This is a genomic window from Leifsonia sp. KNZ13-11D (assembly GCF_056754895.1).
Window position 1 is genome coordinate 55,306 of record NZ_JBPGWU010000001.1, and the last position, 54,821, is coordinate 110,126.

Annotated in this window: 61 protein-coding genes (1 of these 61 running past the window's edge); 41 read left to right on the top strand and 20 right to left on the bottom strand. The window is 70.9% G+C overall.

Features of this window, described 5'->3' with window-relative positions; translation table 11 throughout:
- Nucleotides 1-109: 109 nt before the first annotated feature.
- The gene (locus ACR9Y5_RS00310; protein ID WP_481299498.1) at nt 110-2,020 is read left to right on the top strand and encodes a bifunctional copper resistance protein CopD/cytochrome c oxidase assembly protein; all 1,911 of its coding nucleotides are present in this window, start codon (nt 110-112) and stop codon (nt 2,018-2,020) included.
- Here ACR9Y5_RS00310 and ACR9Y5_RS00315 read toward each other — a convergent pair.
- The gene (locus ACR9Y5_RS00315) at nt 2,017-3,063 is read right to left on the bottom strand and encodes a hypothetical protein (RefSeq protein WP_481296064.1); all 1,047 of its coding nucleotides are present in this window, start codon (nt 3,061-3,063) and stop codon (nt 2,017-2,019) included. The genes ACR9Y5_RS00310 and ACR9Y5_RS00315 overlap by 4 nt on opposite strands.
- 93 nt (nt 3,064-3,156) lie before the next feature.
- On the opposite strand from ACR9Y5_RS00315, the gene ACR9Y5_RS00320 reads away from it, so the two are divergent.
- Nucleotides 3,157-4,467, top strand: coding sequence for an ATP-dependent DNA helicase (locus ACR9Y5_RS00320; RefSeq protein WP_481296065.1), 1,311 nt, complete (start codon nt 3,157-3,159; stop codon nt 4,465-4,467).
- Between the two features lie 34 nt (nt 4,468-4,501).
- Complete coding sequence (locus tag ACR9Y5_RS00325) at nt 4,502-4,855, top strand: FHA domain-containing protein (RefSeq protein WP_481296066.1); 354 nt, start codon at nt 4,502-4,504, stop codon at nt 4,853-4,855.
- 41 nt (nt 4,856-4,896) lie between these two features.
- On the opposite strand, the gene ACR9Y5_RS00330 is transcribed toward ACR9Y5_RS00325, so the two are convergent.
- Nucleotides 4,897-5,442, bottom strand: a complete 546-nt coding sequence (locus ACR9Y5_RS00330) for a hypothetical protein (RefSeq protein ID WP_481296067.1) — start codon at nt 5,440-5,442, stop codon at nt 4,897-4,899.
- 29 nt (nt 5,443-5,471) lie between these two features.
- On the bottom strand, nt 5,472-5,885 hold the full coding sequence (locus ACR9Y5_RS00335; RefSeq protein WP_481296068.1) for a DUF4383 domain-containing protein: 414 nt from the start codon (nt 5,883-5,885) through the stop codon (nt 5,472-5,474).
- Between the two features lie 163 nt (nt 5,886-6,048).
- On the opposite strand from ACR9Y5_RS00335, the gene ACR9Y5_RS00340 reads away from it, so the two are divergent.
- Nucleotides 6,049-7,320, top strand: a complete 1,272-nt coding sequence (locus ACR9Y5_RS00340; RefSeq protein WP_481296069.1) for a serine hydrolase domain-containing protein — start codon at nt 6,049-6,051, stop codon at nt 7,318-7,320.
- Nucleotides 7,321-8,368: 1,048 nt separating this feature from the next.
- Here the strand turns inward: ACR9Y5_RS00340 and fliW are convergent.
- Genes fliW through ACR9Y5_RS00360 form a run of 4 tightly spaced genes read right to left on the bottom strand, consistent with a single transcriptional unit; the run spans nt 8,369 to nt 11,556 of the window.
- The gene (fliW, locus tag ACR9Y5_RS00345) at nt 8,369-8,752 is read right to left on the bottom strand and encodes a flagellar assembly protein FliW (protein ID WP_481296070.1); all 384 of its coding nucleotides are present in this window, start codon (nt 8,750-8,752) and stop codon (nt 8,369-8,371) included.
- Nucleotides 8,749-9,633, bottom strand: coding sequence for a flagellar hook-associated protein FlgL (gene flgL / locus ACR9Y5_RS00350; protein WP_481296071.1), 885 nt, complete (start codon nt 9,631-9,633; stop codon nt 8,749-8,751). Before flgL ends, fliW begins: the two co-directional genes overlap by 4 nt.
- A 2-nt stretch (nt 9,634-9,635) precedes the next feature.
- On the bottom strand, nt 9,636-11,060 hold the full coding sequence (gene flgK, locus ACR9Y5_RS00355; protein WP_481296072.1) for a flagellar hook-associated protein FlgK: 1,425 nt from the start codon (nt 11,058-11,060) through the stop codon (nt 9,636-9,638).
- Between the two features lie 4 nt (nt 11,061-11,064).
- On the bottom strand, nt 11,065-11,556 hold the full coding sequence (locus ACR9Y5_RS00360; RefSeq protein WP_481296073.1) for a flagellar protein FlgN: 492 nt from the start codon (nt 11,554-11,556) through the stop codon (nt 11,065-11,067).
- A gap of 389 nt (nt 11,557-11,945) precedes the next feature.
- Between ACR9Y5_RS00360 and ACR9Y5_RS00365 the strand changes: the two genes are divergently transcribed.
- The 5 genes from ACR9Y5_RS00365 (at nt 11,946) to ACR9Y5_RS00385 (ending at nt 15,926) form a co-directional block, all read left to right on the top strand.
- On the top strand, nt 11,946-12,758 hold the full coding sequence (locus ACR9Y5_RS00365; protein WP_481296074.1) for a sigma-70 family RNA polymerase sigma factor: 813 nt from the start codon (nt 11,946-11,948) through the stop codon (nt 12,756-12,758).
- Nucleotides 12,759-12,854: 96 nt separating this feature from the next.
- A complete protein-coding gene (locus tag ACR9Y5_RS00370; protein WP_481296075.1) occupies nt 12,855-13,691 on the top strand; it encodes a flagellin N-terminal helical domain-containing protein in 837 nt (278 codons plus the stop codon).
- Nucleotides 13,692-13,805: 114 nt separating this feature from the next.
- Nucleotides 13,806-15,194, top strand: a complete 1,389-nt coding sequence (gene fliD, locus ACR9Y5_RS00375) for a flagellar filament capping protein FliD (RefSeq protein ID WP_481296076.1) — start codon at nt 13,806-13,808, stop codon at nt 15,192-15,194.
- Nucleotides 15,191-15,619, top strand: coding sequence for a flagellar export chaperone FliS (locus tag ACR9Y5_RS00380; protein ID WP_481296077.1), 429 nt, complete (start codon nt 15,191-15,193; stop codon nt 15,617-15,619). Before fliD ends, ACR9Y5_RS00380 begins: the two co-directional genes overlap by 4 nt.
- On the top strand, nt 15,609-15,926 hold the full coding sequence (locus tag ACR9Y5_RS00385) for a hypothetical protein (RefSeq protein ID WP_481296078.1): 318 nt from the start codon (nt 15,609-15,611) through the stop codon (nt 15,924-15,926). The genes ACR9Y5_RS00380 and ACR9Y5_RS00385 overlap by 11 nt, the downstream gene beginning before the upstream one ends.
- Nucleotides 15,927-15,936: 10 nt before the next feature.
- Here the strand turns inward: ACR9Y5_RS00385 and ACR9Y5_RS00390 are convergent, their stop codons facing one another.
- Nucleotides 15,937-16,230 carry a hypothetical protein gene (locus tag ACR9Y5_RS00390; RefSeq protein ID WP_481296079.1) on the bottom strand — a complete coding sequence of 98 codons (294 nt, stop codon included), beginning with the start codon at nt 16,228-16,230 and terminating at the stop codon, nt 15,937-15,939.
- 559 nt (nt 16,231-16,789) lie between these two features.
- Here ACR9Y5_RS00390 and ACR9Y5_RS00395 point away from each other — a divergent pair.
- The 16 genes from ACR9Y5_RS00395 (at nt 16,790) to arfA (ending at nt 31,087) form a co-directional block, all read left to right on the top strand.
- Nucleotides 16,790-17,131: a flagellar basal body rod protein FlgB gene (locus ACR9Y5_RS00395; protein ID WP_481296080.1), complete on the top strand. Its 342-nt coding sequence runs from the start codon at nt 16,790-16,792 to the stop codon at nt 17,129-17,131.
- A gap of 10 nt (nt 17,132-17,141) precedes the next feature.
- A complete protein-coding gene (locus ACR9Y5_RS00400; RefSeq protein WP_481296081.1) occupies nt 17,142-17,534 on the top strand; it encodes a flagellar basal body rod protein FlgC in 393 nt (130 codons plus the stop codon).
- Nucleotides 17,534-17,839: a flagellar hook-basal body complex protein FliE gene (fliE, locus tag ACR9Y5_RS00405; RefSeq protein WP_481296082.1), complete on the top strand. Its 306-nt coding sequence runs from the start codon at nt 17,534-17,536 to the stop codon at nt 17,837-17,839. Before ACR9Y5_RS00400 ends, fliE begins: the two co-directional genes overlap by 1 nt.
- Nucleotides 17,839-19,443, top strand: a complete 1,605-nt coding sequence (gene fliF, locus ACR9Y5_RS00410) for a flagellar basal-body MS-ring/collar protein FliF (protein ID WP_481296083.1) — start codon at nt 17,839-17,841, stop codon at nt 19,441-19,443. The genes fliE and fliF overlap by 1 nt, the downstream gene beginning before the upstream one ends.
- Nucleotides 19,440-20,450, top strand: a complete 1,011-nt coding sequence (gene fliG, locus ACR9Y5_RS00415; RefSeq protein WP_481296084.1) for a flagellar motor switch protein FliG — start codon at nt 19,440-19,442, stop codon at nt 20,448-20,450. Before fliF ends, fliG begins: the two co-directional genes overlap by 4 nt.
- Nucleotides 20,440-21,051 (top strand): FliH/SctL family protein, encoded by a 612-nt coding sequence (locus ACR9Y5_RS00420; RefSeq protein WP_481296085.1) that lies wholly within the window; start codon nt 20,440-20,442, stop codon nt 21,049-21,051. Before fliG ends, ACR9Y5_RS00420 begins: the two co-directional genes overlap by 11 nt.
- The gene (locus ACR9Y5_RS00425; protein WP_481296086.1) at nt 21,048-22,361 is read left to right on the top strand and encodes a FliI/YscN family ATPase; all 1,314 of its coding nucleotides are present in this window, start codon (nt 21,048-21,050) and stop codon (nt 22,359-22,361) included. The genes ACR9Y5_RS00420 and ACR9Y5_RS00425 overlap by 4 nt, the downstream gene beginning before the upstream one ends.
- Entirely contained in the window at nt 22,361-22,795 is a 435-nt protein-coding gene (locus tag ACR9Y5_RS00430) for a hypothetical protein (RefSeq protein ID WP_481296087.1), read from the top strand. The genes ACR9Y5_RS00425 and ACR9Y5_RS00430 overlap by 1 nt, the downstream gene beginning before the upstream one ends.
- Nucleotides 22,792-23,514 (top strand): C40 family peptidase, encoded by a 723-nt coding sequence (locus ACR9Y5_RS00435; protein ID WP_481296088.1) that lies wholly within the window; start codon nt 22,792-22,794, stop codon nt 23,512-23,514. Before ACR9Y5_RS00430 ends, ACR9Y5_RS00435 begins: the two co-directional genes overlap by 4 nt.
- 11 nt (nt 23,515-23,525) lie before the next feature.
- Nucleotides 23,526-25,010, top strand: a complete 1,485-nt coding sequence (locus ACR9Y5_RS00440) for a flagellar hook-length control protein FliK (protein ID WP_481296089.1) — start codon at nt 23,526-23,528, stop codon at nt 25,008-25,010.
- A gap of 12 nt (nt 25,011-25,022) precedes the next feature.
- Nucleotides 25,023-25,547, top strand: a complete 525-nt coding sequence (locus ACR9Y5_RS00445) for a flagellar hook assembly protein FlgD (RefSeq protein WP_481296090.1) — start codon at nt 25,023-25,025, stop codon at nt 25,545-25,547.
- Between the two features lie 33 nt (nt 25,548-25,580).
- Complete coding sequence (locus tag ACR9Y5_RS00450) at nt 25,581-26,753, top strand: flagellar hook protein FlgE (RefSeq protein WP_481296091.1); 1,173 nt, start codon at nt 25,581-25,583, stop codon at nt 26,751-26,753.
- 23 nt (nt 26,754-26,776) lie between these two features.
- Nucleotides 26,777-27,298 carry a hypothetical protein gene (locus ACR9Y5_RS00455; protein ID WP_481296092.1) on the top strand — a complete coding sequence of 174 codons (522 nt, stop codon included), beginning with the start codon at nt 26,777-26,779 and terminating at the stop codon, nt 27,296-27,298.
- Between the two features lie 53 nt (nt 27,299-27,351).
- Nucleotides 27,352-28,101, top strand: coding sequence for an ABC transporter permease (locus ACR9Y5_RS00460; protein WP_481296093.1), 750 nt, complete (start codon nt 27,352-27,354; stop codon nt 28,099-28,101).
- Nucleotides 28,102-28,460: 359 nt separating this feature from the next.
- Nucleotides 28,461-29,474 carry a LacI family DNA-binding transcriptional regulator gene (locus ACR9Y5_RS00465; RefSeq protein ID WP_481296094.1) on the top strand — a complete coding sequence of 338 codons (1,014 nt, stop codon included), beginning with the start codon at nt 28,461-28,463 and terminating at the stop codon, nt 29,472-29,474.
- A gap of 107 nt (nt 29,475-29,581) precedes the next feature.
- Nucleotides 29,582-31,087, top strand: coding sequence for an arabinosylfuranosidase ArfA (gene arfA, locus ACR9Y5_RS00470; RefSeq protein WP_481296095.1), 1,506 nt, complete (start codon nt 29,582-29,584; stop codon nt 31,085-31,087).
- On the opposite strand, the gene ACR9Y5_RS00475 is transcribed toward arfA, so the two are convergent.
- From ACR9Y5_RS00475 to ACR9Y5_RS00505, 7 genes are all read right to left on the bottom strand, one after another.
- Entirely contained in the window at nt 31,084-31,764 is a 681-nt protein-coding gene (locus ACR9Y5_RS00475; RefSeq protein WP_481296096.1) for an SDR family NAD(P)-dependent oxidoreductase, read from the bottom strand. The two genes, arfA and ACR9Y5_RS00475, sit on opposite strands and share 4 nt — an antisense overlap.
- A 103-nt stretch (nt 31,765-31,867) precedes the next feature.
- Nucleotides 31,868-32,338: a hypothetical protein gene (locus ACR9Y5_RS00480; protein WP_481296097.1), complete on the bottom strand. Its 471-nt coding sequence runs from the start codon at nt 32,336-32,338 to the stop codon at nt 31,868-31,870.
- 145 nt (nt 32,339-32,483) lie between these two features.
- Nucleotides 32,484-33,038 (bottom strand): hypothetical protein, encoded by a 555-nt coding sequence (locus tag ACR9Y5_RS00485; RefSeq protein ID WP_481296098.1) that lies wholly within the window; start codon nt 33,036-33,038, stop codon nt 32,484-32,486.
- Entirely contained in the window at nt 33,035-35,110 is a 2,076-nt protein-coding gene (locus ACR9Y5_RS00490) for an alpha/beta hydrolase (protein ID WP_481296099.1), read from the bottom strand. The genes ACR9Y5_RS00485 and ACR9Y5_RS00490 overlap by 4 nt, the downstream gene beginning before the upstream one ends.
- Nucleotides 35,111-35,447: 337 nt before the next feature.
- A complete protein-coding gene (locus ACR9Y5_RS00495) occupies nt 35,448-36,287 on the bottom strand; it encodes a flagellar motor protein MotB (RefSeq protein WP_481296100.1) in 840 nt (279 codons plus the stop codon).
- Between the two features lies 1 nt (nt 36,288).
- On the bottom strand, nt 36,289-37,107 hold the full coding sequence (locus tag ACR9Y5_RS00500; protein WP_481296101.1) for a motility protein A: 819 nt from the start codon (nt 37,105-37,107) through the stop codon (nt 36,289-36,291).
- Nucleotides 37,107-37,433, bottom strand: coding sequence for a flagellar FlbD family protein (locus tag ACR9Y5_RS00505; RefSeq protein ID WP_481296102.1), 327 nt, complete (start codon nt 37,431-37,433; stop codon nt 37,107-37,109). Before ACR9Y5_RS00505 ends, ACR9Y5_RS00500 begins: the two co-directional genes overlap by 1 nt.
- Before the next feature lie 125 nt (nt 37,434-37,558).
- On the opposite strand from ACR9Y5_RS00505, the gene ACR9Y5_RS00510 reads away from it, so the two are divergent.
- Together ACR9Y5_RS00510 and fliN are read left to right on the top strand one after the other, a co-directional pair.
- On the top strand, nt 37,559-38,443 hold the full coding sequence (locus tag ACR9Y5_RS00510) for a flagellar motor switch protein FliM (protein WP_481296103.1): 885 nt from the start codon (nt 37,559-37,561) through the stop codon (nt 38,441-38,443).
- A gap of 9 nt (nt 38,444-38,452) precedes the next feature.
- Nucleotides 38,453-39,163 carry a flagellar motor switch protein FliN gene (fliN, locus tag ACR9Y5_RS00515; protein WP_481299499.1) on the top strand — a complete coding sequence of 237 codons (711 nt, stop codon included), beginning with the start codon at nt 38,453-38,455 and terminating at the stop codon, nt 39,161-39,163.
- 41 nt (nt 39,164-39,204) lie between these two features.
- Here the strand turns inward: fliN and ACR9Y5_RS00520 are convergent, their stop codons facing one another.
- Nucleotides 39,205-40,482: a hypothetical protein gene (locus ACR9Y5_RS00520; RefSeq protein ID WP_481296104.1), complete on the bottom strand. Its 1,278-nt coding sequence runs from the start codon at nt 40,480-40,482 to the stop codon at nt 39,205-39,207.
- A gap of 253 nt (nt 40,483-40,735) precedes the next feature.
- Here ACR9Y5_RS00520 and fliO point away from each other — a divergent pair, with 253 nt between their 5' ends.
- Genes fliO through csrA form a run of 8 tightly spaced genes read left to right on the top strand, consistent with a single transcriptional unit; the run spans nt 40,736 to nt 47,277 of the window.
- Nucleotides 40,736-41,245 (top strand): flagellar biosynthetic protein FliO, encoded by a 510-nt coding sequence (gene fliO, locus ACR9Y5_RS00525; RefSeq protein ID WP_481296105.1) that lies wholly within the window; start codon nt 40,736-40,738, stop codon nt 41,243-41,245.
- A gap of 11 nt (nt 41,246-41,256) precedes the next feature.
- Nucleotides 41,257-42,117 carry a flagellar type III secretion system pore protein FliP gene (gene fliP / locus ACR9Y5_RS00530; RefSeq protein ID WP_481299500.1) on the top strand — a complete coding sequence of 287 codons (861 nt, stop codon included), beginning with the start codon at nt 41,257-41,259 and terminating at the stop codon, nt 42,115-42,117.
- Entirely contained in the window at nt 42,114-42,389 is a 276-nt protein-coding gene (gene fliQ / locus ACR9Y5_RS00535; protein ID WP_481296106.1) for a flagellar biosynthesis protein FliQ, read from the top strand. The genes fliP and fliQ overlap by 4 nt, the downstream gene beginning before the upstream one ends.
- Nucleotides 42,389-43,150 (top strand): flagellar biosynthetic protein FliR, encoded by a 762-nt coding sequence (locus tag ACR9Y5_RS00540; RefSeq protein WP_481296107.1) that lies wholly within the window; start codon nt 42,389-42,391, stop codon nt 43,148-43,150. Before fliQ ends, ACR9Y5_RS00540 begins: the two co-directional genes overlap by 1 nt.
- On the top strand, nt 43,147-44,241 hold the full coding sequence (locus tag ACR9Y5_RS00545; RefSeq protein ID WP_481296108.1) for an EscU/YscU/HrcU family type III secretion system export apparatus switch protein: 1,095 nt from the start codon (nt 43,147-43,149) through the stop codon (nt 44,239-44,241). The genes ACR9Y5_RS00540 and ACR9Y5_RS00545 overlap by 4 nt, the downstream gene beginning before the upstream one ends.
- A complete protein-coding gene (locus ACR9Y5_RS00550; protein WP_481296109.1) occupies nt 44,238-46,295 on the top strand; it encodes a flagellar biosynthesis protein FlhA in 2,058 nt (685 codons plus the stop codon). The genes ACR9Y5_RS00545 and ACR9Y5_RS00550 overlap by 4 nt, the downstream gene beginning before the upstream one ends.
- A complete protein-coding gene (locus tag ACR9Y5_RS00555) occupies nt 46,273-47,031 on the top strand; it encodes a hypothetical protein (RefSeq protein WP_481296110.1) in 759 nt (252 codons plus the stop codon). The genes ACR9Y5_RS00550 and ACR9Y5_RS00555 overlap by 23 nt, the downstream gene beginning before the upstream one ends.
- A gap of 9 nt (nt 47,032-47,040) precedes the next feature.
- Nucleotides 47,041-47,277 carry a carbon storage regulator CsrA gene (gene csrA, locus ACR9Y5_RS00560; RefSeq protein ID WP_310132473.1) on the top strand — a complete coding sequence of 79 codons (237 nt, stop codon included), beginning with the start codon at nt 47,041-47,043 and terminating at the stop codon, nt 47,275-47,277.
- A gap of 29 nt (nt 47,278-47,306) precedes the next feature.
- Here csrA and ACR9Y5_RS00565 read toward each other — a convergent pair whose 3' ends face one another.
- The gene (locus ACR9Y5_RS00565; RefSeq protein WP_481296111.1) at nt 47,307-48,023 is read right to left on the bottom strand and encodes a DUF4386 domain-containing protein; all 717 of its coding nucleotides are present in this window, start codon (nt 48,021-48,023) and stop codon (nt 47,307-47,309) included.
- Between the two features lie 65 nt (nt 48,024-48,088).
- On the opposite strand from ACR9Y5_RS00565, the gene ACR9Y5_RS00570 reads away from it, so the two are divergent.
- Genes ACR9Y5_RS00570 through ACR9Y5_RS00580 form a run of 3 tightly spaced genes read left to right on the top strand, consistent with a single transcriptional unit; the run spans nt 48,089 to nt 49,652 of the window.
- Complete coding sequence (locus ACR9Y5_RS00570; protein ID WP_481296112.1) at nt 48,089-48,769, top strand: TetR/AcrR family transcriptional regulator; 681 nt, start codon at nt 48,089-48,091, stop codon at nt 48,767-48,769.
- A 48-nt stretch (nt 48,770-48,817) separates the two neighbouring features.
- A complete protein-coding gene (locus ACR9Y5_RS00575; RefSeq protein WP_481296113.1) occupies nt 48,818-49,447 on the top strand; it encodes a TMEM175 family protein in 630 nt (209 codons plus the stop codon).
- 16 nt (nt 49,448-49,463) lie between these two features.
- Nucleotides 49,464-49,652 (top strand): hypothetical protein, encoded by a 189-nt coding sequence (locus ACR9Y5_RS00580; RefSeq protein WP_481296114.1) that lies wholly within the window; start codon nt 49,464-49,466, stop codon nt 49,650-49,652.
- Between the two features lie 59 nt (nt 49,653-49,711).
- Here ACR9Y5_RS00580 and ACR9Y5_RS00585 read toward each other — a convergent pair whose 3' ends face one another.
- On the bottom strand, nt 49,712-49,936 hold the full coding sequence (locus ACR9Y5_RS00585) for a hypothetical protein (protein WP_481296115.1): 225 nt from the start codon (nt 49,934-49,936) through the stop codon (nt 49,712-49,714).
- An 83-nt stretch (nt 49,937-50,019) separates the two neighbouring features.
- On the opposite strand from ACR9Y5_RS00585, the gene ACR9Y5_RS00590 reads away from it, so the two are divergent.
- The 3 genes from ACR9Y5_RS00590 (at nt 50,020) to ACR9Y5_RS00600 (ending at nt 53,865) form a co-directional block, all read left to right on the top strand.
- A complete protein-coding gene (locus tag ACR9Y5_RS00590; protein ID WP_481296116.1) occupies nt 50,020-50,664 on the top strand; it encodes a septum formation family protein in 645 nt (214 codons plus the stop codon).
- A gap of 74 nt (nt 50,665-50,738) precedes the next feature.
- Nucleotides 50,739-53,576: a hypothetical protein gene (locus ACR9Y5_RS00595; RefSeq protein ID WP_481296117.1), complete on the top strand. Its 2,838-nt coding sequence runs from the start codon at nt 50,739-50,741 to the stop codon at nt 53,574-53,576.
- 76 nt (nt 53,577-53,652) lie between these two features.
- Nucleotides 53,653-53,865 (top strand): hypothetical protein, encoded by a 213-nt coding sequence (locus ACR9Y5_RS00600; protein WP_481296118.1) that lies wholly within the window; start codon nt 53,653-53,655, stop codon nt 53,863-53,865.
- A gap of 451 nt (nt 53,866-54,316) precedes the next feature.
- Here the strand turns inward: ACR9Y5_RS00600 and ACR9Y5_RS00605 are convergent, their stop codons facing one another.
- Nucleotides 54,317-54,511: a hypothetical protein gene (locus ACR9Y5_RS00605; RefSeq protein WP_481296119.1), complete on the bottom strand. Its 195-nt coding sequence runs from the start codon at nt 54,509-54,511 to the stop codon at nt 54,317-54,319.
- A 23-nt stretch (nt 54,512-54,534) separates the two neighbouring features.
- A protein-coding gene (locus tag ACR9Y5_RS00610; RefSeq protein WP_481296120.1) for a hypothetical protein crosses the window boundary here: on the bottom strand, nt 54,535-54,821 show its 3' portion. The gene runs 61 nt beyond the window's last position; only the last 287 of its 348 coding nucleotides appear in the window; its start codon lies off the right edge, out of view; it ends in the stop codon at nt 54,535-54,537.

The window sequence follows — 54,821 nt, forward strand, 5'->3', positions numbered from 1 at the left end:
GTCCGCTGCTGTGGGCGGGCGTCCAGGGCCGTGGACGTAGGCTGGAAGGGTGCCACGAATCCTTCGCGTGATCGGCCCGGCCGTGCTGCTCCTGGCGGGCGCCGTGGCCATGATCGGCGCCCTCGCCTTCGGAGGCGGCGCGGCCGCGCCCCTGCTGGCCGACCCCGGCGCGCTGGTGCGCTGGGGACTGCCCGCCGCGACGCTCGTGGTCAATCTGAGTCTGGCGGGGACCGTCGGCGCGCTCGTCCTGGCCTGCTTCGCCTTCTCCCCCGATCGCGACGAGTACGGCAAGGCGCTCGATTTCGCCGCGGGCAGCGCCGGCGTCATGACGGTCGCCGCGGCCGCGACCGGCCTCTTCACGTTCGTGAGCGTGTCGAATGTCCCGTGGTCGTTCGACGCGACGTTCAGCAACGGGCTGAGCTCGTTCGTCACCAGCGTCTCGCTGGGCCAGGCGTGGCTCGGAATCACCCTGATCGCCGCGGCGGTCACCGTGCTGTGCTTCGCGGTCCGCAACCAGACCGCCATCGTCTTCGTCACCCTCCTCGCCATCGCGACCGTCGTGCCGATGGCGCAGCAGGGGCACAGCGCCGAGGCCGCCGGTCACGACGCCGCGGTGACCTCCTTCGGCCTGCACGTGCTCTTCGCCGCGATCTGGCTGGGCGGGCTGGTCACCCTCGTCGTGGTGAGGCAGACGTTCGGAAAGGGTCGCCTGGTCACCGTGCTGGAGCGGTACTCCACCGTCGCGCTCATCTGCTTCATCGTGGTGGCGGCATCGGGCTACGTGAACGCAGAGCTCCGCGTCGGGACGCTCGCCGAGCTCGCGACGCCCTACGGGATCCTCGTTCTGGTCAAAGTCGCGGCGCTGGTGGTGCTCGGCCTCTTCGGTCTGACCCAGCGGCGGTACCTGATCGCCCGGCTGAAGACGAGCGGCGAGCCGCGCAGCTTCTGGTGGATCGTCGTGGCCGAGCTCGCCTTCATGGGCATCGCCTCGGGTGTCGCCGCCGCGCTGGCCCGCACCGTCACGCCCGTGCCGGAGACGCGTGCGGCGACGCCGACTCCGGCCGAGATCCTCACCGGCGAGAAGCTGCCGCCCGAACTCACCTGGGGGCGGCTGTTCACCAGCTGGAACTTCGACCTGCTGTGGGTGCTCGCCTGCGCGTTCGGGCTCTTCTTCTACCTGGCCGGCGTGTGGCGTCTGCGCCGCCGCGGCGACGCGTGGCCCATTCACCGCACCGTCCTGTGGACGCTGGGCATCGCACTCCTCTTCTACATCACCAACGGCGGTGTGAACGTCTACGAGAAGTACCTCTTCTCGGCTCACATGTCGGCGCACATGGTGCTCACCATGGCCGTCCCGCTCCTCCTGGTGCCCGGCGCGCCGGTGACGCTGGCGGCCCGCGCGATCCGCAAGCGCCGGGACGGGTCGCGCGGAGGCCGCGAGTGGATGCTGCTCGCTGTGCACTCGCGCGTCGCAGCGGTCATCTCCAACCCGATCGTCGCGGCGGTGCTGTTCGCGGGGTCCCTGTGGGCGTTCTACTACACGCCGCTGTTCCGGTGGGCCACCACGGACCACATCGGGCACGAGTGGATGATCACGCACTTCCTCATCACGGGGTACCTCTTCGTGCAGTCGCTGATCGGGATCGACCCGGTGAAGTACCGGCTCCCCTACCCGTTCCGTCTGCTGCTCCTGCTGCTCACCATGGCGTTCCACGCGTTCTTCGGCCTGTCGATCATGCAGATGCACGGGCTGATGCTCGCCGACTGGTTCGGTGCGATGGGGCGCACCTGGGGCGACCCGCCGCTGATCGACCAGCAGACCGCCGGCGGGATCGCGTGGAGCATCGGCGAGATCCCGACGGTCATCCTCGCGATCGTCGTGGCGATCCAGTGGAGCCGCAGCGACGAGCGGGAGACGCGCCGGCGCGACCGCAACGCCGACCGCACCGGCGAGGCCGAACTTCAGGCGTACAACGAGCGGCTCGCCCGGATGGCCGACCGCGACCGGGCGGTCCGCTAGGGCTCCTGCGCCACCACGATGGCGAGCGATCCGTCCGGCCGGATGGTGATGCTGCTCAGGCTCATCGAGAACGGGTGGTCGTCGCTGCGCTCGCTGACGGTTCCATCGAAGAGCGACTGGACGGTCACGTCCAGATGGGCGACGCCCACCATGTCGTTCGTCTTCCACCCGGTGTCGCCGGCCACGATGCGGACCACCGGGTAGGTGACCATCGACCAGGCTGGATCCCCCTGTACCCGGTCGTCGATCTCGACCCCGAACGGGCATCCCGCCGGCTGCAGCACCTGCTGCTCCGCGCAGCGGTCGAGGAAGGCATCGACCTGCTTCTGAACCGCGGTGGTGAACGCGGTGGTGGGCTGCGCATCTACGACGGTCTCCGTCACATCGCCGGGCGAGACCCGCGCGAGGACCGGCGCGGCGTGGACGTACGGCGACTCGTGCGACAGTTCCAGCGGCGCGAGCGGGACCGCGAGGTAGTCGGCGGAGACGCTGAAGGCGTCGGCCGGCTGGTCCGGCGAGGCGGCGCGCGGGCTCACGGTGTGGTGCCCGACGGTGAAGTCGTCGGCGTGCGCCACGGTGATCCGGGCGACGCCCAGCGGCGTGGAGGCGAACGACCAGGTGGGCAGCACGCCGAGGACGGACCCGGTCTGCCGCACGTGGAACGTGGCCGTGACGGGCTCGCCGTCGGCCGAGGCGTGCACGACGATCGTGCGCGTGCCGTCGCTCCCGGTCGTCTCGGAGGCGATGCGCGCATCCCGGATCGCGGGCAGGATGTCCGACCGCAGCAGCTCCCGTGAGGCGCCGGTCGGCAGCTGCGCCGCCCGGAGCGACGCCTCCGTCGGCGCGGCGCCCGGCATGGCGAGGGCGTCCGGGATGCGATGGGCGACGAGGTTCCCGACGAACGCCTCCACGAAACCGGACGGGCTGTAGTACGCCCGCTGGACGGCGCCGAACGCGGCGCCGAGCGCGATCAGGAGGAGCACACCGAGTCCCGACCAGAGCAGGACGGCGCGCCGGAGCGCACGCGTCTCCCCCACAACCATGAGGCCATCCTAGGGTCCTGTGGATAAGCGGCAGCCGCCGCGCGGGCGGGGTTAGAGTAGTCCGGCAAGCCGGGCGAGACGGAAGGGGAGGTCATGGGCCGTCTTTCCCTCTCGCCTGAGCAGCAGGCGGTCTACGACCTCATCGAGAACACCCGCGAGCACGTCTTCGTCACGGGCCGCGCGGGTACCGGCAAGTCGACGCTGCTCAACCACCTCTCGTGGAACACGGAGAAGTCGCTCGTGATCTCCGCCCCCACCGGCGTGGCGGCACTGAACGTCGGCGGCCAGACCATCCACTCGCTGTTCCGCCTGCCCATCGGGGTGATCGCCGACCACGCCATCGATCAGAGTGCGGAGCTGCGGAAGCTGCTCAACAGCATCGACACGCTCGTGATCGACGAGGTCTCGATGGTCAACGCCGACCTCATGGACGCGGTCGATCGCAGTCTGCGCCAGGCTCGTCAGCGCGCGGGCGAGCCGTTCGGCGGCGTGCAGGTGGTGCTGTTCGGGGATCCCTACCAGCTCGCACCGGTGCCGGGCGATCGCGAGGAGCGCGCGTACTTCGCTGACACGTACCGATCGATGTGGTTCTTCGACGCGAAGGTGTGGCAGGAGACCGACCTCCGCATCGTCGAGCTGCTGCAGGTGCACCGCCAGCACGAATCCGACTTCCGGTTCATGCTGAATGCGGTCAGGCACGGCCAGGTGACCAGGGAGATCGCCGATCGGCTCAACGAAGTGGGCGCGCGGCCGGCGCCGGACGACGGGACGATCACGCTGGCGACCCGCAACGACACCGTCAATCGCATCAACGCGCAGGCGCTGGAGCGGCTGCCCGGCCGGGCGCTCACGGCCAAGGCCGAGGTCAGCGGCGACTTCGGTGGCCGCAACTTCCCCGCCGACGAGTCGCTGGAGCTCAAAGTGGGCGCACGCGTCATGTTCCTGCGCAACGACGTGGGCCAGGGGGACGGGCCGCGCTGGGTCAACGGCACGATCGGCACCGTCACCAAGATCGACTCCAACGTCTACGTGGACGTCGACGGCGAGGTGCATGAGGTCGAGCCGGCCATCTGGGAGAAGTTCCGCTACACGTGGTCGCCCGAGACCAAGAAGCTCACGAAGGATGTGGTGGCCGAGTTCACTCAGTTCCCGCTGCGCCTGGCGTGGGCGGTCACCATCCACAAGTCGCAGGGCAAGACCTACGACTCCGCGATCGTCGACCTCGGAACGCGCGCCTTCACGTCCGGGCAGACGTACGTCGCGCTGAGCCGGATCACGACGCTCGACGGGCTGTACCTGACGAGACCGCTGCGCCCGAGCGACATCACGGTCGACCCCGACGTGGAGCGGTTCATGCGCGACGCGCGCCCGGTCAGCATGCCGGTCGGCGGGGCCACGCGGTGACGGCGGGCGGGCGGATGCGAGAGAGGGGACCTGGATGGCGGTGACGTTCGTGCTCGACTTCAGCGACGGGCAGCGGCTCGAGACGAGCGGAAACGGTGTGATCGGGCGGAATCCCGCCGTGCACACCCCGGGAACCGAGATGGAGGACCCGGCACACGTCGAGCTGGTGACCGTCGCGGACGACGCGAAATCGGTCTCGCGCGCGCATCTGGCGTTCGGGCAGTACGACGGCATCTTCTGGGTGATGGACCTGGGATCGGCGAACGGCACGACCATCACCTATCCGGGTGAAGGGACGTTCGCTTGCGACCCGAAGACGCGGCACGAGGTCGATCCCGGATCCATCGTGCGGTTCGGGAGTGCATCCTTCGTGCTGACCCGGCGCTGAGACAGCGGTGACCCGGCGCTGAGAGAGCGCTGAGGCCTCGCTCAGTGGTGGTGGTGCACCGTCACCGCGGCCACACCGGCATCCGTGAGGGTCAGGGCCGGGATGGTCACGGCACTGACGGCGCAGGCGCTCAGCACGAGGCCGGCGAAGAAGCGGAGGAAGCTGCTCTGGTCCGGGTTCGGCCGGCCGCGGCGGATGACGACGGCGGCGGTCGCCGCGACCGCCACATCCAGCAGCGAAGCGGCGCCCATCGGCACGAACGGCAGCGTCAGGACCGTTCCGCCCGACGCGGTGGCGCCGACGACCGCGAGCGCGGCCCACAGGCCGACCGGCAGCAGGGCGAGGGCCGGGACCAGCCGGAAGGCGGGCGGCCGATCCTTCGCCAGCGTGGCGGCCGCCCAGACGAGCTCGCCGAGCGCCAGGAGCAGGAAGGCGGCAAGGAGGGCAGGGGGTGCGCTGGGAGCCAGGGCCGCGTGCAGCAGCCCCGCTCCCAGCGCGGCCACGGCCAGGAACGCGCGGGTCGCCGGGCCCGCCGCGACAGCCGTATCGGCCGAGGCGGTGGGGGCGACCCGCAGCGTTTCCGTCATCCTGCTCATGGGATCCGTGGCCCCGCCGGTCAGGCGGCGGCTGTGGTGGCGCGGGCGACACGGTCGGCGCCGAGGCCGGTGCCGAGCAGCACGATCGCGCTCACGAGGTGCAGGAAGTGGTCGGGAGTGTTCAGCGCCAGGATGTTGGCATCCGTCCCGACGAGGAAGAAGCCGACGATGCCGAGCAGCAGGTAGACGGCCCCGACGGTGATGTTGACGGCCTTGGCGGCCGCGACGCGGGTGAGCCCGGCGATCAGCAGGGCGGCGCCGATGAGGAGGTGGGCGATGTTGTGCAGCGGGTTCACCTCGAAGATGCCGAGCAGCAGTCCGCCCTTCGTGGCGACGAAGCCCACGCCGCCGGTGACAGCGAAGCCGAGGAGGCCGACCAGCAGGTAGACCGCACCGAAGATGGTGGCCACCAGGCGATTAGGGGATGTGCGCATTGTCTCGTTCCTTCCGTAAGACGGCGCACGGACGCGCGCCTCACTTACCCATTCGAAGCGTCGTCCGAATCGGATTGCGGCCACAGCCCCTTGCGCGACGGTCTGCTTTCTGCCGCACGTTACAATCGCTGGACACGCAGGGCGACCGTCGGGGGTACAACTGATGCGACGAGACACGACGTTCAGGCGTTTGGCGCTTGCCGCGACCGCCGGAATCGTCGCGTTGGTCCTGGCGGGCTGCACCGGCGCATCCGGGAGCACGCACCTGCCGGAGCAGCAGACGGGCGGCTTCTCGGGCGACATCTCCAAGCGCCTTTCGACGGCGGTCACCGACGCCATGTCGCTGGCCGACGCCTCAGCCGGCTTCGCGGGGGTGTGGGCGCCCTGGGCGGGCAGCTGGACGGCGGCGCAGGGCACGACGACCCGTGGCGGCTCCACGCCCGTCTCCGAGGCCATGACGTTCCGCATCGGCCAGAACACGACGCCGATGACCTGCACGGTGCTGCTCCAGCTGGTCGACGAGGGTCGCGTCGACCTCGACGACCCGGTCACCAAGTGGGTTCCCGGCCTGGTCGGCGTCGACGGCGTCACCCTGCGGGAGCTGTGCCAGAACACCTCCGGCATCGGCGACTACGCCGCGGCCCTCCGCACGCAGTTCGTCCTCAACCCGACCCGGCAGTGGCCGCCGCTGGAGCTCGCCAGCGACGGCATCGCGATGCAGCGCTACGGCAACCCGGGCGAGAAGTACGGCGCATCCTCCACGAACGCGATCCTCGTCGGGATGGCGCTGCAGAACGCCACCAGCCGCAGCTGGCCCCAGCTGTACAAGCAGTACGTGTTCGACCGCCTGGGCATGAACGCCAGCTCGCTGCCGGAGAGCGCGCAGCTGACGGTGCCGGGGCCGCATCCTACCGGCTATGCCGCAGGCCTGGACGGCACCGGTGCGACGGTCTGCCAGCCGATGCGCGACGTCAGCCGCCTCTCCCCCTCGCAGGGATGGACGAGCGCGGGTGTGGTCTCCACCGTCGCCGACCTGAAGGCGTTCGGCCAGGCGCTCGCGGGAGGCGACCTGCTCAGCGAGAAGTCGCGGACAGCCCAGACGGACGCGGTTGTGAACGGACAGTCGTGGCAGCGCTACGGCCTGGGCGTGCAGCTCCTCGGCCCGCTGCGCGGCAGCAGCGGCGCGATCCCCGGCTACCTGTCGGCGGTCTTCGCCGACCCGTCCTCCGGGCTGACGGTCGTCGTGGCGCTCAACAACTCCACCCCCGGGGCCGGCTTCGTCCAGCTGCTGGCGCAGCGCCTGGCCTCCATCGTCTCCAAGGTGCCGCCGGCCCAGAAGGGCGCGAAGACCGTCGCCTCCCTGCCCTGGTCGGAGCAGCAGACCGTCGACGCGATGGCCAAGGCGGCGCCGTGCCCGGCGAAGAAGGCCGGCTGAGCCTCTTTCATATCGCGCGTGATAAGGCGGGTTCGGCTTCGTCCTCCTTAGTGGGGCAGCCGCGCCAGTCTTGATCCGCCGCGATCACGGCTGCCTCTGTATGGGACAGGGGTTGGTCGGTGGCGTTCGAGTGGGATGGCGTGGTCGTGGGGCGAAGCGGCGACGGTTGAGGCGCGGAGCCTTCGCGCTCGTGGTGACGATCGCGGCCATCGCGCTGACTACCACCCTCATCCCGAGCGCCCCGGCCTCGGCCGCCCCGGCGCATCAGCTCTGCCCGGCCGAGCGCGATGCGTCGACGTGCGACGCGGACGGCGACACCGTGCCCGACACCGTCGAGCACGCCCGTCACGGTTCTTGGCCTTGCCGCTGGGGTGGGAGCCGGCGCGTACACATCGGTCACCGCAGGCCAAGTCAGCGCATCCAAGGACTCGGAGTTGGCAGGCCTGGGCTTCAACTTCGTCGGAGACGCTTCAATTGGCGGGTGGCGAAGTAGTGGTGGATCTGTCGAAGGGTAGCGTTAGCGCCGGTCCCGCGGTGGGCGGCAGGCTCTACGGCGGGATCCAATTCACGTGGACGATTCCGCAGACGGAGCCATGTAGTTACGGTGGCCCAACGTGCTACGGATCAACAGTCACGGCGTTCCCGTCGCATTCGGGTTGAGAGGATCAAGGATGCAATTTGGCCCAGTCCTGGTGGGCATCTTGGCTCGCTTCCCAGGGGCGCTCCTTGACCATTCGCTTGCGGTCTGAACCGTTCGAAGTGGAATTGATTTTGTCTCCGCGTCGCGTTGGACGATGGGTGGTGCGGACTCCGCCCGGGCGTGAGATCGCTGAGACTCGTGACCGGGTCGTGCGCGCGCTACACGGGTACTGAGAGGGCTGGGATCATCTGCAAGACGAGCCGCAAGAATTGGGCTGCCCTCGCCGGCGCATCTGTTCGCGTCATTACCATTCCGGGAAGCGTTGCGATCTAATGGTGAGCTGCAAGTTGGCGGGGCCTGCTCACCCAGCCGAAGTCGCTGGCCCGTAGCCGGCCGACCTTCGACCTCCTACGCCCCCGCCAGCGCTGCGAGTTCCGCCCGCACCGGGAACGCGTCGTCCTCGAGCACCAGCTGCAGGGCGGCGCCCGTCGTGCGGTTCACGATGACGGGGGCCAGCAGGTTGACCGTGCTGCCCTCGCGGGAGGGGGTTACGACGACCAGCAGAAGGGCGTCCGCCGCCTCGGCGATGCCGAGCTCCGCGGCGCGGTCGTCGGGCAGTTCGGGCGAGTAGCCGGGGAGGTGGCGCGAGGCGTCGATCGTGAAGAGGCGGATCTCCGGGCGCTCCACGGATGCCAGCGTGTAGAGGCCGTCGGCGCCCGGCACCGCGTCCAGCGTGAACGCGTCGAGCGGCTCCAGGCCGGGAGGCGGGGTGAGGAAGTGGACGGCGCTCACCGGAGGAAGTCCATCAGCGTCGGCTGCAGCACGCGGGCCGTCACGGCGATCGCGGTCTGGTAGTTCACGTCCTGGGTCTTGAGGTCGAGGATGACCTTGCTCAGGTCCACATCCTCCAGGGACGAGCGCTGGCCCTCGAGGGCGTTCGCGCCGACGGCCAGGGCGTCCTTCGCCTTGTCGATGCGGGTCTGGCGGCCGCCGACCTCCGCGTGCTCTCCCACGATCGCCTTCATCCTGTCGTCGATCTCCGCCAGGCGCGGCGTGACGTTCACGCCTGTGCGGAGGTCGTTCGCAACGTTGTCGATCAGCGCGAACACCGACGACGCGCCGGTGCCGAAGGCGGCGGAGCCGTCCGCATCCACCCGCACCGTGGTGTCGGGGCCGATCCTGCGCTCCACTGTACTTCCCGCCGTGCCGGTGAACGAGTAGTCCGGCTGGAAGGCCACACCCGCATCCGAGTTGCCGGCGAACACCGTGCGGCCCAGGTACGTGGTGTTGGCGAGTGAGAGGAGGCTCTGCTTCAGCCCGTCGAGCTCGGTCGCGATCGAGTCCTTCGCCGTCTGCGACATCGCACCGTCGTTGGCGCCCTGAACGGTCAGGTCGCGCACCCGGTGCATCAGCGTCTCGACCGAGGTGAGCGCCGAGTCCGCCGTGGTCAGCCAGGCGTCGCCGTTCGAGACGTTGCGCTGGTACTGGGAGGTCGCCGCCTGGTCCGACCGGACACCGAGCGCGCTCGCCGTGGCGGTCGGGTCGTCGGACGGCTTGTTCAGCAGGCGGCGGCTGGTCGCCTGGTCGTACAGCTGCGCCTGCCGCTGCAGGCTGAGCTGCAGGTTCCGCTGCGCGTTGAGGGTTTGGGTCGCGTTGGTCACACGGCTGATCACGGCTACCTCCCGACGAGTCCGGTGTGGTTGATGAGCACATCGAGGGCCTCGTCCACGGCGGTCATCACGCGCGCGGCGCCCTGGTAGGCGTGCTGGAAGGACAGCATGTTCATGTTCTCCTCATCCAGGTCGACGGAGGCGCCGGACAGCTGGGCGTTCGTCGCCGAGCTCGTCGCCATGTCGGCCAGGTCGGACTGCTGCTGCTCGGTGCGGCTCGCCACGCCGACACGCACCACGAACGCGGACCACTGCTTGTCCACCGCGTTCGTACCCGTGCCCAGCTGGCTGATCGCATCCGCGACGCTGCCGTCCGAACCGCCGGCGCCGGGCGTGCCGGTCGCGATCTGGCTCACGCTGGTGGGAACCACGGAGAGACCGAGGGCGGCGGGCTTGGTCGGATCGATGGCGAAGAAGTCGAGGCCGGTGGCGCCGGTCGGCGTCGTTCCGGTCTGGTGCACGGCGTTCACCCGCTGCGCGAGGGTCACCGCGAAAGCGTTGTAGCTGGCCGCGGCCTCGGCCAGGACTCCCCCGGTCCCGTTCGCGTCGGCCGGAGCGAGGGTGGACACGGCTCCGGCGATCGAGCCGCCCTCCATGGCGATCGCCGCGCCCGGGCGGTACGTCCACTCGAGCCGCGGCGGGTCGCCCGCCGCGTCGGCCATCCGGGACGCGCCGGCGGCCGTGACGGCGTTCGCCGTGGTGCCGGAGACCAGCGCGTTGCCGCCGACCAGCACATCCACCGTGCCGTCCTCGTTGGGGCGCACCAGTCCCCCGGCGAGCTTGGCGATGGAGGTCGTGAGCAGGTCGCGACGGTCCATCAGCTCGTTCGCGGACTGCCCGGACGCCAGCGCCGAGCGGATGCGGCCGTTGAGGTCGGCGACCTGCGTCGCAGCCGCGTTCAGGTCGGACACCATGCCGTCGACCGAGGTGCGCAGCGCGCTCCACTGGCCGTCGACCGCGCTGTACCCGCTCTGCAGCTGGGTGACGACGCTGTCCGCCTGCCCCAGCAGCACACCGGCAGGCGCCTGCTCGCCGGGCTGGTTGGAGACGTCGCCCCAGGCCGACCAGAACTTCTGCAGCTGCGTCGAGAGGCCGTTCGTGCCCGGCTCGTTCAGCGACGACTCCAGGGTGGACAGCGCGTCGGCGCGCGTGTTCGTGTAGCCGGAGAGCGCCGTGGTGCTGCGCACCCGGGCGTCGATCGCGGCGTCGTCGAGCCGCTGGATGCCGTCCACGTTCACGCCCTGCCCGGGGCGGACGCCGCCGCTGAAGAGGCCGGTGCTGTTGAGCGGGGCGACGCCCGAGGTGCTGACGCGCTGGCGGGTGTACCCGGCCGTGTTCGCGTTGACCAGGTTCTGCCCGACCACGTCGAGGCCCGCCTTCGCCGCCACCAGGCCCGTGTAGGCGGTGTTCAGCCCGCTGAAGGTGCTCATCCGCTCACGCCTCCGTGTCGAAGAAGCGCGCGGTGTCGCCCAGGCTGCCCGAGCCGCCCGCGCCGTACACGCCGGGGTCGTCGCTCCCGCCGGAGAGCGAGCTGAGCGTCTCCTGCGTCGAGCGCGCCGCCTCACGCAGCAGGCGTTCGTTGGTGTCACGCACCTCGGCGATCTGGGCGGTGAGCTCGGTCATGGCGGCCAGGTGCGAGCAGAAGATGTCGGACCAGATGCCGTCGGGGGCGCCGCTTGACAGCTCTCGCAGGGTCGCATCCGGGCTCAGGCCCCACTCGGCGGCGAGGGAGGCGACCTCGACCGTGCGCGCAAGACCGACCGCGCGCATCCGCTCGATGACCTGCTCGACTTCACGGGTGGCGTGGGAGATCCAGCGCGACTTGCCGGCGATGAGCAGCAGCTGCTCCTCCTCCAGCTTGAAGAGCAGGAGTTCCAGGAGCTCGCGCTCCTTCCACAGCTGCGCTGAGAGCTCGCTCGCGGCCATGTCGCTACCAACTTCCTCGTGAGTCGATGTGCGCACCTGGTCTCCTCGGGTCTGACGGACGGTGGACGGTGTCCCCGTCACGACAGACCATCGGCACGCTTGCGCCCGATGTTAGGCGCGAGCGCCGTCCGAGGTGGGCTGCGACGTACCGCTTCACAGAGGGGTGTCAGTATTCCCCGTACTGGGGGTACGGGATGCCCCGTAATGGGGGCAGATGTCACGCATTCTGAACACTCTCGCATTGTTACCGTGAACAACGGAAGACGCCTAGCACCTCGCTCGGCACCCGACTAAGTCCGAGCGTCCACCGCACCGCCCGAGTACCCGCGAGAACCTCCCCGAACGAGGTCGACGCGCGGTACCCGTCCGATGAAGAGGGGTCGCCCAGCGTGAACCGGAACGAACGCAACACGCTCGTCGTCGAGAACCTGCCGCTCGTCGGCTACCTGGTCTCCGACCTGTGCTCGCGTGCCACGCACCTGTCGCGCGACGACCTGGCCTCGGCCGGCTCCGTCGCCCTCGTGCAGGCGGCCGACGCCTACGACGCCTCGACCGGTGTGCCGTTCGGCGCCTACGCCCGCACCCGGATCGTCGGCGCGCTCGCGGACGAGCTCCGCGCCTCCGACTGGGCCACCCGCGGTGCGCGCAAGCGGATCAAGGAGACGCTCGCGGTGCAGGAGAGCCTGACGTCCTCCCTCGGGCGCAAGCCGAGCGTGGAGGAGATCGCGAACGCTCTCGGCGTCGACCGCGAGACCGCCGCAGCGGGACTCGCGGATGCCTCCCGGACCGTCACCGCCCTCGACGAGACCATCGAGCCGTTCCTGGTGTCGGAGACGGTCGGCCCTGAGGATGCGCTGCTCGCCGATGAGCAGACGGCGTACGTCCGCGCCGCGGTCGCCGCGCTGCCCGACCGGATGCGCTCCATCGTCGAGGCCATCTACTTCGACGACCGCACGGTCACCGAGATCGCCGAGGATCTCGGCATCACCCACTCCGCCGTCTCGCAGCAGCGGTCGGAGGCGATCCGGCTGATGCGCGAGGGGATGGCGACCCACTACTCCGACGACGGCGACCCCGTCGTCATCGAGGCCAAGACCTCGCAGGCCCGGCGCAGCGCGTATCTGGCGCGTCTCGCGCAGCACGCGGTCGCGGGCGTCTCGCGCCTCTCCCCCACGTCGCCTAGCTCGGCGCGTGCGTCCTGACAGCGGATCGCTAACGGGACGGAACAGACAGCCGATAGGGGCTGATGCGGACCACGGAAGGGCCGCGGACCACCACCCAGTCATGGAGGAAACAACATGGGTATGCAGATCAACACCAACATCGCGGCGAACAACGCCTACCGCAACCTGAACAACACGCAGAACGACCTCTCGAAGTCGCTCGAGAAGCTGTCCAGCGGCCTCCGCATCAACCGTGCGGCGGACGACGCGGCAGGCCTCGCCATCTCGGAGGGCCTGAAGGCGCAGGTCGGCGGTCTGACCGTCGCGGCCCGCAACGCTCAGGACGGCATCAGCGTCGTGCAGACCGCTGAAGGTTCGCTCACCGAGGTCCACTCCATCCTGCAGCGCATGCGCGACCTCGCGGTGCAGGGCGGCAACGACTCGAACAACACCACCTCGCGTGCGGCCATCAAGACCGAGGCGGACGAGCTCGGCAAAGAGCTCGACCGCATCACGCAGGGAACGAACTTCAACGGGATCGACCTCCTCAAGGGCGGCTCGCTGAACTTCCAGGTGGGCGCGGGCTCGACGGCGAACGACACCATCGCGGTCAGCCTGGCCGACGTCGCCACCTCCGTGGGCACCCTCTCGGGCGCCACCGGCGCGACCGGCTTCGACGTCACCAGCAACGCGACGGCGAACACCACGATCACCGCGATCGACAGCGCGATCACCGCCATCTCGACGGCCCGCTCGGAGCTCGGTGCTTCGCAGAACCGCTTCGAGTCCGCCGTGCGCAGCCTGAACGTCTCGAAGGAGAACCTCTCGGCCGCGTCCAGCCGCATCACCGACACCGACATGGCGGAGGAGATGGTGAAGTACACCCGCTCCAACATCCTGTCGCAGGCCGGCACCGCGATGCTCGCTCAGGCGAACCAGTCCAACCAGGGCGTCCTGCAGCTGCTCCGCTGATCGGGCCCGGCGGCCGGGGCGTAGTCCCCAAAGCGCGTCCCGGCCGCCGCACCACCCGCTCCACCGCACCACCCGAAGCACCCCGCACCGCCGTCGTAGGAGGGAGACCACCGCATGGGCATGGCCGTCGACGGGCTCATCAGCGGTCTGAACACCACGCAGCTGATCGACAGCCTGATGCAGGCGGAGGCGATCCCGCAGACCCTGCTGAAGAACAAGGTCACCGACTCCACCACCTACATCACCGCGATGCAGGCGCTCAACGCCAAGGTCGCGGCCCTCGCCGACTCGGCCGGCGCGCTGGCGAAGCCGACGGGCGTCGACCTGCACACCGCCTCCACCACGTCCGCCTCGGTCACCGCCACCGCGGGCACCGGCGCCGTGGACGGCACCATCGACTTCACCGTGGACGCGTTGGCGCAGTCCCAGGTCATGGTGACCGGGCCGCTGACGCAGTGGCCGGACCAGCCGCCGACCCTCACCTTCGTCGCCGCCGACGGAACGGTGAAGCAGGTCACCGCCGGCAGCTCCTCCCTCGCGGACGTCGCGGCGGCCATCAACCAGGCCGGCGTAGGCGTCAGCGCCACCCAGGTCGCGGCGGGCCTCGACCCCGCCACCGGCCAGCAGCTCTACCGGCTGCAGCTCAGCTCCACGAAGACCGGCGCGGCGGGCGCGTTCACCGCGTACCGCGGCACGCCGGCCGATGTCACGGCGGGCACCGCGACGAACCTCCTGTCCGACCCGGGAGCGGCCCAGGTGCGGGCGGCACAGGATGCGCAGCTCACCCTGTGGGCGGGCACCGGCGCCGCGCAGACGGTCACCAGCTCGACCAACACCTTCACCGGCGTGCTCCCTGGCGTGACGGTGTCGGTGAGCTCCGTGTCCAGCACCCCGGTCACCCTCACGGTCGCGCGGGACGACAAGGGGCTCACCTCTGCCGCGAGCTCGCTCGTCTCCAGCGTGAACGACATCTTCACCCTCATCGCGCAGAAGCAGGCGGTCACCACATCGACCGACTCGGCCGGCGGCACCGTGGTCACCGGCGGTGCGTTCACCGGCGACTCGACCACCCGCGACGTCAACCAGAAGCTCGTGGATGCGATCAGCTCCCCCATCGGCGGCATCTCCCCCTCGACCTACGGCATCAGCATCCAGCGCGACGGCACCGTCACGTTCGACCAGAACATGTTCGCCACCGCCATGGCGGCGGACCCGGACACCGTCGAGAGCGCTCTGACGACCATCGCGCAGCGGGTCGCAGACGCCTCGACGGCGGCGAGCGACACGTACACCGGGTCGCTGTCGCTCCGGATCAAGGGCGAGCAGTCGACCGTCACAGACCTCAACGACCAGATCACCGACTGGGACACCCGGCTCGCCGACCGGCGGTCGACACTCGAGAAGACCTACGCGAACCTCGAGGTGCAGCTGCAGCAGCTGCAGTCCCAGTCGTCGTGGCTGACCGGCCAGCTGTCGTCCCTCCCCACTGCGAGCGCATCATGAACGTCCTCACCTCCGCCGCCGCCAAGCTCAACGCGTACAACCGCGACAGCGTGCTCTCGGCGAGCCCGGCACGGCTGCTCACCATGCTCTACGACCGGCTCCTGCTCGACCTCACCCGCGGCGAGGCCGCGCTCCAGGCGTCGCAGTGGCCGACGGCGTGGGAGAACCTGCGCCACGCCGACCAGATCGTCGCCGAGCTCGCCGGCACGCTGCGTGTGGACCTGTGGGACGGCGCGGACGGGCTGCTCCAGCTCTACGGCTATCTGGCGGACCTCATCGTCGGCGGGATGATCGAGCGCGACCCGGCGAAGGTGCGCGAGGCGATCGATGTGGCCGAGCCGCTGCGCCAGACCTGGCACGAGGCCGCCCGCATCCTCCCGGCGACCACGGCCGCGGAGACGGATCGGGACCTCGGTGTCGCCTGACGCCCTCGAGGTGGACGCCCCGCGGGAGGACGTGCTCGCCTGGTCCGACACCCTCGACCGCATCGAGCAGGAGCTGCACGGCGCGCTCGCCGCGGTGGACCCGGTCCCCTGGCGTCCCCCGATCGGTCTCGGCCCCATCCCGCCCGAGCTGCAGGAGCGCGCCGCGCGCCTGCTCGAGGCGCAGCTGCACACCATGCGCTACCTCGAGGACGTGCGCCAGACGACCGCACGCCACCTCGCGGCGGTGCGCGCGGTGCCGCGTTCGGAGGCCGGGCCGCACCCGGTCTACTTCGATCTGATCGGCTGAGTCCCTGGGCCTACTCTCGCCGACCGGCAGCGCCCAGCCGGACCGATGAGTTGAGGTAGGCGCATCCCACGGCGCTGAAGAGCAAGGCCGCGGTGAACCGGGGGACGAGTCCGAGGTCGCCGCGGGCCGCGCCGAGTGCGAGCGTTGCGGCCTGGACGGACATGAGCGCGGCGAGGAGGGATCCCAGCAAGGGGCGCCCCGTCATCCGCCAGCCGGCGCGCGGAGGCGTCGCCTCCTCCCCCGCGCTGCGGAACAGCCGCCCGCCGACTGCGACGGCGACGACCACCACCATGTACGCGGCCACCGTGTACGACGATCACCCCGTCGCTTGTGATGAGGATCGCGCACGCGCGAAACAATTTCATCGTGTCCTTCTTCCGTCGTCCGCTGTGCGGACGGCGCGAACCAGCTGGTCACCGGCATGCGGAAGCGGCAATGTCCATCGACTCGTTGACAGACTCAGACGCGCTGAACCGGCGATCATCACGCCTCCGGTCGGCTCCGTCTCTTCGACGGGGTTCTCCACCTGTGGATAACTCTGTGCAGAATCCGTGGATACGCGGCTGAATCGTGTGGAGGACACGCGCGGGATGTGTGCAGTCTCAGATTCCCAGGTAAGCGAAAGGTCAGCTGACCTGCGCTTTTTACGACGAGGAAGCGTTTTCGAACGCGTCTTCGAAAACACACGGCTGTAATTCACATCGGGGTACAAGCTGTGGATGGATGTGTGGGAATCGCCCTGCGAACACCCGCCGAAAACGGCAGCTAACGGTTGCGGGGGAACGGTCGATAGCTCTTCCTGAGCACGGATCGCTCACCGACTTGGCCACGGATGGGCCGCCCCACGACCCTGGAGTGCAGCTGTGCTCGAATCCGTGACCAGCGCCGCCCTGACGAGCGCCCTCGACGGCCTCGCCGCGCGCCAGCGCGCCATCGCGAACAACATCGCCAACGTCAACACGCCCGGCTACACGGCGCAGCGGGTGTCGTTCGAGGATGCGCTCGCGGCCTCCGTCGCCGACCACGACGGACACGTCTCCGCGACCGCTGCGCGCTCGCTCGAGCCGACGCGCCTCGACGGCAACAACGTGAACCTCGACACCGAGACAGTCTCGAACGTCGACACTGTGCTGCGGTTCCAGTTCGCGTCCCAGGCCGCCGGCAACGAGTTCTCCGCCATCCGTGCCGCACTGAAGACCAGCTGAGGAGCATCACGTGACCTTCGACGCCATCGGGATCGCCGGAACGGGGCTGACCCTGCACCGGAAGTGGCTGGACGCCATCTCGGACAACCTCGCCAACATCAACACGGCAAAGCCTACGGACGGCGCCGCCTTCCAGGCGCGTTACATCGTCGCCCAGGAGGGCGAAGGGGTGTCGGGCGTCTATGTCGCCGGCGCCGCGTACGGCAGCGCGGAGGGCCGCATGGTCTACGAACCCGACAACCCGGTCGCCGACGCGAACGGGTACGTCCGCTACCCGGACATCGACCTGTCGGAGCAGATGGGCTCGCTCATCATGGCGCAGCGCGGCTACCAGGCCAACGCGGCCGTCGTCGACCGGGCGAAGGAGACCTACCAGGCGGCCCTCCAGATCGGGAGGAACTGATGCCCATCCCCGCCATCGGAGCGATCTCCGCCGTGACCGCCGGCCCCGGCGCCACGGCGACGTCCGCCGCAAGCGGCACCGGGGGAGCGTCCTTCGGGAACGCCCTCACCGGCGCCGTCGACGACCTGCAGCAGCTGCAGGGCACCAGCGACAAGCTGGCCATCCAGGCGGTCACCGGCAACCTGGACGACATCCATGACGCGACCATCGCATCCACCCGCGCCCAGGTGACCCTGGAGCTGGTGGCCGGCGTGCGCAACAAGGCCGTGGACGCGTTCAACGAGATCATGCGGATGCAGGCCTGATGCCCCAGCAGGTGACGAGCTTCCTCCGGCGGATCGGCGACTCCATCCGCGGGTTCTCGCTGGCCCAGCGGGTGATCGCGATCATCGGCGTGGCCGTCGTGGCGCTCGGGATCACCGGGATCGCCATGTGGGCATCCCAGCCGTCGTACACGCCGCTGTTCTCCGGCGTCGCGGCGTCCGATGCCTCCGCGATCGTCGACCAGCTGCGCACCGACAATGTGCCGTATCAGCTGACCGACGGAGGGTCCACGATCCTCGTGCCCCAGGAGAAGGTCTACGACGAGCGGCTGAAGGCCGCGTCGGCCGGGCTTCCGGCATCCAACACGGGCGGCTACTCGCTGCTGGACAAGATGGGCGTCACGTCGTCCGAGTTCCAGCAGAACGTCACCTACAAGCGGGCGATGGAGGGCGAGCTCGGCAACACGATCGCCGCGATGAAGGGCGTCAAGACCGCGTCCGTGCGGCTGGCGATCCCCGAGGAGACCGTGTTCGCGGCCGACAAGAAGGACCCGACGGCCTCCGTCTTCGTCGAGACCCAGAGCGGCGTCGATCTCAGCGCGGACCAGGTGCAGGCCATCGTCCACCTCACGAGCGCGGCGGTGCCCGGCATGAAGCCGACCGACGTCGCCGTGGTCGACGCCGACGGCACCGTGCTGAGCACGGTCGGCGGCGGCGCGACCGGGGGAGCGGACAAGCAGGCCAGCGACTACGAGACCCGGGTGAAGGCCGCGGTGCAGGACATGCTCGACAAGGTCGTCGGCGCGGGCAACGCGACCGTCGCGGTGGCAGCGGACGTCAGCACCGAGAGCGCGCAGCGCACCGAGGAGTCGTACACGGCGCCGACCGACGCCCCGTCGCTCAGCGAGACCACGCAGAAGGAGACCTACACCGGCTCCGGCGCGGCGGGGAGCGCCGGAGTGCTCGGGCCCGACAACATCGCGGTGCCCAACGGGACCAACGGCAACGGAACCTTCGACTCCGAGTCGAGCACGAAGGACAACGCGGTCGACAAGGTGACCGAGCAGCGCACCATCCCGGCCGGGGCGATCAACCGCCAGACGGTCTCGGTCGCCCTCAACTCGGACGCGGTCGGCGGCGTCAGCGCCAACGAGATCCGCAACCTGGTCAACGCTGCGGCGGGCATCGACGTCAAGCGCGGCGACTCGGTCAGCGTCGAGATGGTCCCGTTCAGCAAAGCCGGGGCGACTGAGGCGGCCAAGGCGCTCAAAGAGGCGAGGGATGCGGCTGCGGCCGATCAGCTGACCAGCATCATCCGCAGCTCCCTCATCGCGGGGTCGATCGTGGCGGCCGCGATCATCGCGTTCGCGCTGTTCCGCCGCGGCCGCCGCCGGGCGGCCGAGAACGCCGAGCTCGCCCAGGACGCCGACTCGCTCGCGCTCGACGCCTCCCCGTTCCCGATCGCACTCGAGCAGGCGGCGCCCACCGTGCCGATGCAGCTGGACCCGCTGCCGGACCCGGCCCCGGACCAGGCCGAGCTCGAGGCCGACCGGCGCAAGGCGGAGATCGAGGCGCTCGCCGAGCGCGACCCGCACAAGACGGCGGATTTCCTGCGCAGCCTCATGGATGACAGGGCCGGCGTATGAACGCGACCCTGACCGGCGCCCAGAAGGTCGCCGTGGTGCTGATGAACATGGACCAGCAGCGTGCCGCCCAGGTGATGAAGCAGTTCTCCGACGAGGAGGCCGACGAGATCACCGCCGAGATCCTGCGGCTGCGCCGCGTGGACCCCGGCGTGGCCGAGAAGGCGCTGAGCGAGTTCCACGACCTGGCGACCCGCGGCACGATGACCACCCGCGGCGGCCGCGACATCGCGGTGGGGCTGCTGGAGGCGTCCTTCGGCGCCGAGCGCGCGACGGGCGTGCTCAACCGAGTGGCGTCCAACCTGGCGGGGAAGCAGTTCGAGTTCCTCGACACCGTGGAGCCGGCCCAGGTGCAGATGCTGCTCGCGGGCGAACTGCCGCAGACGAGTGCGCTCGTGCTGGCGCACCTGCGCGCGGACCATGCGTCGCGCATCCTGACCGGGCTGGACGACCGGACGCGGACGGAGGTCGCCCACGCGATCGCGACCATGGGCTCGCCGAGTCCGGATGCCGTGCGCGTGGTCGCCGAGACGCTGAAGGAGCGCGCGAGCGCGGTGGTGGGTTCGCGGGCGTCGTCCGACGCCGTCGGGGGAGTGCAGCCGCTCGTCGACATCATCAACCGCTCCGACGCGGCCACCGAGAAGGCGCTGCTGGAGGCGCTGGAGCAGCGCGACCCTCAGCTGGCCGAAGAGGTGCGCTCGCGGATGCTGACCTTCGACGACATCGTCCGGCTGGAGCCCCGCGATGTGCAGCAGGTGCTGCGCGGGGTGGATGCGGCGGTGCTGGCGGTCGCGATGAAGGGCGCCAGCGAGGCCGTCACCGAGGTCATCACGACGAACCTCTCCGAGCGCAACCGGGAGATCCTCGAGGACGAGGTGCGCATCCTCGGCCCGGTGCGCGTGTCGCAGGTCGAGGACGCCCGCGCCGAGATCGTGCGCTCCATCCGCGACCTGGAGGCGACGGGCGCCATCACCGTGCAGCGCGGGGACGAGGACGCATATGTCGAGTGAGCCCGCCGCCGCGATCGCGTTCGAGCCGCTGTCCGTCCCGGTCATCGCCGAGACGGAGCACGAGCGCGCCGCGATGACGTCCGCGCGCTCGCGCGGGTACGCGGCCGGGTTCGCCGACGGGCGGCGCGCAGCCGCGGAGGAGCAGGAGCGTTGGCAGGCAGCCGCCGAGGACGCCCGCGCTGCGGAGGCCGCTGAGGCGGCGGACCGCGTGGCGGTGCTCGCGGCCGCGCTGCGGAGTGCGGCGGTGGAGTTGCGGGAGGCGACCGTCCCGCTGCTGGCCGAGGCCGAGTCCGTGCTGGTCGAGTCGGCGTTCGAGCTCGCGACCGCCGTGGTGGGCGTCGCGCTGGAGGACCGGCTCGCGGCTGCGCGCGCAGCGGTCGAGCGCGTGGTCGCCGCGGGCCGCCCGGGGGCGGTGCCGGTGGTGCGGATGCATCCGGACGACCTCGCAGAACTGCAGCGCGCCGGGACCGCCGGCGAGGACGCGCAGCTCGTCGCGGATCCGGCCCTGACGCGCGGCGACGCGATCGGCGAGCTGCCGACCGGATGGCTCGACGGGCGTATCCAGGCCGCCTTCCTCCGCGCGAAGGAGGCGCTGTCGTGAGCGCGGTGCGGGAACGCTGGGGGACGGCCGTCGCCGCGGCGGCCGTCGAACGCGTCGGCAGGGTCACCGGCGTCGTGGGTCTGGGCGCGGAACTCGAGGGCGTTCCGGCGGCGCTGGGCGACGTGGTCGTCATCGGTGAGAAGCCGGGCGTGCACGCCGAGGTGGTAGCCACGACGGCCGACCGTGTGCGGGTGATGCCGTACGGGCCGCTGACCGGGATCGCCGCGGGAGCGCCCGCGCGGGCCGTGAGCGCGCCGCTGCTCGTGCCGACGGGGCGCGGGATGCTCGGCCGCGTCATCGACGCGCTCGGGCGACCGGTGGACGGGCGCGGACCGATCGAGCCGGACGGTTTCGTGCCGCTCGGCAACCGCGCGCCCGATGCGATGCGGCGGGCGCGCATCCTGCAGCCCCTCGGCCTCGGCGTGCGGGTTCTCGACACGATGGTCACGGCCGGGCGGGGCCAGCGCCTCGGGCTCTTCGCCGGATCCGGCGTCGGGAAGTCGTCGCTGCTGTCGATGATCGCGCGCGGAACGGACGCGCAGGTGTCGGTGATCGCGCTGGTGGGGGAGCGCGGCCGTGAGGTCCGCGAGTTCCTCGAGGACGACCTCGGGCCGGCCGGGCTGGCGTGCTCGGTCGTCGTGGTCGCGACCTCGGACGAGCCGGCCGTGATGCGGCTCCGCGCCGCCTTCGCGGCGACCCGGATCGCGGAGGCGTTCCGCGACGAGGGCGCCGACGTGGTGCTGATGATGGACTCGCTCACCCGCGTCGCCATGGCGCAGCGCGAGATCGGGCTGTCGGCGGGTGAGCCGCCGGCGACCCGGGGCTACCCGCCGTCGACGTTCTCGCTGCTCGCCCAGCTGCTGGAGCGAGCCGGGACGGGAGAGACCGGATCGATCACCGGTCTCTACACCGTGCTGGTCGACGGCGACGACCACAACGAGCCGATCGCGGACGCGGCCCGCTCCATCCTGGACGGGCATGTCGTGCTCGACCGCAAGCTGTCCGTGGTCGGGCACTTCCCCTCGGTGGACGTGCTCGGTTCCGTGTCGCGGCTCGCATCGCGCGTGACCGCGCCGGAGCAGCGGGCCTCCGCGGTGGCGCTGCGCAGCATCCTGGCCGCCAGAGTCTCCGCGCAGGACCTGCTCGACGTCGGCGCGTACAAGCCGGGCACCAACCCGAAGGTGGATGCCGCGGTCGCTCACGCGGACGCGATCGACGCGTTCCTGCGGCAGGGGATCGGCGAACCGGCCCCGGCGGCGGAGTCGTGGGCGCGCCTCGAGGCGCTCGTCGGAATGCTGGGAGGCGTGTGATGGCACGGACGTTCGCCCTGGCGGGCCTGCTGCGACTGCGGCAGATCGAGAAGGAGCACGCGGCCAGCGATCTGGCGGCGGCCAACGCGATGCGGCGGGATGCCGGGGAGCGGCAGGCGCGGGCCATCGCGGCCCTGCACGCTGTGCCGGCCGAGGCGACCGACGCCGGCACGCTGTTCGCCATGGCGGCCGCGCGCGCCTCCAGCCGCAGCATGCTGGCCGACCTGTCGGCGCTCGCCGCACAGGCGGAAGCGCAGGCGTCGGAGGCGCAGCACGCGTTCACCGAGGCCAAGAAGCGGGCGGTGGGGCTGGAGAAGCTGGAGTCGCGGCACCGGGCCGAGGTCGTCGCGGGCGACCTGAGCGCCGAGCAGGCGGCCGTCGACGAGATCGCGACGGGCGCGTGGCAGCGAGCCAGGAACGGGGGAGAGGCATGACCGTCACGGATGCGATCGGCCGGATCGCGCAGATCCAGGCGACGCTGGTGCAGCTGGATACGGGCACGCGGGCGACGATCGCTTCGGCGTCGTCCGGGACGTCGGCTGCGACCTCGACCTCGGCGACGGACTTCGCGTCTGCGCTCTCCGGGGCGCTCGGCGCCACCGACGGCACCGCGACCGGAGCCGTGACCGGATCGGACGTCGTCGCCGACGCCACGAAGTACCTCGGTGTGCCCTATGTCTTCGGCGGGACCAGCGCCTCCGGCCTCGACTGCTCGGGACTGGTGCAGCGGGTGTTCAAGGATCTGGGGATCGACGTGCCGCGCCTGGTCTCCGGCCAGTCCACGGTCGGCACGGAGGTGCCGTCCCTGGCTCAGGCGCAGCCGGGCGACCTCATCGTGACCAACGGCGGCGAGCACATCGTCATCTATGCGGGCGACGGCAAGGTCATCCACGCGCCCAGCGAAGGACGCACGGTGAGCCTGGTGGACAACTGGATGAAGGACTCCGACATCGTGACGATCCGGCGGGTGGTGCCGCAGGCGGCGCCGGCGGGGGCGTCGGCCGGGCTGGGGGCGCTGAGTTCGCTGGGGTCGCCGGGGTCGCTGGGGTCGCTGGGTTCGCTGCTGTCCTCGGCGGGGTCGGCCGGATCGTCGGCGCAGGCCGACATGCTCCGGTCGCTGTTCGCGTCGCTGACCCAGGACGGTTCGCTGTGAGCCCGGGCGGGGTGACAGCGGCGCCGCCGGCCATACCTGCGCGTCCGGCGAGCGGCACCTCGGCGAAGGGTTCGGGGGAGGCGTTCGACGCCTTCCTGCAGGGTGCGGTGGATGCTGCGCCCGGCGGCGCGGAGGAGGCGCGGCCCGGTACCGCACGGCACGACCCGGGACGGGACGAGCACGGACGGCCCGTCCGGCGGGGTGCGCAGCCGGGGGACGGCGAGCACAGGGCCGCCGGTGCCGCTCCGGCCACGGCAGATGCGACGACTGCTGAGGGGACGACGCCGGAGGCGGCGGGTGCGGGCCCCACGGCGGCGGCTCCGGCGCTCGTGACGGATGCCGGTCTCCCGGTCACGGTGGATGCCACTGCCGCGACGCTGACGGCGGCGGTCGCCGCTACGCCCGCGGCGTCTGCCGGTGCGAGCGGGGCGGTGACGGCCGTCGCCGCTGGCGGCGCCGCTCCCGTCGCTGCCGCGGCGACGACGGCGATGACGGGGACCCCGACGGTCACGGCCGTCGCCACGGCCGGCGCTGCGCCCGCAGAGGCCGTGGCGGTGTCCGAGGCGGCGAGCGTCGCGAACGCGGGAAAGCAGTCCGCATCCGGAGGTAAGGTCTCCGCCGCCCCGGCTCCCGCTGCCGCTGCGGTGCCCGCGTCGCGCGCCACCGCTCCCCAGCCGGACGGTGCGTCGCCGGCCGACGAGCCTCCTTCGCCGTCGCCCAGCGCATCCCTCGCGACGGCCGGGAAAGAGCACGCTGGCGGAACCGGTGCCCCCGTCGCGTCCCCGACCGAGTCGCGTCCGCCAGCGGCCGCGACGCCGATCACGCCGACCGCCACCGCATCCACCGGGCTCGCCGGAGCAGCTGCCGGAAGCGGTGGCGCCGCATCCTCTGCGGTATCGGCCACCGCCGAAGCCGTGGGCCGGCCCAAGCTTCGCGCGACCGATGCCGCAGCATCCCCCGCGGCCGTCGCGTCCCCGATAACGACCCCGACAACGCCCCCGACGATCGCGCCCGAGCGCGCGGCCGCGGCCCAGCCTCCTGCTCCCGCGTCCACCGCATCCACCATCCCCTCGTTGCCCGCCCAACTGGCCCGCCCGGTCTTCACGCTGGCCGCAGCTGGTGCCGGTGAGCACGTGATGACCGTGCACGTCACGCCCGACACCCTCGGGCCCGTGACCGTTCGTGCGCACGTCGGAAGCGAGGGCGTGCGCGTCGAGCTGTTCGCCCCGACGGACCTCGGCCGCGACGCGCTGCGCGCCATCCTCCCCGACCTGCGCCGCGACCTCACCGGCGCCGGTCTCAGCGGGACGCTCGACCTGTCCTCGCAGAACCAGCCCGCGCCGCAGCACGACGCACCTTCCGACGGCGGTCGAGGCTTCGCGGGAGGGCAGCGCGAAGAGACCCGCCGCGCGGGCGTCGCGCCGGCGGCATCCGCACGCTCGACTCCGTCCGCGCCCGCGGACGGATCCACGCACACCATCGACCTGATCGTCTAGAAGGGAGCCACCGTGGCCGTCGACCCCATCACCGGAACCGACACCGCCTCCACCGGCGGCATCTACTCCACCACCCCCACGCGTACGCCGAAGCAGTCGCTCGACAGCGAGGCGTTCATGCAACTGCTGGTCACCCAGCTCCGCAACCAGGACCCGAGCTCGCCGATGGACACCAACCAGATGATCTCGCAGACCACGCAGCTGGCCATGATGGAGAAGCTCACCAGCATGGACACGACCGCCCAGGAAGGGTTCGCCCTGCAGATGCGGCAGGCGGCGGCCACCCTCATCGGGCACACCGTGAGCTACCTCGACAAGAACGGCGACACGCAGACCGGTGTCGCCTCCTCCGTCTCCTATGCGGGCGCCGTGCCGATCGTCACCGTCGGAGATCAGAAGATCGCGCTCGACTCCATCCTCGGGGTGGTGACGCCGGCCGCCGCGGGCTCCGGCACGTCCTCCGGCTCGGACGCGTCGTCCGGCTCATCCGCGGGCTCCGGTACGTCCGATTCGGGCACCACCGCGCCGACCGCCTGACCTCACCGCTCCTCCATACGAAAGGACCCACCCATGCTCCGCTCGCTCTACTCCGGCATCTCCGGCCTCCGCTCGCACCAGACCATGCTCGACGTGACCGGCAACAACATCGCCAACGTCAACACGACCGCGTTCAAGGCATCGGCCGTGCAGTTCCAGGACACGCTGTCGCAGCTGGTCAAGGGCGCCGGCGGCGCCCAGGCCGAGACCGGCGGCACGAACCCGGCCCAGATCGGCCTCGGCGTGCTCGTCGCCGGCATCTCCACCAACTTCACCCAGGGCGCGGCCCAGGCGACCGGCCGCTCCACGGACATGATGATCAACGGCGACGGCTTCTTCGTGATGAAGATGGGCGGCGAGACCGTCTACACGCGCGCAGGTTCCCTCGACCCCGACTCGCTGGGCCGGCTCGTGGGCCCCGGCGGCGCCATCCTGCAGGGGTGGAACGCGGTCAACGGCGTCGTCCAGCAGGGCGGCGCGCTGAGCGACATCACGATCCCGCTGAAGGCGGTCACCCCGGCGGCGGCCACGACCAGCGCGAACGTCACCGGCAACCTCCCCTCGGACGCGGCGAACGGCGACCAGCTCGTGCGCGACGTCTCCGTCTACGACGCCAACGGGACCGCCCGCAAGCTCACCCTGACCTTCACGAAGACGGCGGCCGGCTGGGATGTGGCGGGCGCGGATGCGGCGGGCGCGACCGGCACCGGGTCGCTCACCTTCACGAACGGCACGCTCACTGCGGGCGGATCGCTGACCGTCGGCGGCGTCGCGGTGGACCTCAACTCGGTCACCGGCTACTCGGGGATCACCTCGGTCGCCTTCAAGGACCAGAACGGCCGCGCGGCCGGCACCCTCGAGTCGTTCACCCTCGACAAGGACGGCACCATCACCGGCCTGTTCTCGAACGGCGACAAGCAGGCCGTCGGACGCATCGCCCTGGCCACCTTCGTCAACCCGGGCGGCCTGGAGAAGGCGGGCGGCTCGACCTACCGCGCGACGGTCAACTCCGGCGCCGCCCAGCTCGGCGGCCCCGGCGAGGACGGTCTCGGCCAGCTGCAGGGCGGCTCGCTCGAGATGTCGAACGTCGACCTGTCGCAGGAGTTCACCAACCTGATCGTCGCCCAGCGCGGCTTCCAGGCGAACGCCCGCATCATCACGACGTCCGACGAGGTGCTGCAGGAGCTGACGAACCTGAAGCGGTGATGACACGTATGTACCGTTGAGGGATGATCGCGTGTGACGCCGGACCGCACCATCCTCTGCGGCTCCGCGTCGGAGGGTCGACCCGCGCGGAGCTGCGGGCGGCGCTGCGGGCCGCCGGAGTGCAGCTCAACGCTCATGCGGAGACGCTGCTCGACCACGCGGTGTTCGACCCGCGGAACGCCGAGGAGGTCGACATCCGGGAGCGGGACCTCGCCGACCTCGGCCTTGCGACCGGCGGGACCCTGAGCGACGTCTTCGCCGCGGCTCGCGCGCACGGACTGGAGCTCTGCCCTCCGGACACCGGCCCGTACCTCCGGCTGGCCATGCCGCGGCAGGAGAACGCACCCGATTCGGTGCTGTCCGCCGGCCGGTCGCCGGCGGGGGCGCTCAAGGTCGCGTCTGCGCCGCCCAGCTCCGACGTCGAGTACCCGAAAGGGTTCTACCTGCGCGTCGTCGACGGCCGTGCGTGGCTGCGGGGTTACCGCTGCGATGACGAGTACCGGTTCTCGTCCGGCGACCGGTTCGCGTTCCGGCTCGGCGGCTGACGGGCGCGGCCTGGCGGGCGCGGTCCTGCCGCGCCCAGCCGTAGGCTCGTGACGTGCCCATCGTCGCCGAGCTCGCGCCGACCCTGCTCGGCGTGGCGGTCCTCGCCCTCGTCGCGGTCGGGGTGCTGGCCGCCTACGGGGCGCCCCACCGCTGGGCGCCCGCGCTGGCCATCCTCAGGGGTGCGGCGCAGCTGGCGGTGATCAGCGTCATCCTCGCCGGCGTCATCACGAACCCGGTGTGGGTGGCCCTCGCGCTGCTCGTCATGTTCTCGGTCGCGGCGGGCACGGCCACCCACCGCGTCGGATGGTCGCGCGGGCATGCGGCGATGATGGCGACCGCGATGGCCAGCGGGGTGATCGTGTCGTTCTCGGTGGTCTTCCTCACCGGCGCGATCGCATTCACCGCACGGTACGCGCTGGCGATCGGCGGAATCGTGATCGGCAACTCGATGAGCATCGCGACGCTCGCCGGCCGCCGGTTCACCGAGGGCGTCCTCGACCACTGGGACGAGGTGGAGGGATGGCTCGCGCTCGGCGCGACGCCGCGGCAGTCGACGCTCGACCAGGCGCGCGCAGCGGTCTACTCGGCGCTGATCCCCTCCGTCGACCAGACCAAGACCACGGGGTTGGTCACGCTGCCCGGTGCCTTCGTCGGCGCGATCTTCGGGGGAGTGTCGCCGCTGGAGGCGGGCCGCTTCCAGGTGGTCGTGCTCGCCGCGATCATGGCCGCGGGCGCGATCACCGCGGTGATCGTCTCCACGTGGCTGGCGCCCGTGCGCGTGCGGCCCGCCGCGCTGCGCTGACGCGCGCCGCGGCGCCGCGCTGCGCTGCGGTGACGCGCGCTACGCGCCGCGCTGCGCTGCCGCGCGCTGTGCCGCGACTCCGCCGAAGTGCACGTTGTTGCGCAGCTAGCCGGCGTGTCGGCCACAACAACGTGCACCTCACGAAGCGCGAGGAGGTGCGCGCCGACTGGAGGTGCGCGCCGGCCGCGCAGCGCGGGAGCATCCCGTACCCCCGGGATGCTGAAGTGCACGTTGTTGTGCGGTTGTGCGGCGTGGCGAGCGCAACAAGGTGCACCTCGGCGAGCGGGAAGGCGGAGGCCTGCGCGAAGGGGGGCGGGGTGCAACGTTGTAATGTCGGGGGAGGCGCGAGAGGGGGGTTCATGGCTGCGACGATGCACGATGTCAGCCGGCTCGCCGGGGTGTCCGTGAAGACGGTGTCCAACGTCATCAACGACTACCCGTACGTGCGCGAGGAGACCCGCCGCAAGGTCCTCGACGCGATCGACACCCTCGGCTACACCCCGAACTTGTCGGCGCGCAGCCTGCGATCGGGGCGGACGAACGTCATCTCGCTGATGATCCCCGACCTGCGGAACGCGTACTTCGCCGAGCTGGCCGACTCCGTGATGCGCGCGGCAGCCGAGCGTGGTCTCGCCGTGCTGATCGAGCAGTTCGGCGACGACCGGCAGCACGAGATCGACGTGCTCCGCCAGCCGCGGGCCCGGATGGTGGACGGCGTGCTCCACAGCGTCCTCACCCTCGACCAGGGGGACGCCGACCTGATCGCCGAGCTCAGCACCCCCGTGGTACTGCTGGGCGACCGCAGCGTGAACGGGACCCGCGACCACGTCACCATGCGCAACACCGAGGGCGCTCGGGCGGCCACCGAGCACCTCATCGCGGGCGGCCGCCGCCGGATCGTCGCGCTGGGCGCGCATCCCGGCGCGGAGATCGGCTCGGCCGCGCTGCGTCTCGACGGCTACCGGCAGGCGCTCGACGCGGCGGGGATCCCGTTCGACGGGTCCCTGGTGGTCCCGGTCGGGACGTGGCTGCGGCGCAACGGCGCCGAGGGGATGCGTGACTTCCTGACCACCGGCACCCCGTTCGACGGGGTGGTCGCCTTCAACGACGCGATCGCGCTCGGCGCCTTGCGTGCGCTGCAGGAGGCCGGCCTGCGCATCCCGGAGGACGTGGCCGTGGTCGGGTTCGACAACGTCGACGAGACCCAGTACTCGATGCCGACCCTGTCCACGATCGACCCGGGGCGGGAGGAGATCGCGCGCACGGCCGTCGATCTGCTGATCCGGCGGATGGAGGGCTCGTCCGAGGCGTTCGCGCCCGAGGAGATCGCCGTGCCCTTCCGGCTGGTGCAGCGGGAGTCGTCGGCGGGCTGACCGGGAATCCGTTTGACACGGTCGCTTTCCCCGCGCAGTATGGTCTACATCGTTGTACTACAACGTTGTAGATCGCAACTTTCACACACGAGCATCCTTGGAGCCCCATGTCCGACACCCGCATCGTCATCGACCGCGCCGCGCGCGTCGCCCCGCTGAACCGCCGCATCTTCGGCTCGTTCGTCGAGCACCTCGGGCGCTGCGTGTACGACGGCCTCTACGAGCCGGGCCACCCGACCGCGAACGAGGACGGCTTCCGCCTCGACGTCGTCGACCTCGTGCGGGAGCTCGGCACCTCGACGATCCGGTACCCCGGCGGCAACTTCGTCTCCGGCTTCCGGTGGGAGGACTCCGTCGGCCCGCGCGACAAGCGGCCGGTCCGCCGCGACCTCGCCTGGCACTCGCTGGAGTCGAACCAGGTCGGCCTGGACGAGTTCTCGCGCTGGCTGAAGCTCATCGGGTCGGACCTGATGCTGGCCGTCAACCTGGGCACCCGCGGCATCCAGGCGGCCCTCGACCTGCTCGAGTACGCCAACCACCCGTCGGGCACAGCGCTCAGCGACCAGCGCATCGCCAACGGGACGCCGGAGCCGCACGACATCCGGATGTGGTGCCTGGGCAACGAGATGGATGGCCCGTGGCAGACCGGCTACATGACCGCCGACGACTACGGCAAGCTCGCCGCCCGCACCGCCGCCGCGATGAAGATGGCCGACAAGGACCTCGAGCTCGTGGTCTGCGGCTCGTCCGGATCCGCGATGCCGACCTTCGGCGAGTGGGAGCGGATCGTGCTCGAGCACTCCTACGAGCACGTCGACTTCATCTCCGCGCACGCGTACTACCAGGAGCGCCGCGGCGACCTCGGATCGTTCCTGGCGTCGTCGGTGGACATGCAGTACTTCATCGACACCGTCGTCTCGACCGCCGACCACGTGGGCAACAAGCTGAAGAGCCGCAAGCGCATCCAGATCTCCTTCGACGAGTGGAACATCTGGTACCTCGACGAGCACCAGGCATCGCAGGAGGTCAACGACGAGTGGCGGTATGCGCCGCGCCAGCTCGAGGACGTCTACTCGGTCGCTGACGCCGTCGTGCTCGGCAACCTGCTGATCACGCTGCTGAAGAACCACGACCGGGTGACCAGCGCCTCCCTCGCCCAGCTGGTGAACGTGATCGCGCCGATCATGACCGAGCCGGGCGGCGGCGCCTGGCGCCAGACCACGTTCTTCCCGTTCTCGGTGACGAGCCGGCTGGCCCGCGGTGAGGTGCTCCGACCGACCGTCAGCACCGGGACGTACGAGACCGCGGTCTACGGCGAGGCCGACCTGGTGGATGCGGTGGCGACGGTCGACGAGGCGGACGGCACGGCGGCCCTCTTCGTCGTGAACCGCAGCACCGCCAAGACGCAGACGGTGACGGTGGACGTTCGCGACCTCGGCGTCTCCGCGGTGCGCGAGGCGCTCTCCCTCTGGGACGACGACGTCTACGCGAAGAACACGCAGCAGGAGCAGAACCGCGTCGGCCTGCGTCCGACGCCCACCGCTTCCCTCGCCGACGGCATCCTCACCCTGGAGCTGCCGCCGGTCTCCTGGACGGCGGTCTCGCTCGGCTAGAGCAGGGTCGTCCCCAGCATCCGATGGCCGATGGAGATGGACTCGCCGTCGACCGCCGATCGGGGCGAGACGAGGAAGGCGATCAGGTCGGCGATCTGGTCGGGGGACGACTCCCCGCCGCGCCCCGGTGCGACCTCGGCCGAGGGGGTCTCGGTGACGAGGCCCGGGTTGATCACGTTGACGGCCACGCCCGTCCCGGCCAGTTCGTCGGCGAGGTTCTTCGCGATCAGGATGGTGGACGCGTTGCGCACCACGGCCGTGATGTTGCCGGTGATGTAGGCATTCTGGCCGCTGATCACGACGATCCGGCCGAAGCCGGCCTCCCGCATCGCGGGGATCACCGCGCGTGCGACCCGGAGGAACGACAGCGCCTTGCCGTCGATCGCGCTCAGGATCTGGTCGGGGTCGGAGCTGCGCGCCGGGTCGAGGGTCTGCGCGGGGGGTGCGGCGGTCACGACGAGTGCGTCGATGCGTCCGTGACGCCCTAGCACTTCGTCGATGCCCCGGCGGACGGAGTCGTCGTCCGAGGCGTCCAGCGCGACCCCGTCCGCAGAGGCGTTGCGGGAGGCGACGACGACGGTCGCACCCTCGGCGCGGAGGCGGTCGACCACCGCGGAGCCGATGAAGCCGGTGCCGCCCACGACCAGGACGACGCGATCACTGAACTGAAGATCCATATCCGCCTCAACCCCGTCGAGTACACGAATATTGCACGCTGAAGGGGCGGATTGCGTGCACTTTTCGTGTACTCGACGGAGGGTCGCGGCGGGACCGGCATTGCTACTCCTCCCATCTGACGCATTCGCTGTATGCGGAGATGCCGAGGGTTTCTGTGCTGGCCCAGAAGCTGAAGCCGGCGCTGTGGGGGAGGTCGACGACGATGGAGCGGCCGCGGGTCACGTCCTGCTCGGGAGGCCCGATCTGCCGGATCGTGTAGCCGAGGCTCTCCCAGTGGGCGCGGACCTTCGCGGTCAGGGCTTCCGGGTTGAACTCGGTCGAGGGTGCAGCGCGTTGCAGCACATCGATGACGTACTGTCCCGTCGTGCCCTCGTTATCACATGGCCCTGAACCCCACGGTTCTTGTTTGGCGGTGGCGGGGTCGAAGACGGTGGGTGGTATTCCCGAGTCGAGGAACTCCCCGCCGACGAGTTGGGCGATGTCGTCGACGCGGGCGATCGTCTCGTCGAGGAGTTGGGCCTTCGTCTTGTCGGAGAGCCCGTCGAACGGTGTGTGGATTCCGGGTTGGGGCATCGGTCCTCCTGGGTAGACGCAGCCGGTCAGAGCGAGTGTGGTGGCGAGAGCGAGGGTGGCGCAAGCACGGCGCACGCTTCTCATTTCCTGCTCGCGCTGGAGGCGCGCGTCGTGCGCAGCCGCGGGGAGGGCAAGACCGGCGTTGCTACTCCTCCCATCTGGCGCATTCGCTGTGTGCGGAGAGGCCGAGGATCTCCGTGCTCGCGGAGAAGTGCAGGCCAGCGCTATGGGGGAGGTCGACGTTGAGCGAGCGCAACAACGTGTCATCCTGGGGAGTGGGACCGATCTGTCGGATCTTGTAGCCGAGGCCCTCCCAATACGCTCGGACCTTTTGCGACAACGTATCGGGATCGAACTTGTTCGGCGCTGCGGCGTTTTGCCATACCGCGACGACATACTGTCCTGCAGTGGCCTCGTTGTCGCACGACGACCAATCCCACGGTTCTTGCTTGGCGGTGGTGGGGTTGAAGACGGTGGGTGGTATTCCCGAGTCGAGGAACTCCCCGCCGACGAGTCGGGCGATGTCGTCGACGCGGGCGATCGTCTCGTCGAGGAGTTGGGCCTTTTTCTTTCGGGAAAGCCCGTCGAACGGTGTGTTGATTCCGGGTTGGGGCATCGGTCCTCCTGGGTAGACGCAGCCGGTCAGAGCGAGTGTGGTGGCGAGGACGAGGGCGGTACGAACACCGCGGGCATAGCTCATTGTGCGCCTATGCGGGGAATGCTTCGGGTGCCGCCGTTCATTCGTCCGTCCTCGCCCAGGGCTGCTGCCGCGGTGTTGCGGACGGCTTCGGTGCCCTTGTCGAGATAGCCGTGGCCGGAGGTGGCGTGGGTGTTGAACAACCCCGGGTCGGTTCCCTGGCCGGTGGTGTCGTGCCCATCGGTCGGCTGAAGATTCTGGAGGGGGTCTCCTTCGGAGGAGTAGACGCGCGCCCCGTAGCGGTCGTCCCGCGGGTCGACACGGCCCGAGCCGGCGCGCCCGACACCGGCGACGCCGTCCTGGGAGGACTCTGTGGCGTAGACGTGTTGTCTGCCGCCGTCGACCTTCAGTTTCTGGACGCTGGTGAAGCCGCCTTCCACTCCCGCGGAGGCAAGGAAGACGACGGATTGCACGGTGTGGGTCAGGATGCTGACGGCGTTGCTGACGACGGTGGTGCCATAGGAGTGGCCGACAACGCTGGTGAAGGGGTGAGGGTTGCCGCCCAGGATGCTGCTCGCGGCCCACTGGCCGTTCAGTTCGGCCGCCAAGCGTCCGCCGCCAGCCTTGGCTTTGTCGCCGTGGAGGACCGAATCCCTGCCGGGTGCGTCGTAGCCGATCCATGCGACGACCATGTGCGGAAGCCCATCCATGCTGCTTTGTTCCTGATACAGGTTCTTGCCGGCGAACGTCCAGCCTCTGAGACGTCCCAGTTCGCCGAGACCGCTGTCCATCCCGGGAACCATCCACGTGACCTTCCCGGACTTCTCCGCGCGAGTGTCACCGATCGCGACCGCAGCCAGCGGCGGGTCGTGACGGAGGTTGTAGTCCAGGAGCCCTCGAGGCGGCTTCTGTGCTCTGGCGGCCTTCTCATAGTCCGCGGCGGAGCCGCCGGGGATTTCGTCGATCTCGAGCGCAGCGAGGATGTCCTTCAGCGTCTTCCCACGCGGCGAGTCGGGGCTGATCGTGGGGTCGGCCAGGTCGCGCGCGAGTTGGATGGCGTTCGCATGGATGCGCGTGTCGGCGTCGAGGCCGGGCAGGTTGCCGATGACCTCGGGTGCCGCTCGGCACCACTGTTCGCGCAGCTCCGGGGACAGCTTCTTCCACCGGGCCGCTACGGCCTCCGGATTCGGCGGGTCGTCCCAGAACTTCCGCGCGAGGTCGGGGTCTGCGGCGAGGAGGGCGGCGAGGGCTGCTGGAGTGAGCAGCGTCAGCATGTCCATCCGCGCCGACGTGTTGTCGGTGGACAGGGGCAGCTTCGCGAACTCGCCGACGGTGCCGACGAAGTCCTTCAAGGCCGCGGGGGCCAGCGCGGGCATCACGCCCTGATGGGTGGCGCTCAGGGAGCGGACGAAGACGTGTTCGTCGCTCGCGTACTGGTCCCGGGCCGCGCGTGCCGCCCTCCTCGCCTTCTCCAACCGCTCCCGAGCGTCCTCGAGCTGGGAGTGAGCGCTGCGAAGTTGCGCGCCGGCTGTTTCTGCTGCGCGACGCGCTGCGGCGATATCCGCGGTCGTCGGCACCGAGGTTCCCGGCGGTGGTGGGGTGGTGGCGTACTGCCGCTGAGTCTTCTGCAGCCCCGTGAGCGCGGCGAGCAGATCGGTGTGCTGGGTGCCGAGCACGGCCGCAGTGGCTTCGGCGGTCTGGATGTCTTCCAGCGGCTGCTTGGCTGCGTCCAGGGCCGCGTCCCCGGCGTTCTGCCTGCCCCAGAGCGCTGACGCCCATGTCTGCGTCGCCGTGTGGGCCTCCGCAAAATGAGTCGACGCCGCCCGGCACGCCTGGCTCACCGCTTTCAGGCGCTCCCTGAACGCATCGGCGGCGTACCCGGACCAGTGCGCTTCACCGAGGCGTTCCGACGCGTTGTCCAGCCTGTCCGCCCGCCACCAGAACCACTCGGCGGTTCTCTGGAAGTCTGTGGCGCGCCGATCGATCGTCTCCGCGTCACCCGGGGTCGGGTCGTCGTCGAGCCCGACCGGGGACCAATCCGTGGCACTAGAACGCACGAGGTGCCCCGAACCCGAACGCTCGTGCGAGTTCGGACTCGCGCCGCTCGTACACATCGGCAGCGGACACCAGCGCATCGCAGAGCGACCCGATACTCTCTCCTACCGCCTGGATGCCGGGCTGCCAGTAGACGTCGAATTCCTCGAACGCACGGACTGCCGCGGGAGCCCCCAGCTGTCCCGGCGCCGGTTGCCGTGTCGGGCCTCCGCTGGTCGCATCGCCCATCCACCGCCCGATCACGCGCAACTGGTCGGTATCGACGTACGCCCGTCTGCTCACTTCGCCACCTCTCCTCGTCGGCATGAAGCAGCGGCTAGGCTAGCATCGAACACAAATATCATGCGCGTGTGGTGCACCTTAGATGGTGCAATAAAGACATTCCCGACCTCCGAGAGGGGGAGAGGGGAGGGGGCGTCAGCGTGAGGCGGCGGGGGCCGTGGTCGGCGCGGGGGCGGGCGCGGGGGTCTGCAGCGCCTGGGGGATCAGCTTGCGGACGGTCTCGGCCTGCGCGGACAGCACCACCACATCCACCCGGCGGTTCTGGGCGAGGTCGTTGTCGGTGGTTCCGGTGAAGCCGTCGACCGGGCGGGCCGAGCCGAAGCTGACGGCCGCGATGCGGGACTGGGGGAAGCCGTTCGCCTCCACCAGGTGACGCAGGACGCTGGTGGCGCGGCCGGCGGAGAGCTCCCAGTTGGTCGGGTAGGGGGCGCCGGGCTGGCGCAGGTCGGCGTGGCCCTCGACCGAGACGTCGTAGTCGGCGGGCGCCAGCACCGGGCCGATGTCGTTCAGCACGGACACGGCGCGGGGGCTGAGCTCGGCCCGGTTGGAGTCGAAGAAGGTGGAGTTGCCGACCAGGCCGATGGTCAGGCCGCGCGAGTCGATCTTCAGCTCCACCGCATCCTGCAGCCCGTCGCGGGTGAGGGCGGCCTGGATCTGGTCCTTCAGCCTCTGGAGGTTCTGCACCTCCTGCTGCGCCAGGGCGAAGTCCGTCGACTTGCCGGACTCGTCGACGTGCTTCGGGGGCACGATGACGCCGGCCGCCGTGTCGATCTTCTGCGTCTTCACCTGCCCGAACCCGGTCGCCAGCGAGTCCTTCAGCTGCTCGAACTTCTTCGCATCCACCGTCGACATCGCGAACAGCACGATGAACATGCACATGAGCACGGTGACCATGTCCATGTAGGAGGCCATCCAGCGCTCCTCGTTCTCGTGCTCCTCGGGCTCCTCGTGCTTCTTGCGACGGCGGGCGGACACGTCAGGCGGCTTCCTCGACGGGATCCTTCGCACCGCGGGACGCCTTCGCGGCCTTCGACGCCGGCTTGTCCGCGTCGCCGTCCGGCACCATGGCGCGCAGGCGCTCGCCGAGGAGGCGCGGCTGCGATCCGGACTGCACGGCCAGCACGCCCTCCATCAGCAGCGTCATCCGCTCCACGTCGAGCTCGGAGAGCCGGCGGAGGCGCGCCCCGAGCGGCAGCCAGAGGAAGTTGGCCGACATCAGGCCCCACAGCGTCGCGACGAACGCGCTCGCGATCAGCGGCCCCAGCTCGCCCGGTTCGGCGAGGTTCTCGAGCACGTGGGTCAGCGACACGACGGTGCCGATGATGCCGATCGTCGGGGCGTAGCCGCCCATCGCGCTGAAGAACTTGGCGGCGACCCGGTCCTTCTTGGAGCGCGTCGCGATCTCGTCCTCCAGCAGCACCCGCAGCTCGTCGCCGTCGGTGCCGTCGGCGATGTTCTGCAGGGCGCGCTTCAGGAAGGGGTCGTCGACGCCCTCCGCCTCCTGCTCCATGGCGAGCAGCCCGCTGGCACGCGCCTTCTCGGCGAGGCCGACGACCTGGTCGATCACCTGCTGAGGCGGCTCCACCTTGCCGCGCAGCGCGCGCGGGAGCGCCTTCACCGCCGTCAGGAAGTCCCTGATCGTCCCGCTGGCGATGCCGACGGCGATGGTGGCCCCGAAGACCAGCACCATGGGGGCGGGGAGCAGCAGGGCGCTCAGGTGGGCGCCCTCCATCGTCACCATCGCGACGACGGCGCCGAACGCGAGGACGATGCCGATGATCGTTGCCGGGTCCATTACTTCTTCCTTGCTCGCAGGGGGACGGCGCGGGCCTCGGGGTGAGCCTGAACCGTGTCGTCGTCTTCCAGACCGGTCAGCGTCACGAGCCCCAGCGGCGGCGCGGGCACGGGGCGCGGGCCGGCGGCGGGGAGGTCGTGGGCGAGGGCGATCACACGCGCCCGGTACGCGGCGATCTTCTCGATCACTTCGGGCAGGCTCTCGGTGACGATGAACTTCGCCCCGTCGACCATGACGAGAGTGGTGTCCGGACTGGCGTGGATGCGCTCGATGAGGTCGGGGTTGACCGCAAACTGGCTGTCGTTCAATCGGGTGACGACGATCATGGGCGCGAATCCTGGTCTCGGCTCCGGGTGAGCCGTCACGAGGGCACTATCGGTCCGCAACGGTCCGTCGTTAGGGGGACGCCGCGCCGCTAACGGGATCGGGACGGCGGCCGATAGTCGCCTCCGTGACCACTCTGCAGGCCCCGGCACCGGATGCGCCCGAGGCGCCGGTCTACGACTTCCGGCGGCCGACGACCCTCGCACGCGAGCACTCGCGCGTGCTCGAGCTGGCGTTCGAGACGTTCGCGCGGCAGTGGGGCACCCAGCTGACGGCGAAGGTCCGGGTGCTCAGCCAGGTGGAGTGCGACGACGTGCAGATGCAGACGTACGACGAGTACGCGGCTTCGCTGCCCGCCACCACCGCGATGGTGCTGTGCGAGCTGGAGGGCATCGCGCCGAAGGCGGTCATCCAGTTCCCGACGGTGGCGGCGCTCTCCTGGGTGAACGCGATGCTGGGCGGCCAGGGCACGCCCGTCGACCACGAGCGCACCTTCACCCAGATAGAGCACGCGCTGGTGCGGCGGCTGATGGACGACGCGCTCGAGGACCTCCGGTACTCGCTGGGGTCCATCCTGGAGGCGTCGATCGCGGTGGACGCGATCCAGTACAACTCCCAGTTCGCACAGGCGGCGGCGACCAGCGAGCTGATGATCGTCGCGGGCTTCCAGCTCCGCGTCGGCGAGAACGTCGCCCGCGCCACGGTCGCCCTCCCCGCGATCGCCCTGCTGCCGCAGCTGGGCGAGACGAACCCCACCCACAGCACCGACAACGCCCGGGAGCTGGTGGATGCGCAGCTCGCGCGCGTCCCTGTCGAGGTGTCCCTGCGACTCACCCCCGCGACGGTCCGCCCGAGTGTCGTGCTCGGACTCTCCGTCGGCGACCTGCTTCCGCTGCCGCACCCGCAGCATCGACCCTTCGACCTCACCGTCGGCGGACAGACCGTCGCCTCGGCCGGCCTCGGCTCGAGCGGCTCCCGTCTCGCCTGCGTGATCATCGACACAGAGGACTGAACCATGAGCATGACCAGCACCGCTTCCTCCGCCGGACTCTCCCTGGGCCAGGCGCAGGCCGCCGCCGAGGCGGTCGCCCGCGTCCTGCCGACCGGGACGCCGCTCACGCCTCTGCTCGCCCAGGGCTCGGAGGTTCCCGCCGGCGCGCAGGCCGTCGTCGCGACCTTCGTCGGCGCGGTCTCGGCCGATGTCGCGGTCGTGCTGCTGGAGGCGCCGCGGCTGGTGGACGAGGGCGCGGACGGTTCACCCGTCGTGGCGCTGCAGGATGTGCTGCAGCCGGCGCTCGAGGCGGCCAGCGACACGTTCGGCGCGGGTGTGCTCGACGACGCCCGCGCGGAGGACGCCGCAGAGCTCTTCACCGATCCTCACACGACCGTCTTCGCCCTGAACGGCCCGGCAGGCGTCGCCGGCTGGTTCGCGGTGCGCGGCCGCGCCTCCGTCGCCGAACGCTCCGGCGCGGGCGTGCTCGGCGGCAAGCTGGCGCGTATCAGCAACGTCGAGATGGCCCTCACCGTCGAGATCGGGCGCACGCGGATGGCGGTCCGCGATGTGCTCGCGATGGAGCCGGGCGCAGTCATCGAGCTGGACCGTTCGGCGGGATCGCCCGCGGACGTGCTGCTCAACGGCCGCCTGATCGCGCACGGCGAGATCGTCGTGGTCGACCAGGACTACGCGGTGCGCATCACGAAGATCCTGGACGCGGCCGAAGACCTGGACTGAGGCGGGCGCGGCCGGTCGGCGGCATCGGTCAGCGTCACCCCTCAGCGGCACTGTCCGGCGACCGCGATCTGCTGGTCGGTGGGGCGCCCGTACGCCTCGATCCCGGAACCGCCGGTGTCGAACCCCATCGAGATCGCCCAGGCGGTCGCCCACATCTCGTCGTCGTCGTGGAAGGCGGGGCCGTCGAACAGCGCCTTGCACTCCGGCCGCACCACCTGCGCGTGGCCGACCTCGTGCGTGACCAGGGCCTTCGCATCCACGTCGCCCTGCGCCCAGCCGTCCTGGATGCTGAAGTTCAGGTCGATCGTCGCCCAGCCGCCGTCGTCCTCGTGGTACTGCGTCGTGCCCGAGTACCAGCCGTCGCCGAGGCCGCTGACCTCTTTGTGCCACTGGAAGTCGAGCGTCACCCCGTGGGCGATCGAGCGGGCGTACTGCTCGACCTGCGCACGCACCGGGTACGCGGGGTCGTGGGTGGCGGCGACGCCCGCGGCCTGTGCGCTGTTCACGCCGTCGATCGCGGACTCGATGCCGAGCAGCCCCGGTCCGCCGAACTGGGCGGACGCAGCACCGACCTTGCCGTCGTCGATGGCGTGCCTCAGGTCGACTTTGCTCTCGTAGCTCGCCGCCGTCGATGCGGTAAGCACCTGCTCGCCGTGCGCCGCCAGGGCCGCGTAGACCGCATCGGCGCTCGTCGTGAAGGTGCGCTGGGCGGAGTCGAGCGCCACCAGCTGCGACTTCCGGGTCCGCGCGGTCACCGCCTCCTCGTGCGCGAGCCGCTCCTTGCGCTGCACATCCGCGAGCACGGTCCAGGGCAGGAGGTCGGGGCTGGCGGTGGAGACGGCCGGCGGGTCGAACGGGGTGTAGCCGAGGTGGACGCTGCGTGCAGTGAGCGCGTCGCGCGCATCGGCCAGGGACTGCGCGGTCGCCGCCGGAAGGTAGTCCGGGCGCGGATGCTCGGTGAAGTCGCCCAGGGAGGACAGCGAGCCGCGCGCCTTGTCCAGCGCCGCTCCTCGTTGTTCGGTGACGTCCGCGAGCGTCCTGGAGGCGGCATGCACGTGCGCGGCCGCTTCGGCGGTCTCGGCGAGCGCCACCGCCTGCCAGCCGAGACCCGCCCCCACCCCTGCGCCCGCGGCCAGCACGACGAACGCCGTCGCCGCCACCCAGGCGCGCGTGGTGCGGCGCGGGGTCGCGGGCTGCGGGGCCCGCTCCCGCGTCGCCTGCGGGGCCGTCTCCGGCGTCGCCTGCGCAGCGGAGGCCGGGGGATCCGTCTCCGGCGTGGCGTGAGCGCTCGGGCGTGCGTCGGCGTCGGCGTCGGTCACAGCTGGTCCCCCCGGAAGATCGTCGTCGGCGCGGTCGCGCACCCCCACCTGTATATCCGAACCGGCGCCTCCTCCGCAGACCCCTTCGCCGAGGTGCACGTCGTTGTGCGCTTCTGCGGCGTGTCGACCACAACGACGTGCACCTCGATCCCGGCAGGCGGGGGAGGGGGGAAGGCGGAGGGGGGAGGGCGGAGGGGCGGAGAGAGGGGAGGCGGGGCTAACGGGACGGGGCGGGCGGCCGATAGAGGGGGGCGTGGAGACCCTGTTCATCGCCCTGCGCGTGCTCGTCGTGCTCGGCGTGATCGTGGCGCTGCTGTGGTTCGTGCAGCGCCGCGTGAGCAAGGGGCGCACGACAGCCCGCCGGCGCCGCGGGAATGCGGTCACCGTCGTCGGCCGGCAGGGGATCGGCGCGAAGGCGTCGGTCGTCGTCGTGGATGTGGACGGCAACCGTTTCGTGCTCGGCGTCACCGAGCGTCAGGTGTCCGTCCTCCACACCTCCGGCCGTCCGCAGGATGCGGACGTCACCCCGCTCAAGCCGGTCCGCGACGCGGACGCCGAGGCGCACTCGGCTGACCGGATCCTGGCCGCAACGGGGACCACCAGCTCCACCAGCTCCACCAGCACCACCACGACCACCAGGCAGGATGCCGACTTCCTCACGGCGCAGGGACGCGCCTCGCTCTTCGACGAGGCACTCAAAGGCTCGATCCTGTCCCCGGCAACGTGGCGGCAGGCGAGTTCGGCGGTGCGCCCCAAGAAGTGACGGCGCCGGACCTGACGGCGCCGGACCTGACGGCGCCGGCAGCGACGCCGCGCGCCGGGCGGCTGCCCCGCCTCGCCCTGGCCGGCGCGCTGGTCGCGCTGATCGCCGTCGCGATCGTCCTGCTGGGCGCGAACGCCGCGCACGCGGTCCCGACCCCGGTGCCCACGCCCTCCGGGCCGTCCGGCCCGTCGGGCGGCAGCGGCGGCATCACCCTCGACATCAACGGCCCGAACGGCACGCCGAGCGCGGCCATCCTGACCCTCGTCGGCATCACCGTGCTGTCGGTCGCCCCGGCGCTGCTGCTGATGATGTCGTCGTTCACCAAGATCTTCGTCGTGCTCGCGATCACCCGGAACGCGCTGGCGCTCCCGTCCATCCCGCCGAACCAGGTGCTCGCCGGTCTCGCCCTGTTCCTGAGCCTGTTCATCATGAGCCCGGTGCTGGCCGACATCAACAACACGGCCGTGCAGCCCTACCTCGCCGGTCACATCGACTTCACGGCCGCCACCCACGCGGCCGAGGCGCCCCTCCGTCACTTCATGGCGTCGCACACGCGCGAGGAGGACATCGCGTTGATGACCCGCGCCGCGGGCCGCCCGAACCCGCACGACATGGGCTCGGTGCCGCTGCTGACGCTCATCCCGGCGTTCATGATCTCGGAGCTGCGGGCCGCCTTCATCATCGGTTTCGTCATCTTCGTGCCGTTCCTCGTCATCGACATGGTGGTCTCCGCCGCTCTGATGTCGATGGGCATGATGATGCTCCCGCCGGTGATGATCTCGCTGCCGTTCAAGATCCTGCTGTTCGTGCTGGTCGACGGCTGGGGACTGATCATCACGAGCCTCATCACGAGCTACGGAGGAAGCGGATGAACCCGAGCGCGGTCCTCGACATCGCCATGCAGGGGCTCCTGGTGACGGCCAAGCTGGCCGCGCCGATCGTCATCACCGCCCTGGTCGTCGGCTTCGCCATCTCGCTGGTGCAGTCGATCACGCAGATCCAGGAGGTCACGCTCTCGTTCGTACCGAAGGCCGCGGCCGTCGCCGTCGCCCTCATCATCTGCGGCCAGTGGATGATCTCCGAGCTCGTCTCCTTCACGCACGTCCTCTTCGAGAAGCTCCCGCAGCTGCTGGGCCACGGCTGATGAACATCCCCATCGACCTGGCCGCTATCGAGGCGATCGCGCTCGCCTCGCTGCGGATGGTGGCGTTCCTCGTCATCGCCCCGCCGTTCTCGTACAACGGGTTCCCGGCGCAGGTGAAGGGGATGCTCGCCATCGGTCTCGCGGTCGCGGTCGCGCCGCGCGTCGGCGCGGGCTACCGGTCGGGCGACACCGGCGCGTTCCTGCTGGACATGATCCGGGAGCTCGCGGTCGGGGCGACGCTCGGCTTCCTGGTCTTCCTGGTGTTCGCCGCCATCCAGTCCGCCGGCAGCCTGATCGACCTGTTCGGCGGGTTCCAGCTGGCGCAGGCGTTCGACCCGCAGTCGATGATCAACGGCGCGCAGTTCACCCGGATGTTCCAGCTCACCGCCCTCGCGCTGCTGTTCGCGTCGGGCGGCTACCAGCTCATCATCGGCGGCCTCGTGCGCACGTTCGACGCCATCCCGCTCGCCGCCGGCCTCACCATGGCCGACCCGGCGAAGGAGATGGTCACCGGCGTGACGCAGATGTTCCTCGCAGCGCTGCAGATCGCCGGTCCGCTGATCGTCGTGCTCTTCCTCGCCGACGTCGGCCTCGGTCTCCTGACCCGGGTCGCCCCGGCGCTGAACGCGTTCTCGCTGGGCTTCCCGCTGAAGATCATGCTCACCGTGGTGCTCTCCGCCATCGTGTTCGTCGCCCTGCCCGGCGTCGTCTCCGGCCTCACCGACACCGCTGTCAAGATCATGCTGGGAGTGGGCCGATGAGCGACGCGCAGGAACGCACCGAGAAGGCGACCGACAAGCGGATGAAGGAGGCCCGCTCCAAGGGCCGCCTCAGCAAGTCGACCGACCTCACCGCGTGGGTGGGCGTCGGCGCCGCCGCGGTGATGCTGCCTTTCACGATGCAGACGGGGTCCACGGCGGCGATCGACCAGCTGTTCTCGGTGCGCTCGGTGATCGAGAGTCCCGATCCCGCCAAGGCGCTCGCCGCGCTCGGCGACGGCCTGGGCAGCATCATGGCGACGATCGGACCTTTGCTGGCCGTCGGCGCGCTGGCGGTCGTCGGCGCGGCGGCGGTGCAGGGCGGCATCCACGTCAAGAAGCTCGAGGGCAAGTACGAGCAGTTCAACCTGGTTCAGGGCATCGGCCGGGTGTTCGGGATGCGCGCGCTCTGGGAGGGCGCGAAGACCCTGCTGAAGTCCGCGGTCGTCGCGATCGGGTTGTTCCTCGTCGTGCAGGGACTCATGCCGGTGCTGCTGACCTCCGGCTCGATGCCCCTCGCCTCGCTGCTGTCGGCCGCCTCCGGCGGCACGGCCGGTCTGCTCCAGGCGGCCGTCGGTGCGGGCCTCGTGCTCGCCGGGCTGGATGTGCTGGTCGTCATGCGCCGCAACCGCAAGCACACCCGTATGAGCAAGCAGGAGCTGCGGGACGAGAACAAGAACGCCGAGGGCGACCCGCTGGTGCGCTCGCAGCGCCGCTCGCGCCAGCTGGCGATGAGCCGCAACCGCATGATCGCGGCGATCGGAGGCGCGGATGTGGTGCTCGTGAACCCGACGCACATCGCGGTGGCGGTGAAGTACGAGCCCGGCAGGTCGGCCCCGCGCGTCGTCGCGAAGGGCGCGGGCGCCATCGCCCTGCGCATCCGCGAGAAGGCCGAGGAGGAGCGTGTGCCGATCGTCAAGGACATCCCGCTCGCCCGAGCGCTGCACGCCGGATGCCAGATCGGCGACGAGATCCCGGTCGAGCTCTACAACTCCGTCGCGCGCGTCCTCGCGTTCGTCATGTCGCTGAAGCAGCGCGGGTCGGCGGCCGGATTCCACACGATGCGACCCCAGCTGCAGGGAGGGCTGTCATGAAGCCGAACAAGGGCCTCGCCGCCAGACTGGCCGTGCCGATCGGGGTGGTCGGCATCATCATGCTGCTTGTCGTGCCGGTGCCGTCGTGGCTGCTCGACCTGCTCATCATCGTCAACATCATGCTGGCGCTGGTCATCCTGCTCACGACGATGTTCGTCAAGAAGCCGCTCGACTTCTCGGTGTTCCCGTCGCTGCTGCTGGTCGCGACGCTGTTCCGGCTGGGGCTTAACGTGGCCTCCACGCGGCTGGTGCTCGGCGACGGGTTCGCCGGTCAGGTCATCCAGGCGTTCGGGCACGTCGCGGTCGGCGGGTCGATCATCATCGGCGCGGTCGTCTTCCTCATCCTGGTGGTCATCCAGTTCATCGTCGTCACCAAGGGCGCGGAGCGTGTCGCCGAGGTGGGCGCGCGCTTCACCCTCGACGCGATGCCGGGCAAGCAGATGGCGATCGACGCCGACCTCAACGCCGGGCTGATCACCGAGGAGCAGGCGCGCGCCCGGCGCGCGGAGGTCTCGGCCGAGGCGGACTTCTACGGCGCGATGGACGGCGCGTCGAAGTTCGTCAAGGGCGATGCGATCGCGGGCATCCTGATCATCGTCATCAACGTCGTCGGCGGCATCGCGATCGGGATGATCCAGCGCGGGATGCAGCTCGGCGACGCGGTCAACTCGTACACCCTCCTGACCATCGGCGACGGGCTCGTGTCGCAGATCCCTGCGCTGCTGATGGCGGTGTCGACGGGCATGATCGTGACGCGGTCGAACGCCGAGTCCGAGATGGGGACGACGGCGAGCAACCAGCTCAGCCAGTCGCGAAACGCACTGATGATCGCGGGATGCGCGGCCATCGTGATGGCGCTCATCCCCGGGATGCCGCCCATCCCGTTCGTGCTCGTCGGCGCGTTCCTCATCCTGGCCTCCCAGCGGTTGAGGACGGCGCAGAACGCGGCGAAGAAGGCGCAAGCCGCGCAGAATGCCGTCGCCACCGCGACGAAGACGGAGACGACGGAGGACCTGATCGAGCAGATGCGCGTGCACGCGCTCGAGATCACGCTGGCGCCGGACCTGGTCGACATCGTCAGCGGGGCATCCGACGACCTGCTCGCGCGTGTGCGCGCCCTGCGGCGCAAGATCGCGCTCGAACTGGGCGTCATCGTGCCGCCGGTCCGCACGCGCGACAGTGCCGAGCTGCCGCCCTCGACCTACGTGATCAAGATCGCGGGCGTCGAGGCGGGGCGCGGCCAGGCGCCGTCCGGCCGGGTGCTCGCCCTGGGCGACGCGCTCGACAACCTGCCGGGCACACCGACCGTGGAGCCGGTGTTCGGTCTCCCGGCGAAGTGGATCCCGTCCGAGATGCGGCACAGCGCCGAGCTCGGCGGCGCGACGGTGATCGACCGGGTGTCGGTGCTGATCACGCATCTCTCGTCGATCATCACGTCGAACGCCGCGCGCCTTCTCACCCGTGAGGACGTGCGCCTGCTCACCGAGGGCGTGAAGCAGGTGAACCCGCCCGCGGTGGAGGAGCTCATCCCGGCCCTGCTGTCGCTGGCGGAGGTGCAGCGGGTGCTGCAGGGACTGCTGGCGGAGCAGGTTCCGATCAACGACCTCCCGCGCATCCTCGAGGCGCTGACTCTGCGGGCGAAGGTGTCGAACGACCCGGAGGGGCTGGTGGAGGCGGCGCGCGCCGCGCTGGGACCCGCGGTCGTCGCGCCGCACATCGACGCCGGGACGCTCCGGGTGATCATGATCGACCCGGGCCTGGAGCAGTCGATGCTCGAAGGTCTGCGTCCGGCGGAGGGCGGCACGCAGATCGTGCTCGACCCGGCGCGGTTGGAGGGCGCGCTCGCCTCGCTGCGTGACACGGCCGGACGCCTCGACGACGCGGGGGTGTCGGCGGTGCTGGTGTGCGCGCCGGCGCTGCGGCCGGCGATCCGCCGCCTGGTCGCCGGCCAGATCGCCGGGCTCGCCGTGCTGTCGTACCAGGAGGTGACGGCCGTCCAGGCCGCGATCGAGACGGTGGGGGTGGTCCGCGGTGCGGAGTCGATCGCGGCCTGAGTGGGTCGGCGGCGAGGAGGAGGTGCTCCCGGCGGTCTCGACGTCGTCGCTGGCGTTCCAGGCGGTGCTGGACGACCTGGTGCGGGCCGTGGACGCGCCGGAGCTTGCCGACCCGAGCGCGCCGGGCGTCGCGACCGCCCCGAGCTCTCGGCCGGCCGTGAGTCGTGAGTCGTTGCGCGAGTCCGCGCCGGGTGGTGAGGACCTGTCGCCGCTCGCGGCCGCGTCAGCGCTGATCGAACCCCGAAGCGGGGCGGAGCCGACGCCACCCGTCGAGCAGGCGCCCGTGGGCGCGCCTCCCGCCCGGCTGCGCGGGCGCGGCGACCTCACGCTCGTGGTGGGCGTCGGGGACGAGGTGCACGAGGCCGCCCGCGTGCTGGCCGCGTCGGCGGACGACGCCGCCGAGGTGCAGCGCGTCGCCGACCGGCGCGACGCGCTCGCGGCGCGGGCCGACGGGGTGCGCCGCGAGATCCCGGTGGTCGCGGCGTTCCCGCTCGAAGGTCCCGGCGCGGTCCCCGCGCTCGCCGTCGAGCTCGCCGGGATCGCACCCGACCAGGTGTGGGCGGCGGTCGACGTCTCGCGCAAGCACGACGACACGGCCGAGTGGGTGCGTGCCGTGGATGCGGTGCTCGCGGTGGACGCGGTGGTGGCGACCGGCGCCTCCCGCACCCTCACGCCGGACTCCGTGCACCGGCTCGGACTGCCGGTGCTCTGGCTGGAGGCCCCGCCCGGCGGATAGGCTGGGCGGATGCTGGTACTGACGCGCAAGACGGGGGAGCGGGTGCTCATCGGCGACGACATCGTCGTGACGATCCTCGAAGCGCGCGGGGACGGCGTCCGCATCGGCATCGACGCGCCGCGCGGCATCCGCATCCAGCGCGATGAGGTGGTGAAGGCCGTCACCGAGGCGAACCAGGAGGCGACCGAGCGAGCCGCGGAGACGGAAGACGCCGAGTCGCTCATCAAGAAGTCGCTCGGCCTCTAGCCGACCGGGTGCATCCGGCCGCAGTCCGGTCAGGTCGCCGGGACGCCCGCCACCACATCCACCGGCCGCGCCTCGCGCCGCTTCGGCACGTGGAAACCGTGCACCGTGAGGTAGACGCCGAGGAACAGCTCCCACACCACCTCGGGCAGCGTGGCGACGAACGACCAGGCCGACACCTGGTCGTAGGCGCCGAGGAGAACGGCCACGCCGGAGAGCGACACCAGGGGACCGCCGATCATGCCGAACCAGGCCCAGCCGCGGGGCACCAGCCGGGCGCGGTGCAGCATCCAGCCGAGCATCAGGCCGTTGCCGATGCCCACGACGAACCCGGGGCCGAGGAGGAACGTCCAGCCGTGCAGCGCCACAAGCGCGTGTGCGAGGACGACGGTGGATGCGCCGGCACCGCCCGCCCCGTCCTCCCGGAGCGACACCACCGAGAGCAGGCTGAGGATGCCGACCGCGATGAGCGTCGACTCCATGACCCGTGCGACCACGTAGCCGAGGGCCAGTGAGGGGCTGGTGCGGCGCAGCACCGGGTAGAGCGCGAGCGCAGTGCCGAGGTTGGCGATGACGAGCGCGACTTCGAGCAGCGCACCCGCGAGCACGGGCGTCGCGGAGCCAGTCCCGAGCACGAACCGCGGGTCGTTCAGCACCGGCCCGTAGAGCAGGGCGCCGGGGATGGAGGTGGCGAAGGTGAGCAGGAACAGCACGCCCGCGAGGAGCGAGCGGCGACGGTCGGGATCCATGATGTCCTTTCGAGGTGTACGGCGTACACCAGCAGTGGGATCAGAGTAGGCGTACGCTGTACACCATGTCAAGGGACACGATGCCGACGCGTCAGCCGCTCAGTCCCGACCGGGTCGTCGACGCGGGTGTCGCGCTCGCCGACAGCGAGGGCCTCGACGGCCTCAGCATGCGGGAGCTCGCGCAGAGGCTCGGGGTCGTTCCGATGGCCCTCTACAAGCACGTCGCCAACAAGGACGAACTGCTCGACGGCATGGTCGACCGGGTCTGGGCGGAGGTCGAGCCGCCCGCGCCGGAGGTCGGCTGGCGGGAGGCGATGCGCCGCAGGTCGATCTCCTTGCGCGGGGCCCTGCTCCGCCACCCGTGGGCGGTCGGACTGCTGGAGGGACGGATGCGTCCCGGTCCCGCCAACCTCTACCAGCACGACGCGATGATGGGCCGCCTGCGCGGCGCGGGGTTCGGCTTCCGCACGACCGTGCATGTCACGTCGGCCCTCGACGCCTACGTGTACGGGTTCGCCCTCCAGGAGAAGACGCTCCCGTTCGGAACGCCCGAGGAGTCGGGGGAGGCCGCCGCCCGCAAACTGGAGGCCACCCCGCCCGAGCTCGCGCAGCGGTTCCCGCACCTGCTCGAAGTGGCGGCCGAGCTTGCGCGGGCAGGATACGACTACGAGGAGGAGTTCCTGACCGGCCTCGACCTCATCCTGGACGGCGTCGAGCGCCTCCGCCCCGACTGGATCGCCGTCTGAGCGTCCGCCGATCGGCGGAGCAGACCTCCCGTGGGGCAGAATGACCGCATGGCGCTGATCAGGACCGAACGCGGGCTCGACCGGCTGGTCAACTTCTCGGACGCGACGGTCGCGATCGCGATCACGATCCTCATCCTGCCGCTCGTCGACGCGGCCGCTCAGATCGGCCACGCCTCCTTCTCGCACTTCGTGGAGGAGAACTTCTGGGAGATCTTCGCCTTCGTCGTCTCGTTCGCGGTCATCGCCCGGTTCTGGGTGGTGCATCACCGGATGTTCGAGTCGGTTCGCGACTACAACGCGGCGATCGTCTGGTTCAACTTCCTCTGGCTGTTCGCGATCGTGGTGATCCCGTTCAGTGCGAACGTGATCTCGGCGAGCGCCGGAGAGCGGCCCGAGGTGTATGCCCTGTACATCGGGGACATGCTGCTCGCCACACTCAGCACGCGCCTGATGTCCGGCGTGCTCGTACGGCATCCGGAGCTCATGACCGAGGAGGCGCGCGCCGACCTCGACCGCACGCGCGGTCTGGCAGAGCTGCTGCTCATGGCCGCGGCCCTCGTGCTGGCCGTCCTGGTGCCTGCGATCAACCTGTGGTGGCTGTTCCTGCTCTTCCTCTCAGGGCCCCTGCACGCGCTTCTCCACAGGCTCGCGTACGGCACTTCCCAGAAGGCGGCGTGAGGTTTAACGTCGGGGCATGCGTCCAAAGACCCTCGTCATCCTGGCCGTCGTTGCGGCCGCCTACCTCCTCGGCGCCCGCGCGGGCCGGGAGCGGTACGAGCAGCTCACCGAGACCTTCACGTCGTTCTGGAACTCGCCCGACGTGAAGAAGGCGCGCAAGAAGGCGAAGGCGCAGGCTGAGAAGGCGCGCAAGCGCTACGCCTGAGCGGCGTCCGCCTCGCAGGCGGCGAGCACCGCGCTCGCCGCGCTCAGCGCGAGCCGCGCTCAGGGCTCGTCGTAGTCGCCCTCGGTGTACTCGCCTTCTGGCGCGTCCACAGGCTCTTCCGCGTCGGTGTACGTGCCCTCGGTGGCGTCTTCCGGACCGACGCCGTCGGTCTCGGTGTACTGGCCGTGGACGGTCCGCTCGTGCGGCGCCTCCCCGTCGACCTCGGTGTAGCTGCCCTCGAGGTTGTCGCGTGGTTCGCCGATCGGCTGCTCTGGGTTGCTCATACGACGGACACTACGCCGTGCGGACCGCGTCCACCACAGGCATCTGCCCCACGGTTCGGGGTCGAGGGATCTAGGGTGACGGTGTGACACTCGACCCTCGCCGCCAACGCACGGGCCAGGAGGGCGGCAGCACCGTCGAGGGGATGTCGCGCCGCGGCTGGCTGCTGCTGGTCGCCGTCACCGTGGCCGTTGGCGGCGTGCTGGTCTCCGTCGGGTTCGCGGCGGTCGGCTTCCCGGGCGCGGGCACCTCGACGGCCGCATCGCCCGAGCCGCAGGCGGTGTCGCGGCACACGCTCGAACCGCTCCCCGGTCCGCTCGGGCTGCCGCCCCGGCCGACGCAGACGCACGTCGCGACCATCCCGGCGCGAGCGCTGGACACCCTCGCCGCCGGCGACTGCCTGCAGACATACGACTCGAAAGAGGAGCCCGCCTACCCGGTGGTGGACTGCTCGGCGCCGCACCTCGCGCAACTACTCTGGACGGGCGCGCTGCCGGAGCCCGCGGGCGCAGCGTTCCCCGGCACGGATGCGCTGGACGCCCAGGTCAGCGACCTCTGCGAGCCGCACCTCGACTGGCACTGGGTGGCGGTCTGGAACGAGGATGTGCAGCTCGACCTCCGCTACCCGGGCACCGAGGCCGAGTGGTCGGGCGGCGCGCGCTCGTACTACTGCTTCGTCTACACCTTCTCCCGGCACGAGCTGACGGGCAGCGCGCTCGCGGGAGGGTGAACCCGGCGCCGCCGTAGCCGCACCCCGCCCGCGCGGAGTAGTCTGCGCCCGTCGCACGGAGGGACGGCGGTCGGATGAGCGAAGAGGCACCCGGTGGCACGTGGCCGCATCGCGTGCTCGAGCTGAGGATCCACGGCATCAAGAACACGCCGCCGACGGAGATCCTCGGGCGGGAGCAGAGCGAGCTGCGGCAGACGCAGGGCGACGAGAACGGCGGCTTCTGGTGGGCGCCCGGGCAGGACCAGGCCGACCGCGACCCGGACGACCCGCCCGGCACCGTCGATCCGTCGGTCCCGCCGGAGGGTGTGCGCACCGAGGCGTACTCGTGGGGGCGCCTCGCCCGCTACGGCTCCGGCCCGCTGCTCTTCATCGGGCAGCTCTTCGTGCAGCTGGCCTGGCTGCTGCTGGCGCCGTTCGGCCTGACCAACACGGCCTACTGGACCCGGCGCATCCCCACCCAGCGGCCCGGCGGCGAATGGAATGCGGGAGTCGGCGGCGCCTCGTTGCGCATCTTCGCGCTAGGCCTGACGCTCTTGTACGTGTGCGCCCTCGGCTCGGTGAGCCTCGACCTCGGGGTCCAGTGCGTCTCGGGCACCGCGTGCACCGCCCTGCCGAGCGCGGTCACCGGCTTCTTCGGCACCGAGCCGCTGAGCTGGCGCGGCCCGCAGCTGGCGCTGCTGTCACTCGTCCCGATCGCCGGCGTGCTCCTGCTCTTCCTGGTGTCGAAGCGCGCACGCGTGCGGTACGAAGCGGCGATCTTCGACGCCGCCGACCGGATGGGCGGACGCGGGGTCCAGCGGACGGGGCGCCTCCGCCCGCTCGCCTCGGAGGGCTTCTGGCGGACGGCGCGGGTCGGCTCGCCGACCGAGCGCCTGCACCTCGCCGCCACGTTCCTGCTGGTGGCGCTCCTGCTCTCGTGGGACCGCATGTTCGCGGGCGTGGAGGCCTGCGCCAAGCTGCAGACCTTCGTCTCCGGCGAGTGCCTCGGCGGGGCGCTCCACACGGGAGACGTGCTCGCCCTGGTCGGCGGCATCATCGCCGCAGCGGGGCTCGTCGTGACGATCACCCTCGTCGGGGTGCTCGCCGAGACCACGAACACCGGCCGGGAGTCGGTGGACGAGTTCCTGCGCGACCGGCTGCGGCGCACCGGCACGGTCACCGCCTGGGTGCTCGCGGCGGCGGTCGTCGCCTACCTGTACGTGGGGGCGTCACTGTGGTTCGGCGGCCAGTACGAGGTGCCGGGAACCGGGGCGTTCCTGGGGCTTGCGACCGCACCGTCCATCATCCTGGGCGTCCTGCTGGCGATCTGCATCTCGGCGCTCGGCTGGCGCCGCGGGGTGCCGCACTGGCTGTCCATCGCGCTCATGACGGGCGCCGGCCTCGCCTTCCTGGTCGGGGTCGCGCAGAACCCGCCGACGCAGGGTGCGGACCCGGGCGCGCTGCGCCTGCCGCTCTTCCTCATCGCCGCGGTGCTCACCCTCGCGCAGCTCATCGTCGTCTGGTGGTGGCCGCGGTCGCGCCCGGGCCGGCGGGTCGGCCACCCCGAGCGCTTCCAGGCGGAGGGATGGGCCGGGATGGGACCCGGCGTGCTGATGCTCCTCGCGCTCGGCGCCGCGATGATCCTGTCCACGCTGCTCGTCCTCGGCGTTCAGGGGTGGCTGGTGAGCGGCTCGCCGCCGTGCGGCTGCGCGGCGCCGCCCCACGGCGTGCTGCGGCCGCCGATCGTTTACCACAACTTCGGCGACGTGCTCCCGTTCATCGCGATCGGCTTCGCGCTCGTCGTCACCGGGATGGCGCTCCCGCTGCTGCGCTGGATCCCGCTGCTCACCACACCGCGCACGCTCGACGGGCGCCGCCCCCTCCTCGAAGGCGTGGATTCCTACCAGTACGGCCGCATCCGGGCGAGCACGACCGCCGACCGCCTCGCGCTGAAGATCCTGCGCGCGCGGAGGCTGGCGGCCCTGGCCCATCGCGGCGAGCCCATCCTCGGCATCCTGGCCCTGCTGCTCGCGGTCGGGTTCGTTGTCGCGCTCGCCGTGTCGTACACGACGGTGTTCCGGGCGATCGACGGCCTGGTCGGGCCGGCGCTGACGGTCATCGCCGCGGCCATCCTGATCGTCGTCGTGGAGAACGCCCTGACGGCCAAGGAGCGCCCGATCAGCGTGATGTGGGACCTCATGTGCTTCCTGCCGCGCGCCGGGCATCCCTTCGGTCCGCCGTGCTACGCCGAGCGCGTCGTCCCCGAGGTGCGCGACCGGGTGACCGACTGGCTCACCCACGACCTGCAGCCGCCGGCCGGCCTCGACCTCGCCGCACGGCTCGACTGGCGCGACCGCCAGGAGGAGCGGGCGCTCGCCGAGGAGCGGCCGTTCAGCGTGGTGCTCTCGGCCCACAGCCTGGGCGCGGTGCTGGCCGTCTCGACGCTGTTCACGCTGCGCCCGGATGACGCGGACCGGCTGCGCAACGTCGGGCTCCTCACGTACGGCGCGCAGCTGCGCGTGTACTTCGGGCGTTTCTTCCCCGAGCTGTTCGGGCCGGATGCGCTCGGAACGCTGGGATCGCGGCGTCCGCTGCTCGGCAAGGCCGACCCGTGGTTCTCCCAGGTCGAGCTCGACCAGGACGGCGGGCGCGTGGTCGTGGGCGAATCGGACGCCGACGACCCGTCGCTGGTGCAGCTGCTCACCCAGCCCGATGGATCGGTCGGCTGGATCAACCTGTGGCGCCGCACCGACTACCTGGGCTTCCCGGTCAACAGCTACCGTCTCGACCGCGGACTGCCCGACGACCTCGACCGCGGCGCCGACGAGTTCGGCCCGCCGCGCTACCTGGTCAAGGTGGCGACGCATCCCGACTACCAGTCCGCGCCGCAGTACCGGGTGGCGCTGCTGGACCTGATCGACCGCATCCGGTAGCCGCCCGACGATACGCCGGGGCACCGCCGGGAGGTACCCCTTGCGGCCTCGCGTGGCCCGGCGTTGTGTGTGCCGCATGACCGATTCGCGCGATGCACAGGAACCGGTCACCGGCCACGACCCCACCAACGGTCTGGCCGGCGACCTCGAGGGCGACGACGGCGGCGCCGTCCAGCCCACGGCGGACAGGGACGTCATCCAGGACGTGATCCCGGATCTCGGCGACGCCCGCCGGACGGACGAGGATGCGGACTCCGCGACCTCGTACAGCGAAGAGGGCCAGCCGTAGGGCTGCCGGGAAGGAGCGAAGCATGAGCGACACGAGCGGACTGCCGAACACCGACGCGGAGGGCGTGCCCGCCGAGGACAAGCCGGAGCGCTTCGAGGAGGGCGGCGACCGCGACGCCCAGGCGGCGGAGCCGGCCGAGACGGAGCCCGGTCAGTCGGGCGACGTCAGCGCGCCGGGGAGACCGGGGTCTCGCCCGAGGGCGCGGAGGACGTCACGGCTGATAGCGGCCAGAACCCGGCCGGCGACACCGGCACCGATCGGGCCGAGCCGCCGCCCGCCGACTTCGACCCCGCCGATCAGCCGTCGAACCCCGACCTCGTGGGGCACAGCGAGCCCCCGGACTGATCGGCCCACCGACCCACCGGCCGCGCGCCGGTGCCGTGGCGACCCCGCTCTCCTCATCCCAGAGCGGGGCCGCTGCGCGTCCGAGCCGCTGCAGCGCGGCCCCGCCTCAGCGCGGCGGCCGGCCGGCCAGCCAGCCCACGCCCGCCACCACGCCGACGACGCAGAAGCCGGCGCCGACACCGAGCACCGGTGTGTCACCACCGGTGCGGGGGAGGATCAGGCCGGCCACGACCAGGAAGACGCCGACGTTCAGCAGCACGGCGGCGACCCAGCCGAGCGCCGTGCGCAGCGTCGCGTTCATCTCCGGGTATCGTAGCCCGGCGACTACTCCCCGTCGATCAGCTCGAGCAGGCGCTTCGTCTCGCGGGCGATGTCGTCGTGGTCGTTCTGCGACGCCCGGCTCTCCAGCGAGATGACCGCGCAGCGGTGCACTTCGGCGAAGTCGCCGTAGGGGAAGCTGAACCGCCCCTTCGTCTCCTCGCTCTTGTCCGGGTCCTCACCGAGGTGCCAGAGGGCGTAGTCGTCCCAGCCGTTCTTCTCGATGAAGCGGTTCTCGTCGTCCGCGCTCGGGGCGTGCTCGCTCCAGTCGTCGCGCTGGTCGTGCACGACTT

Coding starts and splice junctions, on each gene's coding strand:
- ACR9Y5_RS00310 (WP_481299498.1), top strand. CDS start 110: ATGATCGGCGCCCTCGCCTTCGGAGGCGGCGCGGCCGCGCCCCTGCTG.
- ACR9Y5_RS00315 (WP_481296064.1), bottom strand. CDS start 3,063: ATGGTTGTGGGGGAGACGCGTGCGCTCCGGCGCGCCGTCCTGCTCTGG.
- ACR9Y5_RS00320 (WP_481296065.1), top strand. CDS start 3,157: ATGGGCCGTCTTTCCCTCTCGCCTGAGCAGCAGGCGGTCTACGACCTC.
- ACR9Y5_RS00325 (WP_481296066.1), top strand. CDS start 4,502: ATGGCGGTGACGTTCGTGCTCGACTTCAGCGACGGGCAGCGGCTCGAG.
- ACR9Y5_RS00330 (WP_481296067.1), bottom strand. CDS start 5,442: ATGACGGAAACGCTGCGGGTCGCCCCCACCGCCTCGGCCGATACGGCT.
- ACR9Y5_RS00335 (WP_481296068.1), bottom strand. CDS start 5,885: ATGCGCACATCCCCTAATCGCCTGGTGGCCACCATCTTCGGTGCGGTC.
- ACR9Y5_RS00340 (WP_481296069.1), top strand. CDS start 6,049: ATGCGACGAGACACGACGTTCAGGCGTTTGGCGCTTGCCGCGACCGCC.
- flgK (WP_481296072.1), bottom strand. CDS start 11,060: ATGAGCACCTTCAGCGGGCTGAACACCGCCTACACGGGCCTGGTGGCG.
- ACR9Y5_RS00360 (WP_481296073.1), bottom strand. CDS start 11,556: ATGGCCGCGAGCGAGCTCTCAGCGCAGCTGTGGAAGGAGCGCGAGCTC.
- ACR9Y5_RS00370 (WP_481296075.1), top strand. CDS start 12,855: ATGGGTATGCAGATCAACACCAACATCGCGGCGAACAACGCCTACCGC.
- fliD (WP_481296076.1), top strand. CDS start 13,806: ATGGGCATGGCCGTCGACGGGCTCATCAGCGGTCTGAACACCACGCAG.
- ACR9Y5_RS00380 (WP_481296077.1), top strand. CDS start 15,191: ATGAACGTCCTCACCTCCGCCGCCGCCAAGCTCAACGCGTACAACCGC.
- fliE (WP_481296082.1), top strand. CDS start 17,534: ATGCCCATCCCCGCCATCGGAGCGATCTCCGCCGTGACCGCCGGCCCC.
- fliF (WP_481296083.1), top strand. CDS start 17,839: ATGCCCCAGCAGGTGACGAGCTTCCTCCGGCGGATCGGCGACTCCATC.
- fliG (WP_481296084.1), top strand. CDS start 19,440: ATGAACGCGACCCTGACCGGCGCCCAGAAGGTCGCCGTGGTGCTGATG.
- ACR9Y5_RS00420 (WP_481296085.1), top strand. CDS start 20,440: ATGTCGAGTGAGCCCGCCGCCGCGATCGCGTTCGAGCCGCTGTCCGTC.
- ACR9Y5_RS00430 (WP_481296087.1), top strand. CDS start 22,361: ATGGCACGGACGTTCGCCCTGGCGGGCCTGCTGCGACTGCGGCAGATC.
- ACR9Y5_RS00435 (WP_481296088.1), top strand. CDS start 22,792: ATGACCGTCACGGATGCGATCGGCCGGATCGCGCAGATCCAGGCGACG.
- ACR9Y5_RS00450 (WP_481296091.1), top strand. CDS start 25,581: ATGCTCCGCTCGCTCTACTCCGGCATCTCCGGCCTCCGCTCGCACCAG.
- ACR9Y5_RS00455 (WP_481296092.1), top strand. CDS start 26,777: ATGATCGCGTGTGACGCCGGACCGCACCATCCTCTGCGGCTCCGCGTC.
- ACR9Y5_RS00465 (WP_481296094.1), top strand. CDS start 28,461: ATGGCTGCGACGATGCACGATGTCAGCCGGCTCGCCGGGGTGTCCGTG.
- arfA (WP_481296095.1), top strand. CDS start 29,582: ATGTCCGACACCCGCATCGTCATCGACCGCGCCGCGCGCGTCGCCCCG.
- ACR9Y5_RS00475 (WP_481296096.1), bottom strand. CDS start 31,764: ATGGATCTTCAGTTCAGTGATCGCGTCGTCCTGGTCGTGGGCGGCACC.
- ACR9Y5_RS00480 (WP_481296097.1), bottom strand. CDS start 32,338: ATGCCCCAACCCGGAATCCACACACCGTTCGACGGGCTCTCCGACAAG.
- ACR9Y5_RS00485 (WP_481296098.1), bottom strand. CDS start 33,038: ATGAGCTATGCCCGCGGTGTTCGTACCGCCCTCGTCCTCGCCACCACA.
- ACR9Y5_RS00490 (WP_481296099.1), bottom strand. CDS start 35,110: ATGCGCTGGTGTCCGCTGCCGATGTGTACGAGCGGCGCGAGTCCGAAC.
- ACR9Y5_RS00500 (WP_481296101.1), bottom strand. CDS start 37,107: ATGGACCCGGCAACGATCATCGGCATCGTCCTCGCGTTCGGCGCCGTC.
- ACR9Y5_RS00505 (WP_481296102.1), bottom strand. CDS start 37,433: ATGATCGTCGTCACCCGATTGAACGACAGCCAGTTTGCGGTCAACCCC.
- fliN (WP_481299499.1), top strand. CDS start 38,453: ATGACCAGCACCGCTTCCTCCGCCGGACTCTCCCTGGGCCAGGCGCAG.
- fliQ (WP_481296106.1), top strand. CDS start 42,114: ATGAACCCGAGCGCGGTCCTCGACATCGCCATGCAGGGGCTCCTGGTG.
- ACR9Y5_RS00540 (WP_481296107.1), top strand. CDS start 42,389: ATGAACATCCCCATCGACCTGGCCGCTATCGAGGCGATCGCGCTCGCC.
- ACR9Y5_RS00545 (WP_481296108.1), top strand. CDS start 43,147: ATGAGCGACGCGCAGGAACGCACCGAGAAGGCGACCGACAAGCGGATG.
- ACR9Y5_RS00550 (WP_481296109.1), top strand. CDS start 44,238: ATGAAGCCGAACAAGGGCCTCGCCGCCAGACTGGCCGTGCCGATCGGG.
- csrA (WP_310132473.1), top strand. CDS start 47,041: ATGCTGGTACTGACGCGCAAGACGGGGGAGCGGGTGCTCATCGGCGAC.
- ACR9Y5_RS00565 (WP_481296111.1), bottom strand. CDS start 48,023: ATGGATCCCGACCGTCGCCGCTCGCTCCTCGCGGGCGTGCTGTTCCTG.
- ACR9Y5_RS00570 (WP_481296112.1), top strand. CDS start 48,089: ATGTCAAGGGACACGATGCCGACGCGTCAGCCGCTCAGTCCCGACCGG.
- ACR9Y5_RS00575 (WP_481296113.1), top strand. CDS start 48,818: ATGGCGCTGATCAGGACCGAACGCGGGCTCGACCGGCTGGTCAACTTC.
- ACR9Y5_RS00580 (WP_481296114.1), top strand. CDS start 49,464: ATGCGTCCAAAGACCCTCGTCATCCTGGCCGTCGTTGCGGCCGCCTAC.
- ACR9Y5_RS00585 (WP_481296115.1), bottom strand. CDS start 49,936: ATGAGCAACCCAGAGCAGCCGATCGGCGAACCACGCGACAACCTCGAG.
- ACR9Y5_RS00595 (WP_481296117.1), top strand. CDS start 50,739: ATGAGCGAAGAGGCACCCGGTGGCACGTGGCCGCATCGCGTGCTCGAG.
- ACR9Y5_RS00600 (WP_481296118.1), top strand. CDS start 53,653: ATGACCGATTCGCGCGATGCACAGGAACCGGTCACCGGCCACGACCCC.
- ACR9Y5_RS00605 (WP_481296119.1), bottom strand. CDS start 54,511: ATGAACGCGACGCTGCGCACGGCGCTCGGCTGGGTCGCCGCCGTGCTG.